The 51,697-nt window shown below is 63.9% G+C and carries 41 protein-coding genes and 3 pseudogenes; 24 read left to right on the forward strand and 20 right to left on the reverse strand.

The features are described 5' to 3' along the window. The 3 genes from CCR96_RS23765 to CCR96_RS23775 form a co-directional block, all read left to right on the forward strand. A partial coding sequence (locus CCR96_RS23765; RefSeq protein WP_242518334.1) for an IS1 family transposase occupies window positions 1–173 on the forward strand: 173 nt, incomplete at its 5' end. A gap of 70 nt (window positions 174–243) precedes the next feature. Beyond that, entirely contained in the window at window positions 244–1,917 is a 1,674-nt protein-coding gene (locus tag CCR96_RS23770; protein ID WP_201224523.1) for an HAD-IC family P-type ATPase, read from the forward strand. A 211-nt stretch (window positions 1,918–2,128) separates the two neighbouring features. Further along, a complete protein-coding gene (locus CCR96_RS23775; RefSeq protein ID WP_201224524.1) occupies window positions 2,129–3,130 on the forward strand; it encodes a hydroxyacid dehydrogenase in 1,002 nt (333 codons plus the stop codon). Between the two features lie 110 nt (window positions 3,131–3,240). On the opposite strand, the gene CCR96_RS23780 is transcribed toward CCR96_RS23775, so the two are convergent. After that, entirely contained in the window at window positions 3,241–4,098 is an 858-nt protein-coding gene (locus CCR96_RS23780) for a metallophosphoesterase family protein (RefSeq protein ID WP_201224526.1), read from the reverse strand. Between the two features lie 181 nt (window positions 4,099–4,279). Between CCR96_RS23780 and CCR96_RS23785 the strand changes: the two genes are divergently transcribed. Further along, entirely contained in the window at window positions 4,280–4,846 is a 567-nt protein-coding gene (locus CCR96_RS23785) for a Uma2 family endonuclease (protein ID WP_201224528.1), read from the forward strand. Here CCR96_RS23785 and CCR96_RS23790 read toward each other — a convergent pair. Further along, the gene (locus CCR96_RS23790; RefSeq protein ID WP_201224530.1) at window positions 4,817–8,155 is read right to left on the reverse strand and encodes an efflux RND transporter permease subunit; all 3,339 of its coding nucleotides are present in this window, start codon (window positions 8,153–8,155) and stop codon (window positions 4,817–4,819) included. The two genes, CCR96_RS23785 and CCR96_RS23790, sit on opposite strands and share 30 nt — an antisense overlap. Before the next feature lie 60 nt (window positions 8,156–8,215). Beyond that, the gene (locus CCR96_RS23795; RefSeq protein WP_201224532.1) at window positions 8,216–8,581 is read right to left on the reverse strand and encodes a rhodanese-like domain-containing protein; all 366 of its coding nucleotides are present in this window, start codon (window positions 8,579–8,581) and stop codon (window positions 8,216–8,218) included. Window positions 8,582–8,928: 347 nt separating this feature from the next. On the opposite strand from CCR96_RS23795, the gene CCR96_RS23800 reads away from it, so the two are divergent. From CCR96_RS23800 to CCR96_RS23840, 9 genes are all read left to right on the forward strand, one after another. Then, window positions 8,929–9,666 (forward strand): lipid-binding SYLF domain-containing protein, encoded by a 738-nt coding sequence (locus CCR96_RS23800; RefSeq protein WP_201224534.1) that lies wholly within the window; start codon window positions 8,929–8,931, stop codon window positions 9,664–9,666. 198 nt (window positions 9,667–9,864) lie between these two features. Next, on the forward strand, window positions 9,865–10,350 hold the full coding sequence (locus tag CCR96_RS23805; protein WP_201224536.1) for a hypothetical protein: 486 nt from the start codon (window positions 9,865–9,867) through the stop codon (window positions 10,348–10,350). Window positions 10,351–10,534: 184 nt separating this feature from the next. Continuing rightward, window positions 10,535–10,837, forward strand: coding sequence for a hypothetical protein (locus CCR96_RS23810; RefSeq protein WP_201224538.1), 303 nt, complete (start codon window positions 10,535–10,537; stop codon window positions 10,835–10,837). 64 nt (window positions 10,838–10,901) lie between these two features. Beyond that, on the forward strand, window positions 10,902–13,103 hold the full coding sequence (locus CCR96_RS23815; RefSeq protein ID WP_201224540.1) for an N-6 DNA methylase: 2,202 nt from the start codon (window positions 10,902–10,904) through the stop codon (window positions 13,101–13,103). Window positions 13,104–13,151: 48 nt separating this feature from the next. Then, entirely contained in the window at window positions 13,152–14,201 is a 1,050-nt protein-coding gene (locus tag CCR96_RS23820; protein ID WP_201224542.1) for a virulence RhuM family protein, read from the forward strand. Window positions 14,202–14,313: 112 nt separating this feature from the next. After that, window positions 14,314–15,522, forward strand: coding sequence for a restriction endonuclease subunit S (locus CCR96_RS23825; RefSeq protein WP_201224543.1), 1,209 nt, complete (start codon window positions 14,314–14,316; stop codon window positions 15,520–15,522). Window positions 15,523–15,583: 61 nt separating this feature from the next. Then, window positions 15,584–15,880 carry an AbrB/MazE/SpoVT family DNA-binding domain-containing protein gene (locus CCR96_RS25705; RefSeq protein WP_201224552.1) on the forward strand — a complete coding sequence of 99 codons (297 nt, stop codon included), beginning with the start codon at window positions 15,584–15,586 and terminating at the stop codon, window positions 15,878–15,880. Window positions 15,881–15,924: 44 nt separating this feature from the next. After that, a complete protein-coding gene (locus CCR96_RS23835; protein ID WP_201224554.1) occupies window positions 15,925–16,143 on the forward strand; it encodes a hypothetical protein in 219 nt (72 codons plus the stop codon). 57 nt (window positions 16,144–16,200) lie between these two features. Then, on the forward strand, window positions 16,201–16,560 hold the full coding sequence (locus CCR96_RS23840) for a HigA family addiction module antitoxin (RefSeq protein ID WP_201224556.1): 360 nt from the start codon (window positions 16,201–16,203) through the stop codon (window positions 16,558–16,560). A gap of 92 nt (window positions 16,561–16,652) precedes the next feature. Here the strand turns inward: CCR96_RS23840 and CCR96_RS23845 are convergent, their stop codons facing one another. Then, entirely contained in the window at window positions 16,653–16,958 is a 306-nt protein-coding gene (locus CCR96_RS23845) for an addiction module antidote protein (protein ID WP_201224558.1), read from the reverse strand. 206 nt (window positions 16,959–17,164) lie between these two features. Between CCR96_RS23845 and CCR96_RS23850 the strand changes: the two genes are divergently transcribed. From CCR96_RS23850 to CCR96_RS23860, 3 genes are read left to right on the forward strand one after another with little or no spacing between them, the layout of a single operon-like run. After that, entirely contained in the window at window positions 17,165–18,322 is a 1,158-nt protein-coding gene (locus CCR96_RS23850; protein WP_201224560.1) for an XRE family transcriptional regulator, read from the forward strand. Beyond that, window positions 18,319–18,486 (forward strand): DUF4411 family protein, encoded by a 168-nt coding sequence (locus tag CCR96_RS23855; protein WP_201224562.1) that lies wholly within the window; start codon window positions 18,319–18,321, stop codon window positions 18,484–18,486. Before CCR96_RS23850 ends, CCR96_RS23855 begins: the two co-directional genes overlap by 4 nt. Then, entirely contained in the window at window positions 18,486–21,560 is a 3,075-nt protein-coding gene (locus tag CCR96_RS23860) for a type I restriction endonuclease subunit R (RefSeq protein ID WP_201224577.1), read from the forward strand. Before CCR96_RS23855 ends, CCR96_RS23860 begins: the two co-directional genes overlap by 1 nt. Window positions 21,561–21,643: 83 nt before the next feature. On the opposite strand, the gene CCR96_RS23865 is transcribed toward CCR96_RS23860, so the two are convergent. Further along, a complete protein-coding gene (locus CCR96_RS23865) occupies window positions 21,644–22,012 on the reverse strand; it encodes a SpoIIAA family protein (RefSeq protein WP_201224584.1) in 369 nt (122 codons plus the stop codon). 364 nt (window positions 22,013–22,376) lie between these two features. Between CCR96_RS23865 and CCR96_RS23870 the strand changes: the two genes are divergently transcribed. The 4 genes and pseudogenes from CCR96_RS23870 (at window position 22,377) to CCR96_RS23885 (ending at window position 27,711) form a co-directional block, all read left to right on the forward strand. After that, window positions 22,377–22,931 (forward strand): superoxide dismutase family protein, encoded by a 555-nt coding sequence (locus CCR96_RS23870; RefSeq protein WP_201224586.1) that lies wholly within the window; start codon window positions 22,377–22,379, stop codon window positions 22,929–22,931. Between the two features lie 51 nt (window positions 22,932–22,982). Next, a complete protein-coding gene (locus CCR96_RS23875; protein ID WP_201224594.1) occupies window positions 22,983–25,997 on the forward strand; it encodes a transketolase in 3,015 nt (1,004 codons plus the stop codon). A gap of 130 nt (window positions 25,998–26,127) precedes the next feature. Continuing rightward, window positions 26,128–27,100: pseudogene (locus CCR96_RS25240) on the forward strand (Rpn family recombination-promoting nuclease/putative transposase). Between the two features lie 329 nt (window positions 27,101–27,429). Next, window positions 27,430–27,711: a hypothetical protein gene (locus CCR96_RS23885; protein ID WP_200244525.1), complete on the forward strand. Its 282-nt coding sequence runs from the start codon at window positions 27,430–27,432 to the stop codon at window positions 27,709–27,711. A gap of 75 nt (window positions 27,712–27,786) precedes the next feature. On the opposite strand, the gene ppsA is transcribed toward CCR96_RS23885, so the two are convergent. Then, window positions 27,787–30,240, reverse strand: coding sequence for a phosphoenolpyruvate synthase (gene ppsA / locus CCR96_RS23890; RefSeq protein ID WP_201224621.1), 2,454 nt, complete (start codon window positions 30,238–30,240; stop codon window positions 27,787–27,789). 596 nt (window positions 30,241–30,836) lie between these two features. On the opposite strand from ppsA, the gene CCR96_RS23895 reads away from it, so the two are divergent. Further along, window positions 30,837–32,297: an ATPase domain-containing protein gene (locus tag CCR96_RS23895; protein WP_201224596.1), complete on the forward strand. Its 1,461-nt coding sequence runs from the start codon at window positions 30,837–30,839 to the stop codon at window positions 32,295–32,297. Window positions 32,298–32,306: 9 nt separating this feature from the next. After that, window positions 32,307–33,968 (forward strand): ATP-binding protein, encoded by a 1,662-nt coding sequence (locus CCR96_RS23900; protein WP_201224598.1) that lies wholly within the window; start codon window positions 32,307–32,309, stop codon window positions 33,966–33,968. Window positions 33,969–34,139: 171 nt separating this feature from the next. On the opposite strand, the gene CCR96_RS23905 is transcribed toward CCR96_RS23900, so the two are convergent. The 4 genes from CCR96_RS23905 to CCR96_RS23920 all read right to left on the reverse strand — a co-directional run bounded on the left by CCR96_RS23905 (window position 34,140) and on the right by CCR96_RS23920 (window position 40,157). Beyond that, window positions 34,140–34,922 carry a VIT1/CCC1 transporter family protein gene (locus tag CCR96_RS23905; protein WP_201224600.1) on the reverse strand — a complete coding sequence of 261 codons (783 nt, stop codon included), beginning with the start codon at window positions 34,920–34,922 and terminating at the stop codon, window positions 34,140–34,142. 130 nt (window positions 34,923–35,052) lie between these two features. Further along, window positions 35,053–38,115: a cation-translocating P-type ATPase gene (locus CCR96_RS23910; protein WP_201224602.1), complete on the reverse strand. Its 3,063-nt coding sequence runs from the start codon at window positions 38,113–38,115 to the stop codon at window positions 35,053–35,055. Beyond that, entirely contained in the window at window positions 38,112–39,101 is a 990-nt protein-coding gene (locus CCR96_RS23915) for a type I glyceraldehyde-3-phosphate dehydrogenase (RefSeq protein ID WP_201224604.1), read from the reverse strand. The genes CCR96_RS23910 and CCR96_RS23915 overlap by 4 nt, the downstream gene beginning before the upstream one ends. Window positions 39,102–39,182: 81 nt before the next feature. Next, complete coding sequence (locus tag CCR96_RS23920; RefSeq protein WP_201224606.1) at window positions 39,183–40,157, reverse strand: 1-phosphofructokinase family hexose kinase; 975 nt, start codon at window positions 40,155–40,157, stop codon at window positions 39,183–39,185. Between the two features lie 744 nt (window positions 40,158–40,901). Between CCR96_RS23920 and CCR96_RS23925 the strand changes: the two genes are divergently transcribed. Next, window positions 40,902–41,102 (forward strand): dodecin family protein, encoded by a 201-nt coding sequence (locus CCR96_RS23925; RefSeq protein WP_200244513.1) that lies wholly within the window; start codon window positions 40,902–40,904, stop codon window positions 41,100–41,102. A gap of 256 nt (window positions 41,103–41,358) precedes the next feature. Here CCR96_RS23925 and CCR96_RS23930 read toward each other — a convergent pair whose 3' ends face one another. From CCR96_RS23930 to CCR96_RS23940, 3 genes are all read right to left on the reverse strand, one after another. Then, complete coding sequence (locus CCR96_RS23930) at window positions 41,359–41,595, reverse strand: hypothetical protein (RefSeq protein ID WP_201224608.1); 237 nt, start codon at window positions 41,593–41,595, stop codon at window positions 41,359–41,361. Beyond that, window positions 41,546–41,803, reverse strand: coding sequence for an AAA-like domain-containing protein (locus CCR96_RS23935; RefSeq protein WP_242519339.1), 258 nt, complete (start codon window positions 41,801–41,803; stop codon window positions 41,546–41,548). The genes CCR96_RS23930 and CCR96_RS23935 overlap by 50 nt, the downstream gene beginning before the upstream one ends. Before the next feature lie 100 nt (window positions 41,804–41,903). After that, window positions 41,904–42,284: a DUF72 domain-containing protein gene (locus CCR96_RS23940; protein ID WP_201224610.1), complete on the reverse strand. Its 381-nt coding sequence runs from the start codon at window positions 42,282–42,284 to the stop codon at window positions 41,904–41,906. Between the two features lie 221 nt (window positions 42,285–42,505). Here CCR96_RS23940 and CCR96_RS23945 point away from each other — a divergent pair. Then, window positions 42,506–43,387 (forward strand): annotated as a pseudogene (locus CCR96_RS23945) (DMT family transporter); the annotation flags it as partial. A gap of 197 nt (window positions 43,388–43,584) precedes the next feature. Here CCR96_RS23945 and CCR96_RS23950 read toward each other — a convergent pair. The 7 genes and pseudogenes from CCR96_RS23950 to CCR96_RS23980 all read right to left on the reverse strand — a co-directional run. Further along, window positions 43,585–46,602, reverse strand: a complete 3,018-nt coding sequence (locus CCR96_RS23950; RefSeq protein WP_201224614.1) for an AMP-binding protein — start codon at window positions 46,600–46,602, stop codon at window positions 43,585–43,587. A gap of 15 nt (window positions 46,603–46,617) precedes the next feature. Beyond that, on the reverse strand, window positions 46,618–47,403 hold the full coding sequence (locus CCR96_RS23955) for a DUF72 domain-containing protein (protein ID WP_201224616.1): 786 nt from the start codon (window positions 47,401–47,403) through the stop codon (window positions 46,618–46,620). 325 nt (window positions 47,404–47,728) lie between these two features. Next, window positions 47,729–48,658 (reverse strand): F0F1 ATP synthase subunit gamma, encoded by a 930-nt coding sequence (locus CCR96_RS23960; protein ID WP_201224617.1) that lies wholly within the window; start codon window positions 48,656–48,658, stop codon window positions 47,729–47,731. Between the two features lie 4 nt (window positions 48,659–48,662). After that, the gene (locus tag CCR96_RS23965; RefSeq protein ID WP_201224618.1) at window positions 48,663–50,180 is read right to left on the reverse strand and encodes an alternate F1F0 ATPase, F1 subunit alpha; all 1,518 of its coding nucleotides are present in this window, start codon (window positions 50,178–50,180) and stop codon (window positions 48,663–48,665) included. A 170-nt stretch (window positions 50,181–50,350) separates the two neighbouring features. Then, complete coding sequence (locus tag CCR96_RS23970) at window positions 50,351–51,109, reverse strand: F0F1 ATP synthase subunit delta (RefSeq protein ID WP_201224619.1); 759 nt, start codon at window positions 51,107–51,109, stop codon at window positions 50,351–50,353. A gap of 4 nt (window positions 51,110–51,113) precedes the next feature. Beyond that, window positions 51,114–51,386: a F0F1 ATP synthase subunit C gene (locus tag CCR96_RS23975; RefSeq protein WP_201224620.1), complete on the reverse strand. Its 273-nt coding sequence runs from the start codon at window positions 51,384–51,386 to the stop codon at window positions 51,114–51,116. A 30-nt stretch (window positions 51,387–51,416) separates the two neighbouring features. Further along, window positions 51,417–51,697, reverse strand: a pseudogene (locus CCR96_RS23980) (hypothetical protein); the annotation flags it as partial.

The following is a 51,697-nucleotide window of genomic DNA, read 5'->3' on the forward strand; positions in this document are numbered from 1 at the left end:
AGCAAGTGACTGGTAAGGCCAATACACAAAAAATTGAACGCAAGCATCTTACGCTCAGAACACGTATTAAACGCCTGGCACGGAAAACCATCTGTTTTTCCAAACTCGACGTCATGCACGATACTGTTATTGGGCTTTTTATCAATCGATATGAGTTCGGGCTTGCCGTGTGAGAAACACATGTAGAGCACTACCAAGCTCACCATCACGCGCATTGCGCTGCCGGGGGATGGCCGCATTCGAGTGGAGTCGGGCGAGGATGAGGACGACGATGCGCTGCGGCGTGAGGACGGAGGCGAGGAAGACCGCAATGGCCAGCTCGATGAGGAAATGCAAGCGGCGGTGCGCCGCCTGGCAAGCACTGGCGTGCTCTGTAACGAAGGCGAGCTGCGCGAGACCGACGACGGCAACGTCGAGACCATTGGCGACACCGTTGACGTGGCATTCCTGGTGCTCGGCCAGCGTCTGGGGCTGAGCCGTGATGAGCTGTTAGTCGATCATCCGGAGCAGGCTCGGGTGCCGTTCAAGTCCAAGCGCCGCCTTGCCGCCACCTTCAATCAGGGCGATGAGCGGCTAGAAGCGCATGTGAAAGGCGCTGCCGAGGCCGTGCTGCCGCTCTGTGCTGACGCCGAAGAGCTGCAAGCGCAAGTTGATGACTTGAGTGGTCGTGGCTTCCGCGTCCTGGCGCTGGCTGCCGGCGCCGTCGACGGTGATGCGGCCGATGCGGCGCGGCGACTCGAGGAGGGCGAGCTGGGAGGGCTCAATCTACTCGGGCTGGTTGGCCTGATCGACCCTGTGCGCCAAGAGGTGCCCGATGCGGTGCGCCGCTGCCACGAGGCTGGCGTTGGCGTGCGCATGATCACCGGTGATCATCCAGCCACCGGGCTGAGCATCGCCCGTGAGATCGGGATCGCGGAAGACAGTGACGAGGCCGTGACCGGCGCTGAGGTACGATCGTTAGCCGACGACGGTGGAAACGGGGATGACCGCTCACGGCTGGGCCGCGCTCCAGTCTATGCCCGCGTTGAGCCCGAGCAGAAGACCGCCATTGTCGGGGCGTTACAGGACCAAGGTCACTATGTGGCTGTGACCGGTGACGGCGTCAACGACGCACCGGCCCTGCGCAAGGCCAACATCGGGGTCGCGATGGGACGGGCCGGCACCGACGTTGCGCGCCGCGCCGCCGACTTGATCCTGACCGACGACAACTTCGCGTCCATCGTCAACGGTATCGAGCAGGGACGCATCGCCTACGCCAACGTGCGCAAGGTGGTCTGGCTACTGATCAGCACTGGTGCCGCCGAGATCGTGCTGTTCTTCCTCGCGCTCGCGTTGAACATGCCACTGCCGTTGGGAGCCGTACAGCTGTTGTGGCTCAATCTGGTCACCAACGGCATCCAAGATGTTGCACTGGCGTTCGAGAAGGGCGAGCCAGGTGTGCTCAAGCGTCCACCCAGGCCCCCTGACGAGCCCATCTTCGACCAACGCATGATCGAGCAGACCCTGGTCGCTGGTCTCTACATGGGCGTGGTTGCCTTTGGCGTCTTTTACTGGCTTCAGCAGGTCTGGGGCTGGAATGAGCACGACGCCCGCAACAGCCTGCTGCTGTTGATGGTGCTCTTTGAGAACGTGCACATCTTCAACTGCCGCTCCGAGGAGCGATCGGCGTTCCGCATCCCGCTGCGAGGGAACCTGCTACTGATCGGTACGGTGATCGCTGCACAGGCTGTGCACATCCTCGCGATGTACCTCCCGGGGCTGAGCGATGTGCTAGGGGTTGGCCCGGTGCCGCTATGGGATTGGGCCATGCTGCTCGGCATCGCCGCATCCCTCCTGTTGGTGATGGAGCTGTTCAAGGTGCTGCGCGTGCCACGCCAACCTCCCGGTCGCGCAAATGCCCCAGCAGGTGGGGCATAAAGACCGCCGTCTGTTGGGAACTGTGCGGCGCTGGGCTTCCACTTGGCCGCCTGCTAGGCCGTTTGGGCGAGGCAATGCGGTCCGTCCGCACTGGCACGCTGTTCGCTAATCCTCTCGGTAAGAATCAACGCGACAGCCATTCTGCGATTGGCGCCCAGTCGCACGGTTGCTTGCACGCCTATCGCCTCGCAGTACGAACGGAGCCTGAACCATGAAGATCTATGTCTTTGATGTCGAGAACTGGGAAGCCGGAGCCTTCGATCGTCTGGACGGCGAGCACGAGATCGAGTTCACCAGCGAGCCATTGCGCCCGGCAAACGCCTCGCGCTACGCGGATGCCGAAGCAGTAAGCACCTTTATCTACTCCTCGATCGACCGGGACGTCTTGGCAGAAATGCCCAAGCTCGAGGTGATTGCATCACGCTCGACCGGTGTCGATTACATCGATGTGGACCGCTGCCGCGAGCGCGGCGTTACGGTGACCAATGTGCCGGACTATGGCAAGACGACGGTCGCCGAACATGTCTTCGCGCTGTTATTGACCCTCAGCCACCGCATGGAGGAGGCGGTTCAGCGCACCCGTCGCGGCGATTTCACCGCGCAAGGTCTACAGGGATTTGACCTGCGGGGAAAGACGATCGGAGTGGTCGGTACCGGCGATATCGGCCGTGCCGTGATCGATATCGCCCGCGGCATTGGGATGGAGGTGTTGGCCTTCGACGTCAAGCCAGATTCGCGAGCGGCCCGCGAGCAGGGGTTCACCTATGTCGCACTGGACCAACTACTTGCAGGTTCGAATGTGATCACGCTACATGTTCCCGGCCATGAGAAGACCCGGAACATGATCTCGAGCGAGCAGTTCGACCGCATGCACGATGGCGCCATTCTGATCAATACAGCGCGCGGCAGCATCGTTGACCACCGCGCGTTGGCGCGTGCCTTAGTGGAGGGCAAGGTCGCCGCGGCCGGCCTGGATGTGCTGCCGGAGGAGCCCGTGGTGCGCGAGGAGGCGGAGCTTCTGCGCTCAGTCTATGAGAGCCGCCACGATCTTAACAACCTGCTGGCGGGGCAGGTGCTGATCCATCTCCGCAATGTGATTGTCACGCCGCACAGCGCCTTCAATACACGGGAGGCGGTTGAGCGCATCCTGGAGACGACGGTCGACAACTTGGCAGCCTATGCCGAGGGCGAGCCGCGTAACATCGCGGCCTGAGGAATTCCTTAAGCGGAGCCAAGGCCCGTCTCGATTGCCGGCACAGTGCGCCGATCTGTGCAACTCGGCCTTAGAGGCTGTTGTGCGGCTGGCTCGGCATTGACCGAGGATCAATGCACCGGCGGGTCGGTGCGCGGAACCTCATCGACCGGGGCGACCGGCTCGTCGGGCTTGCGCGGCGGCGTTGCGTCCTCGGGAACCTCGTTGATCATCATCTCCGGTGTCTCGTAGCCCTCGAGATTGCGCACACAAACGGCGAGCTGCTCGCCATCCCAGCGCAGCTCGTTGAAGCTCGGCGGGGTTGAGCGCAGCCGCCGCGATAGGGTGCCGGCCCCGATCATCCGCACCGAGCCCTGCACCGTCTCCTGGGTGAGGTCGAAGGCGTCATGGACATGGCCCGAGAGCACGGCAAGCACCTCGCGCTTGGCCAGCTCGGTCATCGCCTTCTGGCCGTGTCTGGTCAATGCGGTGCCTTGGGTGCCGGCTTCTCGCAGCGGGTGATGGGCGGTCACCAGCGCGCGTGTCCCCTCGGGTAGCGCATCGAGCCGCGCGAGGCATCGCTCCAACGCCGCCTCGGTCACCCAGCCTTTCGACCAGTTCGGGCGTGGCTGCCAGCGCGCGACGGTCTTGAGCGGCACGATGGCAAGCCCTGGCAGATCGATTGGCAGCTCCACCTTGTCGGCGATGGCCCGAATCCGCTTGTACGGATCGAAGAAGCGCTGGATCGGGTTGAAATAGGGCAGATCGTGATTGCCCACCTCGACCGTGACCGGGGCCTCGAGCGCGCGTATCCAGGCGCAGGCCGCATCGAACTCGTGCTGCCGTGCACGCATGGTCAGATCACCGGTGATGGCCACCGCGTCAGGCTGCTTGTCGGCAATCTCTTGCTTCACCCAGTCCAGGGCGCGATTGTCCTCGAGCCCGAAATGGATGTCGCTCAGATGGAACAGGAGATAGGGATCAGTCATCGGTAGAACTCTCAGAAAAAGGATTTGCAGGGACAATACTCGCAGGGGAAAGCGCTCATTGGTGCAGGGCGCTCTTGGTTGCGGCCGCGAGCCGATTCGTCTTGATGCTGGGCATCCAGCCGAGTGCTAAGCTGGATGCAGTGATCAAGACCCTCAGTGGCTGACTTGCGAGCAACACCTGATGGAAGCACAGCGATTTCTCACTATCGAAGACCTGCTAGCCTGGCCTGGCGACGAACGCGTTGAGCTGATCGACGGCGAGATCGTGCAGCGGCCGATGAGCCGTTTCGAGCATGGTCAGGCGCAAACCGCGCTGATTGGTCAATCATTCCCCCTCGTCACGCAACGGCAGCCGGGCGGTTGGTGGATCGTTCCCGAGATCAGTGTCCGTTACAACGAGCACCATTGTCCCAGCCACGACCTGGCCGGCTGGCGCAAGGAGCGGCTGCCGGAGCGTCCCGCCGGCGTCATGACGGTGTTGCCGGATTGGGTCTGCGAGATCCTCTCCCCAGGCCATGAGGGCAAGGACACGGTCACCCACTTTCTGCGCCTCCAACGTGCCGGCGTTCCGTTCTATTGGATTGTCTCACCCGAGGACCGAGCGCTGATCGCCTATGCCCTGGATGACGGTGGCTACCGCGCCCTGTTCACGGTCGAAGGCCCGGACGAGACCGCAGCCAAGGTACGCATCCCGCCGTTCGAGGTGATTGAGATCGACCTAAGCCTCCTGTTCGGCGGTCTTGGATGACTGCCTGGTCCCATCAAAGGCCCAGCCGGTGGCGATGCAGCCCAGCGGCACCACGATCAGCGTTAGCGGCACCGCGACGATCGGTCCGAACAGCAGCGAGATCGCCATGCCCTGAAAGATGGGATCGAACAGGATCGCGAAGGCGCCGGCCATCATGGTCAGGTCGGTGACCCAGACCGGCCGCAGCCGGGTGCGACCGGCCTCGACCACGGCCTCGCGCACCGATAGGCCGCGGTTCACGGCGTCCTGGGCGAAGTCCACCAGCAGGATCGAGTTACGCACCTCGATGCCGGCCAGCGCGATGAAGCCGATCATCGAGGTCGCAGTGAACTCGGCGCCGAGCAGCCAGTGGCCCGGCACGATGCCAATCAGCGTCAGTGGGATCGGCGCCATGATCACGGCCGGATGGATGAAGTTGCGGAACTCAGCCACCAGCAGCAAGTAGATCAGCGCCAATGCCGCGCCGAAGGCGATGCCGAGGTCACGGAAGGTCTTGTAGGTCACGGTCCACTCGCCTGACCATTCGAAGGCGGTCGTGCCGGGTTTCGGTGGGCCGGTGAGGGTGCCGCGCGGCGCCTTAGTCCCATCCGGCGCGACATAGTCCTCGAGGTCTTGCTCGACCTGAAGCATGCCGTAGATCGGTGCCCCGAGGCGGCCCTCCATGCCGGCGGTGACGTACTCGACCGGTCGCAGGTCCTTGTGATAGATCAGCGGATCGGCCGGCACCTCGATGAAGCGCCCGAGTTCAGCCAATGGCACCATGCGCCGCTCGCCGCTGCTGGCCGGGATCGGCAACTCGCCGAGGCGATGGAGTTGGGTGCGAGTGGCCAGCGGCAGTTGGAGCTTGATCTTCACCGGCTCCAGCGAGCGATCCTGCGCAATGTCGCCGAGGCTGTAGCCGCCCATTGCCATCGCCAGGTTGCGGGTGATGCTGTCGACATCGACGCCGTTGCGGCTCGCTTTCTCGTTGTCCACCTGGAAGTGCCAACGGCTGTGTGGTGCTTGCATCCGGCTATCCACATCGACCACCCCGTCGGCAGCTGTGAACATCTCGGTCAGGTCCTCGGCAAAGCCGCGCCGCCCTGCAGGCGATGGCGCATAGACCTCCGCCACCAGGGTCTGCAGGACTGGCGGCCCCGGCGGCATCTCCACCACGCTGATGTGGGCGTCGTGCTCCTTGGCCAGCGGTGTGAGCTGCTCGCGCACGGCCTGGGCGATGGCGTGGCTACTCCGCTCGCGCTCCTCTTTATCTAGCAGCCGTACCTGGATATCGGCCAGCCAGGGGTCCTGGCGCAGGTAGTAATGCCGGACCAAGCCGTTGAAGTCGAACGGGGCTGCGGTGCCAACATAGGCTTGCAATGAGCGTACCTCGGGGACGCTGCGCAGCCGCTGCGCGAGCTGATGGGCGGCATTGGCGGTTGTTGGCAGCGAGGTGCCCTCGGGCAGGTCGATGACCACATCGATCTCCGGCTTGTTGTCATAGGGCAGCATCTTCACCGTCACCGCTTTTAGCGGCAGCAGGGCCACGGCGACGACGAAGGCGACGATGATGGCGATCAGGAACGCCCAGCGCGCCGGCCGCCTCTCGATCAGGGGCTCGATCAGCGGTCGGTAGGCGCGATCGATCCAGCCCTGCAGGCGCTTCTCACGACTTGCAGAGCGCTCCAGCGCCGCGAGCTTCGGCCGCAGCCGGTAGGCGAGCCAGGGCGTGAAGACGAAGGCCGCGAACAGCGAGAACAGCATCGCCACCGAGCCTAGGATCGGGATCGGTCGCATGTAGGGTCCCATCATCCCGGTGACGAAGCCCATCGGCAGCAGCGCTGCGAGGACGGTCAGGGTGGCGATGATGGTTGGATTGCCGACCTCGCCGACGGCGTCGATGGCGACGGCCTTCGCGGTTGCGCCCTCGGCGAGCCAGCGCCGGAAGATGTTCTCGACCACCACGGTGGCGTCATCGACCAGGATGCCGATCGAGAAGATCAGCGCGAATAGGCTGACCCGGTTGATCGTGAAGCCGAGTGCCCCGGCCGACCAGACCGTCATCAGGATCACCACCGGGATCACGGCCAACACGATCAACGCCGGCCGTAGACCGATCGCGATCAGCGACAAGAGCGCGACAGCGGCCGTAGCGCCGACCAGCGACAGCAGCAGCTCATTGACCTTGCGATTGGCGGTCTCACCGTAGTTGCGGGTGATCGCCACCTGCACCTGCTCCGGGATCATCGACCCCTTGAGCTGCTCGAGCCGCTGCAACAGGTCATGGGTCACGGTCACGCCATTGGCGCCGGACTGTTTAGCGATGGCGATCGTGACCGCACCGGCACCGTTAGCCGAGTCATCTGCCGGATGGCTCGGGCCGGTGTAGAAGAACACCGCCCGGTCGGCGCGCTCGGCGCCTGCATTGACCCTGGCCACGTCGCTGACGTAGACGGGCTGCCCGCCCTTGGTATCGACGACCAGACGCTCGATCTCGCGGGCGCCCTCAAGGTCGTGCCCGGCTGAGACCGAGCGATGGGTCGCACCTTGCTCGACGCTGCCGGTGCCGCGCCCGGCATTGGCGCTGCGGATGGTCTCGGCGAGCTGGTCCAGACTGAGCCCGTAGCCACGCAGCTGCTCCGGCTGCGGCTCGATGCCGATCTCGCGCTTGCGGCCGCCGACGACGAAGCCATTGCCGGTGTTCTCGACCTGCTTGAGCTCCTGCAGCAGCTGCAGCCCGAGCATCCGTAATCGGGCATCGTCGATCTCCTCGGACCAAAGGGTCAGGGTCAGCACCGGCACGTCATCGATGGTCTTCGGCTGCACCAGCCACTCGGTCAGGTCCGGCGGCACCTGATCGAGATTGGATTCAATGGTGTCATGGACCGCGACCACGGCGGGGTCGATCGGGGTGCCCACCTCGAAGCGCACCGTCACCAGCCCCTCCTCGCGACGGCTGACCGAATAGACGTGCTCGACAGCATCCAGCTCGCTCATCATCCGCTCCAGCGGCTCCACCGCCAGCCGGGCGACCTGGCCGGACGAGGCGCCCGGATAGCGCAGCCTGATATCGACCATCGGCACCGAGATGTCCGGGTCCTCCTGCCGCGGGGTGGTCAGCAGACCAAGGATGCCGATCCCCAGCGTCGCCAGTAGCAGCAAGGGCGTCAGTGGCGAGTCGATGAAGAAGGCCGCGATCTGTCCGGCGATGCCGCGACCCCGTCCGGTCTCATCTGGACGCTCAGCCGAACGGCCGTCCGGGGTCTCAGTCTTCGCGGCATCGTTGGGAGCAGTGTTGAGGTCGGTCTCGGCAGGGTCATTGGTAGACATGGGCAAACGCAGGGCTCAACGATGGATCATGAATCGGGTGATTTGCACCGCTGATGGCGGCTATGCCCCAGCCGCTTCGTCGTTCGTCGCGATGGCCTCGCCCTCGACCGGGTAGCCGGCGTCCATCCAGTCCTCGATCCCGCCTGCATACCGATATAGGTCGTTGAAGCCCGCCTGCTCGAGCCGCTTGGCCGCTGCATGCGAGGCATTGCAGTCGAAGTTGGAGCAGTAGAGCACGATGCGGCTGTCCTCGTTCGCCCCGAGCGCTCGAATGCGCTCATCAAATCCTTTGTCTGCCACCGGCACATTGTGCGAATCAGGGATATGCGCCTGCGCGAAGGCCGCTGGGTCGAGCACATTGACGAGTAAGACATCGTCGCCGTGGTCGATCATCGCCTTAAGCTCCTCTCGCGTTAGCGTCTGCATAGCCATTCCTCCTAACAAGGTTCGAGCGGGTCTGCCGACGGACTCGGCTGGTCTGTCCGTTCGGTCTCAATGAGGTCTGCGCTGATGCGATCCCTGAAGACCGCTCAGCAGAGCGCTCAGCGTCGTTGCCTTAGCAAGCAAGTCGAGTACCAGGCGCAGAGGGCGCTATGCCCTGCATGCCATTGCGATGGCATTCCGCTGCGATGCCCGCTGCAGATTCCCCTCAGGTCACAGAGACGAGTGGCATGTTCGATGCATCCGATGCAAGCGATGCTCAGGGATTCGCCGGCTGCGCCGAGCACCCCAGCATCATCTCTTGTGTCATCGATCATCTTAGGAGGTCCCTCATGAGCTATCGCATCAGTCCATTAACTGCCATGACCCTATCACTGATCCTGACGGGGTCCTTGCTGACCGCCGACGGCTTTGCGGCCGAAGGCATGACATCGGATGACCCCTCTGCCAGCGCCTCGGCAACCGGAGGATCGAGCTCCGACGAGCTGAAGAACGCCAAAGAGACGGTTCGCGAGGCGGCGGATGTTGTTCAGAAGATCCAGTCCGACCCTCAGGCGAGCGACCTGCTCGAGCAGGCCGAGGCGATCTTTGTCGTCCCGGATTACGCGCGGGCGGCGCTGGTCGTCGGTGGTGCCGGTGGTCAGGGCATCCTCATCGCCAAGAACGATGGCGGGTGGTCAGCACCCGCCTTCTACAACATCGGCACCGTTCAGATTGGCGCCGCGGTAGGCGCCGAGGCGGGAGAGGTGGCCTTCATGATCATGTCGGGTGATCTGCTCGAGAGCTTTGGCCAAATGCACAATTTCGCGCTCAACTCGGATACCGGTTACACCGTCGTCGAGGATTCGGAGCGCACGCAGACCTCGATCGGCAAGGGCACAGATGTCGCCGTCTGGTCCGGCACTGAGGGCCTCTATGGCGACTTCGCCGCCAGCGTCTCGGACATCTTCTGGGACGAGGATGCGAACAACGCCTATTACGGTCGTCAGGTCACGGCGAGTCAGATCATCAACGGCGAGGTCGAGGACCCGATGTCGCCAAGCCCGCTGCTCAGTGCTGAGACGCCCTGATCCCCGGGCGAGTTGATGCCCTTGGGGCCAGCTGGCAGCAGGGTCTCTAACTGCCAGAAGGCTCCCCTATCCGTAGAAGTACAAGAGCGCCTCTGGATACCAGTGAGTGTGGCGCATCTGCGTTGGCGACGCCTGCTGCTGTTTCAGGTCGGTCGCACCGCTGCGGCCATCCATCCCCGTCAGTCTTTGAGGACGATGATGACCACCCGAATCTATATCCGCGCCCGCGATCCGCAGAACGGCCGGCGTCTGGTTGAAGAGCTGATCGCCGACGGCATCGATCCTGAGGCCTTTACGCTGATCGGCCAGCAGCTCCCTAGCGGGCTTCCCGTCAAGACCAGACGCTGGCGCAGCGATGCAAGTGCGCTGCTCCGTGGTGCCCTCATCGGCGCCGCTGGCATGTTGGCAGTCTCCCTATTGCTGCTACAGGCGTTGCAGCCGTTTGCACTGCTGACACTGATTGTCATCGGCGCCGCTATCGGCGGCGGCTGGTGGCTAAGGCGTAATCGCAGCGCCAACCTCCCGCTCTCCGCCCAGCAGCAGGCCTTGCAAGGCGGTGAGCTCTTGATCTTGGCAGATCTGCCAGATGCCGAAGCGCCGCGGATCGAGGAGCGCGTCAGCCAAGGTCACCCCGAACTCTTGGTGCTTGGCCCGGATGCCGGCGGATCACCGCCGTTTCCTTAACGCTCCAGAGATTGCTGCCTGTTGCCTGCGTCCGATCGATAGCTGGTCATCTTTCAGCTGGTCATCCTTCGTGCTCCGGCTATCCTTCAATGACCCAATCTCCGCCGAATCCTAGGACCAGAACCAACGACTGCAGCGACTGAATTCATCTGATGCCACGTAAACGCGGGCAGGAGACGACACTATGCATATCTGCCTTACACCTCAGCGCAGTCTCGTTTTGGCAACCTCGCTGGTCCTTGCGCCCTTGGCGCTGTCAGCGCAGGCCGCTGATGACCGGGTGCCTGGAGACGAATGGACCAAGGATGAGCCTGGCCAGCAACAGTTTCCGGGTAGCCAGTGGGATAGCGGCGAGGAGCGCCCCAGCGAGGTCCGTGGTTTGCCAGATTTTCGATTCCCGAAGAATAATATGGGCGAGGTCGAGCGGCCCTCCAGCCAGAACCCTAGCTCCAATCTGGAGAACAGCCAGAATGCGCCGAAGCAATAGGTCTCTGTAGCCGACCCAAACCCAGCCAACCGCTACGCCTACCAATAGGGACACAAGACCATCCGTGAACGTCCAGGCCCACGAAGCACTCAAAGCCAAGATCTGGGAAATCGCCAACCGCCTGCGTGGACCTTACCGACCGCCCCAGTACCGTCTCGTGATGCTGCCGATGGTGGTGCTGCGCCGGCTCGACTGCGTGCTGGCGCCGACCAAGGAGGCCGTGCTCGAGCGATACCAGACCCTCCAGGCCCAGCAGATGCCCGAAGCAGCCATGGATAAGCTGCTCGGCAAGGCCGCCGATCCGAGCCGCAAGCATCCGCTTTACAACACCAGCCCCTACAGCTTCGAGCGACTGCTCGGCGACTCCGAGAATATCGCGCCCAACCTGGTCGCCTACATCAACGGCTTCTCGCCGATCGCGCGCGCCATCTTCGAGCGCTTCAAGTTTGCCGACCAGATCGAAAAGCTCGACGCCAGCAATCGCCTCTTCACCCTCGTCAAGGCCATGGCCGAGGTCGATCTGCATCCGCGTCGGATCGACAACCTGCAGATGGGCTACCTGTTCGAGCATCTGGTGATGCGCTTCAACGAGCAGGCCAACGAGGAGGCCGGCGACCATTTCACGCCGCGCGAGGTCATCCGGCTGATGGCCAATCTGATCTACACCGGCGAGGAAGATGTCTACAAACCCGGCGTCTATCGCACCATCTACGATCCAACCTGCGCCACCGGCGGCATGCTCTCGGTCTCCGAAGAGCTGATCCTCTCCCAGAACCAACGTGCCTTGCTCGCCCTCTACGGGCAGGAATACAACGACGAGGCCTGGGCCATCTGCTGCGCCGACCTGCTGATCAAGGACGAGGACACCGCCAATATCGTACTCGGCGACACCCTTGGCGACGGCAAGACGGGAGACGGCTTCGAGGGCGAGCGCTTTCACTACATGATGGCCAACCCGCCCTTCGGCGTGGAATGGAAAGACCAGAAGCAGATCGTTGAGCGCGAGCACCAGAACCGAGGCTTCTCCGGCCGCTTCGGTGCCGGGCTGCCGGCCATCAATGACGGCTCGCTGCTGTTCTTGCAGCACATGATCGCGAAGATGCACCCCTTCGCCGACGGTGATGAAGAGCGGCCTGGCTCCAAGATCGCCATCGTCTTCAACGGCTCGCCGCTGTTCTCCGGCGACGCTGGCTCGGGGCCATCCAACATCCGCCGCTGGATCATCGAGAACGACTGGCTCGATGCCATCATCGCGCTACCCGACCAGCTGTTCTACAACACCGGCATCTTCACCTACGTCTGGCTGGTCACCAACCGCAAGCCGCCCGAGCGCCAAGGCCGGGTGCAACTGATCGACGGCACCCGCTTCTTCCGCAAGATGAAGAAGAGCCTCAACAACAAGCGCAACGAGATCACCGAGGCGCAGATTGCCCACCTGACCCGCGTCTACGGCCATCATCAAGACGGCGAGACCGCGCCCGCTGAGATCCAGTTCCAGAGCAATGACCAAACGGAGCCCCGTGTCATCTCGCGCATCTTCGAGAACCGCGAGTTTGGCTACCTCAAGATCACCGTGGAGCGCCCGCTGCGGATGAACTTTGAGGCCAGCCCGGCGCGCATCGCCGCGCTCGACGATCAGACCGCCTTTGCCAACCTGGCCAGCAGCAAGAAGCGCAAGGATCAAGCGCGGATCGACGACGAGATCGAAGCCGGTCAACAACAGCAAGCGGCCATTCGCAAGATGCTGACCACGCTGGAAAGCAAGGGCCACTACAAGGACCGCGCCCTCTTCGAGGCCGATCTGACCCGCGCCGCCAAGGCTGCCGATCTCAAGCTCCCGGCCCCGATCAAGAAGGCCATCTTTGCCGCCCTCGGCAAACGCGATCCTGATGCTGAGATTTGCCGTGACAGCAAGGGCCGACCCGAGCCGGATAGCGAACTGCGCGATACCGAGAACATCCCGCTCCCGCCCGGCACTGCGCTCCCGCTGCCGATGGACTTCGGCCCGGATAAGCCCAATGACCGGCTGGTTGAGGCATTCCGCGAGACCATCGATGCCTACATGGCGTCCGAGGTCTTGCCCCATGTCCCCGATGCCTGGGTGGACTATGACAAGACCAAGGTGGGCTACGAGATCCCGATCAACCGGCATTTCTATGTCTACAAGCCGCCGCGTCCGTTGGATGAGATCGAGGGGGACATCAGCCGGCTTGAGGCGGAGATTGCTGAGCTGCTGAAGGGGCTGAGTCTGACGACTTCAGAATGAGGACGGAGAAATATGAGTGAGCATCAGGAGAGCCGACCCGATGGCGGCTTGCTGATCTACCGCGCCGACGAAGGCGCTGCGCCGATTCGTGTTCTGCTCGAAGGCGAAACCGTCTGGCTGACCCAACGCCAGATCGCCGAGCTGTACGGCACCTCGGTTCCCAACATCAACCAACACATCACGGCCATTTACGAAGAGAACGAACTGCGGCCAGAGGCAACTCTTAAGAAATACTTAATCGTTCGAGCTGAAGGCAGGCGGCAGGTCAAACGCCTCCTAGACCACTACAACCTAGAGTTGATCCTCGCCGTCGGCTACCGTGTGCGCTCGACCCGCGGCAAGCAATTCCGTCAGTGGGCCACCGCGCGCCTCAGCGAATACCTGGTCAAGGGCTTCACGCTCGACGACGAACGCCTCAAGGGCACATCTGGCCCCGTGGATTATTTCGACGAGCTTCTTGCCCGCATCCGCGACATCCGCGCCAGCGAGGCTCGGGTTTATCAGCGTATCCGCGATATCTTCGCGCTGGCCAGCGATTACCGCGATGGCGAGCGTGAACCCCAGCTTTTTTTCGCCACCGTACAGAACAAGATGCACTTCGCCGCTACCGGCCTGACGGCGGCCGAGATCATCCACGAGCGGGCCAATGCCGAAAAGCCCAACATGGGCGCAACCAACTGGAAAGGCCGTCAAGTACAGAAGCGCGATGTCGGCACCGCCAAGAACTACCTGAGCAACCAGGAAATCGACACCCTTAACCGCATCACCGTCATGTTCCTTGATCAGGCTGAGTTTCGCGCTCAGCGGCGGCAGGACATCCGAATGGGCGACTGGGAGGTTTTTCTCGACAAGTTCCTGAGCGATACCGAGCTGCCCGTGCTTGAAGGTGCAGGTCGGATCAGCCATCAGGATGCTATCGATCACGCCAACCAACAATACGACGCCTTCGCCGAGCGCCGTCGCCTTGCAGCTGAAGGCGAGGCTGAGACGCGGTACATTGAGGACTTGAAAGCGTCCGCTAAACTGCTCGACGCCACCCGAAAGCAACCGGCGAAGAAGGCCGGACGCAAAAGTAAAGGCGGAAAGGACGAGTCATGACTAAGATCGGTTGCCTGATTCGGATTGAGCGTCCGCTGCACAACCGCAACACGCCGCGTACATTGAATGAGACGGCGGGGGAAATTGCTGGGTTGCTGGAGGATTTTGTTGCATGAACCTTTTGGACGCGATGCCTAAAGAATGGCTCAAGGCCAGTGTAGGAAAATACTGCGACGTGCAACTGGGCAAGATGCTACAGAACGATCCGTCATCTGATCGAGATGAATTGAAGCCCTATCTTCGGGCGATTAATATCGGAAAAGGTGGCCTGGATCTTAGTCATAAATTATCTATGTGGATACGCCCGCAGGAGATTGATCGCTTTCGTCTTGAAAGAGCAGATATTCTCATTAGTGAGGGTGGTGATGCAGGACGAGCTGCAATTTTTGCAGAAGACGGCGAATACTATTTTCAAAATGCAATCAATCGTGTCCGCCCAAATTATCACGCTAGAATAAAACCTGAATTCATTTACTATTGGTTTATCTTCCTAAAAATATCGGGCTACGTTGAGATGATTTGTAACGTAGCCACGATACCGCATTTTACGGCCGAGAAAGTGAAGGCTGCTCCATTAGCCCTTCCACCGATTGACACCCAGAAACGAATCGCGTGCTTCCTAGACGAGAAAACAGCACGCATCGATGGGCTAATCGAGAAAAAGCGTGCACTTCTAGACCGGCTAGCCGAGAAGCGCCAGGCCCTCATCACCCGCGCCGTCACCAAGGGCCTCAACCCCGACGCCCCCATGAAACCCTCCGGTATTGAATGGCTCGGAGACATTCCGGCCCATTGGGATTGCTGCGGATTGGGTCAGAAGATCAAGCTTCAACGTGGCGTAGATATTACAAGGGATGAACGAGTTGAAGGCCCGTTTCCTGTCATTTCATCAGGTGGGATCGACTATTTTCATGACACAGCGCTCTGTAATGGGCCGGGAGTTATAGTAGGCAGAAAAGGCTCTGCGGGAAAACTGCATTATGTCGAAAATGACTTCTGGCCTCATGATACGACGCTCTATGTGAGGGAGTTTCGCGGCAATCATCCAAAATTCACATGGTACATGCTAAACATCCTCGATTTGACGAGTTTCGATACCGGCTCTTCCAATCCGACGGTTAATCGAAACCGAGTTCACCCAATGCGAACTGCATGGCCACCACCCTGTGAGCAAGCCGATATTGTAGCTAGACTTGATGATGAATTTGAGGCAATTGCGACATTGGATGCAGAGGTAGCCAAATCAGTGCGGTATCTTCAAGAATACCGCTCCGCCCTTATCACCGCCGCCGTCACTGGCAAAATCGCGGAACTGCGCTGAGCTTTAGCATGCCGCCATAACCGCTCTTCTCGACCATGACACCGAGCCAAGGAGACCACTGATGCCAGCTGCGACCGTCAATGAACTGGGGCAGGTCCAGATCCCGCAAGACCTGCGGCAACGACTGGGAATCGGCCAGGGCAGCCGTGTCCGCTTCGACCTGGTCGATGACCACCTAGAAATGCGCGTTGAACCAACCGACGGCGAGCCGCCAGCAACCGGATTTGGCATGCTGAAAGCAAGCGCCCCGCAGTGCCCGCCGACCTCGATCCCGCCTCGTTGGTTCAACCGTGATCGGGCTCGATACCAACCTGCTCGCTCGCGACCGTCCCATCGTCGATGCCTGGGCGAGGTATGACAGTTCAGGCATCACTCCCGTACTCCTGGAACAGAGCAACCGCTATGGCGAACATCAGCGATGAGCACATCAGCCAGAAAGACGATTTTCAGGCGGCGTTGACAGCGATGCGGCGAGCTGCGGACAAGGCGCGCCAACGCGCTCGGGCGAGCACAGGTGTCTTGGTCGCTTGGCGCGATGGTCGTATCGTCGAAGAGTTAGTTGACGACACAGGTCAGGTTGCGAGCCGAACGCTGTGTGAAGACGACATGCCCCAGCGATAGGCATCATAAGGTGATCAGGAGCTTTGCCGACAAGGAAACCCCTGGGAGCATTCAACAATGACGATCGCCGTGGAAGACTTGAGCCGCATGGATTTCTCCGATGTTGCCGCTGGCGATCTGGCCCCGGTGCCGCCGGGTGAAGTGTTGGCACGCGAGTTCCTGGAGCCACTGGGCATCAGCTCCGAGCGCCTAGCGCAAGCGATCGGGGTGCCGCATCCGCAGATCGAGGACATTATCGCGGGTCGCCAAACGATCAGCGCCGATACCGGGCTGCGTCTGTCGCGTGTCTTTGGCATGAGCGACGGTTTTTGGGTGGGGCTACAGGCTGATTATGACGCGGCCAAAGCCCGCCAGCGGTTGGGCACTATTCTGGAGCGGATACAACCCTTTCCGCATCACCTCAATCCGCAGCCATAACGCGCCTGAAAAACGATTCGAGGGTCCGGCATGGCCAGCCACAGCGTTGCCTTGGGATGTACCGGCTTCTCATGGGCGTCAGACTCAGGACATCAAGCCTCGATCCGCTGCGCCACCAGCTTGACGCCTAGCGCATGACAGACACGGTTGATGGTATCGAAACGCGGCTGCGACTCGGGCCGCAATTCCTTGTCGAGGGTTTCGCGCGCGATGCCACTCGCCTTGGCGATCTCGGTCATGCCGCGTGCGCGGACGATATCGCCCATGGCTGCAGCCAACAGTGACGGGTCGTTTTCCTCCAAGACAATGGTGAGATACTCAGCGATGGCCTGATCGTCTTCCAGGTGCTCGGTGATGTCGAACTCAGGCAGATCAGCAATGCGGATCTTCTCGCTCATGACTCAATCCTCCAGAATGGATGCCAAAGCGATGGCTTTGGCGATATCGGTCTGCAGAACGCGAATCCCGACCCGCATATCGAAAGAAACCGGCAACTGAAGGCCGATCCTTCCATTCGCGACGATCATTTTGACGAAGTGCAGGGTCAGACGCTAGAGCGCTAGATTGATTTGAGTAGGCTGAACATCGACACCAAGGTTCCGCAATGACGCAGGTATCCATCAGTCCCGACCTGCTGCGCTGGGCACGTGAGCGCGCCGGTCTGCACGTCGAAGACCTCAACGGTCGGTTCCCGAAGCTCGCCGCCTGGGAGCGCGGCGACTTGTCGCCGACCTTCAACCAACTGGAGGCATTCGCCAAGGTCACCCACGTACCCTTCGGATTCCTGTTCCTGCCAGAGCCGCCGGACCTGCCGATGCCAATCTCGGACTTCCGCACGCTGCGCAACCGGCAGCCGGGCGCAGTCAGTCCGGATCTTCTGGACACCATCTACGCCATGCAGCGCCGTCAGGCGTGGCTGCGCGAGGAGCGGCTGGATTGCGATGCGGAGCCGCGTGCTTTCGTTGGCAGCGCCCGCTTGTCGGACGACCCGGAGGCGATCGGGCAAGAGATGCGCCGGCTGTTCGGACTCGGTGACGGTTGGGCGGCGCAGGTGCGATCCTGGCTGGAGGCTGTGAGCGCCCTGCGCGGTGCCATCGAGGGGCAAGGGGTCATTGCGGTGATCAACGGCATTGTCGGCAACGACACCCACCGCCGGCTGAACGTCGAGGAGTTCCGTGGCTTGGCACTGACTGATGACCTGGCCCCGCTGATCTTCGTCAACGGCGCGGATGCCAAGTCGGCCCAGATGTTCACACTGGCCCATGAACTGGCTCACCTCTGGCTCGGTGCCGAAGGGGCGGGGCTGTCCGGTTTCCCCGGCATCTTTCCGGATGGCGGTCGCGTGGAGACCTTTTGCGACCAAGCCGCAGCTGAGTTTCTCGTCCCGGCGGCCGAGCTTCGAGCGCTGTGGCCGCAGGTGAAGCGTGATGCGTCGCCCTTCGAGTCCCTCGCGAGCGCATTCAAGGTTAGCCCCATCGTGATCGGGCGCCGGGCCATGGACCTAGGGCTGACGGATCGTGCGGCGTTCTTCGACTTCTACGATGCTTACGTCCAGCGCGAGAAGAAGCAGAGAACCCAGGGCATCGGGGGCGGCAGCTTCTACAACAGCCAGAACCTGCGGGTGGGCCGGCTGTTTGCTATCCAGGTCATGCGCGCGGCCAAGGAGGGGCGGATCGGGTTCAAGGATGCCTATGACTTGACCGGGTTGCATGGCGGCACCTTCCAAGAGTACGCACGCCGTCTTGGCGTGGAGCTGCCATGACGCCAGTGCCGACTTCGTCATCGACCAACGAGCAGCCCCGGCCCGAGGCGCGTAGCCGCATCCTGTTGCCCGATGTGTGCAATCAGTTCGGCGTGCGTTTCCACGACGCCTTTGCCATGTTGAAGTCATTGCAGGTGCGTTATGACTTTGCGAGGGAGAGCTGATGCCTGGGCATGATGAGGCCGCCTTTGAGACTGCCATCGAGGCCGAGCTGACCGGCTCCGGCGGCTATCTGGCCCGCAGCCACAGCGCCTACGACGAAACCCTCGCGCTCTTTCCTGAAGACATCACCGGCTTCCTGCAAGACAGCCAACCGTCCAAGTGGACAGCGCTGGAGGCACTGCTCGGCCCAAAGACCGCCACCACCATCCTCTCCAGTCTGAGCAAGGAGCTTGACCTCAAAGGCACGCTGCACGTCTTGCGCCATGGGTTCAAGTGCTACGGCAAGACCTTACGCATGGCCTATTTCCAGCCCAACACGCGCATGAACCCAGAGGCGGCGGCGCAATATGCGAAGAACCGGCTGACCATCACGCGCCAAGTCGGCTTCACCTCCGTGCTGAAGCGGCCCGACGGCCAGCATCGCCGCTGCATCATCGACCTGACCCTCGCCGTCAACGGTCTCCCGGTTGCCACCGCCGAGCTGAAGAATCCGCTGACGGGCCAGCGCGCCGCCGATGCGATCCGGCAATACCAACAGGAGCGCGATGCGCGCGATCTGCTGTTTGCGTTCAAGAAGCGCGCCCTGGTGCATTTCGCGGTTGATCCGGACGAGGTCTGGATGACGACCCGACTCAACGGCAAGGACACGCACTTCCTGCCCTTCAACCGCGGCCATGCGCAGGGTGCCGGCAACCCACCGGTGGAGGGCCATTGGAAGACGCACTACCTCTGGGACGAGGTGCTGCAAGCCGACAGCCTGCTCGAGATCCTGCAGCGCTTTATGCACCTGGAAGTGAAGGAGACGCTGATCAAGACCGACAAGGGCACCCGCAGCTTGCGCAAGGAGACCCTGATCTTTCCGCGCTATCAGCAGCGCGACGCGGTGCGCACGCTGGTTGCCCATGCCAAGGCCCATGGCTCGGGCCACAACTACCTGATCAAACACTCGGCCGGCTCCGGCAAGTCCAACACCATCGCCTGGCTGGCGCATCGTCTCGCTACCCTGCACGACGCACAGGATGAAAAGGTCTTCCACTCGGTCGTCGTGGTCACCGACCGCCGGGTGCTCGATCAGCAATTACAGGCGACCATCTACCAGTTCGAGCACAAGACAGGCGTGGTCGAGAAGATCGACGAGGACAGCCAACAGCTCGCCCGCGCCCTGTCTCAGGGTACGCCCATCGTTATCACCACCATCCAGAAGTTTCCCTTCATCGCGCAGGCGCTCTCAACGCTGGAGAAGCAAGGGGCCGGCGTGCAGATCGACACTGTCGGCAAGCGCTTTGCGGTCATCGTCGATGAGGCGCATTCGTCGCAGAGCGGCGAGACCGCTGTCGCGCTCAAGGGCATGCTCAACAAGGATGGCATCGAGGCCGTCATTGCCGCCCAGTTTCTCGATGAGGAGGCCGAGGAGGAGGAAGACAACGACCTCTCCAATGAGGCCAAGATCGCCAGCCTGCGCGAGGCGCTGAAACGCGGCCGCCAGCCGAACCTGAGCTTCTTCGCCTTCACCGCGACGCCCAAGTTCAAGACCCTCGCCCTATTCGATGAGCCTGGCCCGACCGGCGCGCCACCCTTCCATGAATACAGCATGCGCCAAGCCATCGAAGAGGGTTTCATCCTCGATGTGCTCGCTCACTACACCACTTATCAGCGCTTCTATGGCCTGATCAAGCAGATCGAGGATGATCCCGAGGTCCCGCGCCGCAAGGCCGCCAAGGCGCTCTCGGGCTTTTTGGAGCTGCATCCGGTCAACATCGCGCAGATCGTCACGGTGATCGTCGAGCATTTCCGGCGTTTCGTGCTGCACGAGCTCGGCGGGCGTGCCAAGGCGATGGTCGTGACCGGCTCACGCTTGGCCGCGGTGCGATACAAGCGCGCCTTCGATCGCTACATCCAGGATCAGGGCTACAGCGGCATTCGTTCGCTGGTGGCCTTCTCCGGCACGGTCGAGGACCCGGACGATCCTGGCGCGTCCTATACCGAGGTGGCGATGAACGACGGACTTGCCGAACGCGAGCTGCCAGAGACCTTCGAGCGCGACGATTACCGGGTGCTGCTGGTGGCCGAGAAATACCAGACCGGCTTCGATCAGCCGCTGCTGCAGACGATGTATGTGGTCAAGCGCCTGTCCGGCGTGCAAGCCGTGCAGACCCTGTCCCGACTCAATCGCATCGCGCCTGGCAAGTCGCGCACCTTCGTGCTCGATTTCATCAACCAGGAGGATGACATCTATCGCGCCTTCAAGCCCTACTACGAGACGACACCGATTGGCGAGAACGCCGATCCGCACCGTCTCTCTGAGCTGCAACACCGGCTGCTCGAGTGGGCCATCTTCACGGCAGCGGATGTCAGCGCCTTCGCCGCGATTTGGTATCGGCCCAAGCGCGATCACTCAGCGCGCGACCATCAGGCGATGCATGCCGTGCTCGATGCGGTGGTGCAACGCTTCCAGGATCGAGAGGACGAAGACCGCGAGCAGTTCCGCGGTCAATTGACGGCCTACCGCAACCTCTACGCCTTCCTGTCACAGATTATCCCCTACCAGGATAGCGACCTCGAACGGCTGTATGCGTTCGTGCGAAATCTGCTCGCCAAGCTTCCAGCGCGCGGAGACGGCCAAGCCTTCGTGCTGGATGACGAGGTCGCGCTGCGCTTCTTCCGTCTGCAGCAGATGACCGAGGGCTCGATCGATCTGGGGGAGGGGGCGGCCTATCCCTTGAAGGGGCCGACCGATGTGGGTACCGGCGGCATCAAGGACGAAGCCGTGCCGCTGTCGAGCCTGATCGACCGCCTCAACGAGCGCTTCGGCACCGACTTCAACGAGGCCGATCAGCTGTTCTTCGACCAGATACGCGCCTCCGCGGAGATGAACGAGACCATCAGCGAGGCTGCCCGCGCCAACAACTTCACCAACTTCGCCGCCTACCTGGATCGCTCCCTCGACGAGCTGTTCATTGCGCGCATGGAGGGCAACGAGGAGATCTTCAATCGCGTGATGACGGATACCGCGTTTCGCTCTGCGGCGCGTGAGCACTTGGCCCGCGAGATCTTTGAAAGTGTCAGGGAGGTTTAGAGTGTTTGCACCGCTGAGTCCCTACCTTGTCGATGCGCCTCCCTGTCAGGGGACGCCATCCCTGAACGACTAGCCCTGAATGACTAGACCGCCTGGGCCAGCCAGCTCCGAGCGACCTCCAGCTCGGGGCGTTTGAAGTGCTTGAGCTCGGCCTTCATCATCGGATTCAGCATGTTGACGTAGGCGCCAATCCAGCCCTGATCGGCCACCACGGCGACATGGGTGATATCGCTCAGGTGCTCGAAGCTGAATTTGACGTCATCCCAGAGCTTGTTCCATGGGATCGGTGGGGTGTCCAGCTCGCCAACGGTCTCCAGTACGCGGATGCGGCCGTGACGCTCGATGGCAGCCTTGAAGGTTGCCAGCGCGTTGTCGAACTCCTGTGCGGTGACGGAGCCTGAGATTGTTATCTCAACGATGTTGCTGTTCGGGTGTTCGTGGACGTCGATCATGGTGATGATCTCTGATTGAACGGGTGAGGGGAGTGACCAGTCAATGCACGCCGAAGGGGGCGAGCCCCGCGACCCATGCCGCGCCGAACCTGCTCCAGAGTGAAATGCAAAAAGCGGGCCAGCTAACGACCACGAGATTGGATCTGGGTTTTAAGCTCATCGTGGCTGATCAGTCGTGGGCCAATACCACCCGTCGATGGTGGATATCAGCGATGGCTACGGGGATGGTTTCGCTCTGGATAGGCAGGGAAATTGTTAAACCTAGAGGGAGATTGGTTCTGGTATCAAGTTTGCTGTGCAGTTCGTGACCGCAAAGGCGGCTGATGAGTAGCCCGCATTCACGAACCGACACGGAGACTTCCTGATGCCCTCCACCCATTCCACCATCCCGCGTATCCGCCGCAAGACTTGGCTTGCCGTCCCGACAGGCTTGCTCGGCGCCGCGCTGAGCCTGCCACTCGCTGCTGAACCGACCTTGGGCGAGAGCCTGATGCAGGACCAAAACGGCAACACCGTTGGCGCGGTGCTGCTAAGCGAGACCCCGAATGGCGTGTTATTGCACGCGCGCCTCGGTGGACTACCGGCGGGCGTGCATGCCTTCCATATCCACGAGACCGGTGCCTGCGAGCCGCCCTTTGATTCCGCGGGCGGTCATCTCACCGCCGAGGAGGCCAATGCCCATGGCTATCTGGTCGAAGATGGCCCCCATCTCGGTGACATGCCCAACATCCACGTCCCTGACAACGGTCGGCTCGAGATCGAGGTGATGACCCGCGTCTCAGACATGGACAAGCAGCTCTTTGATCGCGACGGAGCCGCCCTGGTGATCCACAAGGGCGCCGACGATTACAACTCGCAGCCGTCGGGCGCGGCCGGACCACGCATCGCTCGCGGTGTGATCAAGAAGCGTGACACTTAAGCGCGACACTTAAGTGCGACACCCTGTGCCAATCATTGAGGAGATTCCGTCATGCCGAATCAGCAACTCGCCAAGCTCAACGATCACGGCCAGCGCTTCTGGCTCGATAGCCTGTCACGTGACATGCTCGACAACGGCCAGCTCGAATCGCGCATCCGCGAGCAGGGCCTGTCTGGGATCACCTCCAATCCAGCCATCTTCCGCAAGGCCATGGCGGACTCGCCAAGCTATGACGATCGCATCGGGATTGCGGTCGAGACCCTTGCGCGCGACGGCTCGGTGGCCGCCGAGGCGGTCTACGAACAGCTGGCCACCGACGATGTCCGGGATGCCTGCGACCTATTGATGCCGATCCATGAGGCAACCGACGGACTCGATGGCTTCGTCAGCCTCGAGGTCTCGCCGCACCTGGCCTACGATCCGCTCGCGACGCTGCGCCAGGCGCGCGAGCTGTGGGACCGAGTCGGTCGCCCGAACCTGTTCATCAAGGTGCCGGGCACGCCGCAGGGGCTGCATGCGGTCGAGACCCTATTGGTCGATGGGATCAACGTCAACATCACCCTGCTGTTCGGCCGCGATGCCTACGAGGAGACCCTGCAAACCTATCTGCGTGCGATGGAGCAGCGGCTGCGCGACGGCAAGGATCTCCACAGCGTCGCCTCGGTCGCCAGCTTCTTCCTGAGCCGGATCGACACCGCCGTCGACCGCGAGCTGCGCCAGCGCATCGACCCGCAGGTCGATGCGCGAATTGTTGCCGAGGCCGAAGCCTTGCTCGGACGCACCGCCGTCGCCAACGCCCAGTTCGCCTATGCCCGTTATCGCGAGGTCGGTGAAAGTGAGCGCTGGCAGCGCCTGGCCAAGGCCGGCGCGCGACCGCAGCGGTTGGTCTGGGCCAGCACCGGCACCAAAGACCCAAGCCTGTCGGACACCCATTACGTTGAGTCGCTGATCCTGCCGGAGACCATCTCGACGATGCCGGAGGCGACCGCCGCGGCCGTCGATGACCACGGCTGGATCGAAGGCTCAGCGCCCGGCATGGTCGAGGCAGCGGAGCTGCTCGAGCGCCTGCAGCGCAGGCTTGAGATCGACTTCGATGCCATCACCCATCAGCTGGTGGCCGAAGGTGTGCAGAAGTTCATCGACCCCTATGATCAGCTGATGCAACGGCTCGCCGAGCGCATCGAGCACAGGCAGGAGTCCATAGAGGAGGCCGAGCGCGCGACGCCCTTGGTGGGTGAGGCGAGCCGGCTGCGTGCTGAGGTGCTGCGCATGACCAGTCGCGCCGGCTCGGGCCATGCGACCTCGGCGCTGTCTTGTGCTGATCTGGTCACGGCCCTGTTCTTCCACGAGATGCGCTGGGACCCGAACGCGCCCGGTGCCCGCGATCAGGATCGCTTCCTGCTCTCCAAGGGCCATGCGGCACCCATCCTCTGGGCAGCGCTGTCGGAGGCCGGCGCCATCGAGACCGATCCACTGACCCTGCGGCAGATCGACAGTGACCTCGAGGGCCATCCGACGCCGCGCAACCCTTGGATTCCGGTCGCGACCGGCTCCTTGGGCCAGGGTCTTTCCGCGGTCAATGGCATGGCCTTGGCGGACCGGCTGGACGGCATCAGTGCGCGTCTGTTCTGCCTGCTCGGCGACGGTGAGTGCTCGGAGGGGTCGGTTTGGGAGGCCGCCCAGTTCGCGGCTGACCAGCACCTGGAGCAGATCGTTGCCATCGTCGATGCCAACGGCCTGGAGCAAAGCGGTCCTGCCCCTTATGGTCATGACACCTCGGTGCTGGCTGGACGCTTCCGCGCCTTCGGCTGGCGCACGCTGGAGATCGACGGCCACGATTTCGGTGCCATCCTGCCAGCGCTGAAGGCCGCTCGCCAGCCGGGACCGACGGCGATCATCGCCCGCACCGTCAAGGGCAAGGGCATCTCGTTCCTCGAAGGCGCGGAAGGCTGGCACGGCAAGGCCCTGGATGAGGATCAGCTGGCAGAGGCGCTCGCTGAGATCAACGAGCCCGACCTGCGGATGTTGGTGGAGCCGCGCCGGGTGCCGCATGCTGAGCCGACGGTTGCGACCATGGCCCAGGTCGCCTCGGAGCGCGCGCAACAAGAGAGCGGCCTGCCGCTCAAGGTCGAGTATGAGCTCGGTGAGGAGGTCGCGACCCGCGCCGCCTTCGGCGCTGCACTGCAGAAGCTCGGTAGCCGGTTCCCGGATCTTGTGGTGCTCGATGGCGACGTGAAGAACTCGACCAAGACCCAGGAGTTTGCCAAGACCTATCCTGAGCGCTTCATCGAGGCGCAGATCGCTGAGCAGAACATGCTCGGGGCGGCGCTCGGTCTCTCCGCCAGCGGCAAGCGGCCTTGCGTCGCCACCTTCGCCGCCTTTCTCACCCGGGCGCACGACATCATCCGCATGGCGGCCCATTCGCAACAACCGCGCATGCTGATCTGTGGCAGCCATGCCGGCATCTCGATCGGCGAGGACGGACCCTCGCAGATGGGGCTCGAGGACATCGCGATGTTCCGCGCGCTCAATGGCACCACGGTGCTCTATCCCGCCGATGCGGTCAGTGCCGAGCGTTTGACCGAGGCCGGACTCGAGCATGAGGGTATCGTTTATCTGCGCACCACGCGCGGTAAGACGCCGGTGCTCTATCGCTCAGACGAGCGCTTCGAGATCGGCGGCAGCAAGACCCTGGCCGAATCGACCCAGGACCGGCTCACGCTGGTGGCCGCCGGCATCACGGTCCACACTGCGCTGGAGGCGAGCGCACGGCTCCGTGAGCAGGGGATGTGCACGCGGGTGATCGATGCCTACTCGGTGAAGCCGCTGGATGTGGCGACCCTGCAGCGGGCCGCCGAGGAGACCGGGACCCTGTTGGTGATCGAGGATCATCATCGCGACGGCGGACTCGGCGATGCGGTTGCGGCGCAGGTCGGCCGGCTCGGTCGGGTGTTCCAGCTCGGCGTCAGCGGCGAGCCGCGCTCCGGCTCGCCGGAGGATCTGATGGAGCGCCACCGGATCTCAGGTCAGCAGATCGAGCGCGAGGCGCTGGCCATCGCCGCCTGAGTGCGGGGCGTGCAGGTGAGTGCGAGTGAGTGCAGGTGAGTGCCGAGCAGCTACCGGCGACGCCGGAGACCGCGCGCCTGCTCCGCTTCGAGTGTAGCCCCTGTTTCCGGTGCCCTGCTAGACTAAACGCATGCGCCACCCCATCGACCCCAAAATCGACTGCGTCTTCAAGGCCCTGCTCGGTGCGGAATCCAATCGCGCGTTGCTGATCGGAGCTGCCCGCGCCCGTGAGCAGCGTCGAGATCCTCAACCCCTACAACGAGCGCGAATTCCTCGACGATAAGCTCAGCATCGTTGACGTCAAGGCCCGCGATGGCCAGGGTGGCTTGCACCAGATCGAGATCCAACTGCTGAGCTATCGCGATCTGCCGGCTCGTATCAGCTATGGGTGGGCCGACCTCTACAGCTCGCAGCTCAGCAGTGGCGAGTCCTACAGCAAGCTCAAGCCCACCTATACCATCTGGCTGCTCGCCGAAGACCTGCTCCCCGACCGCGACGGTTACCTACACGACTTCCGCCTGCGCGATGCCCAAGGTTGCAGTCTGATCGAGCACGGCGGCATCTGGCTCTTAGAGCTGAACAAATTCCACGCCGAGCGGGTCAATACCGAGCAAGAGCGTTGGCTCAAATTCTTCAAAGAAGGCGCCCGCCTCGATAGCGATGCGCTCCCCGTTTGGATGCAGACCCCCGAGATGAGGCAAGCGATGAGCACCCTAGAACGCTTTTCCGAGAAAGACCGCGCCTACCATGCATACCAAGCACGGCAGAATTATCTACGCCAGCAGATGAGTATCCAGCAAGAGCTGGACGAGCGCCGGGCTGAGATCGAGGCCGAGCGCCAGGCGGCCGAGCGCGAGCGCCAGGCAGCCGAGCGCGAACGCCAGGCGACCGTGCAGGCACAACAGACCGCTGAGCGCGAGCGTCAGGCGGCCGAGCGCGAGCGTCAGGCGGCCGAGCGCGAGCGCCAGGCGGCCGAGCAGGCGCGGATGGAGCTTGAGCAAGAGCGCGCAGACAAAGAGCAAGAACGGGCCGCCAAGGAAGTCGCTCTGGCCGAGCTTGAGCGTCTCAAGGCGCAACTGCGGCGTTCGGCGGACGAGCGGTGACCTGAGTCTCCAAGGGCCATGTGGCAACAATCCTCTGGACGGCGCTGATCAAGCAGCATCGGATCTCAGGTCAGCAGATCGAGCGCGAGGCGCTGGCCGTCGCCGCCTGAGTGCGGGTCTAGTGATCGCTGGCGTTCTCCGTTGGGCGTTATCAGCCAGACCGGGTTCATTTGCCGCTCTTGTCGGTTAGTCTGAGGGATGCTGAGGCCAAGGGTGATGGGTCGAATCGGTTGGGTCCAGGGTTGGACCGAGAGTTGCTTGATCCGCAGCGGCACGGGGCTGAACGTCCCTGGGAATTCGATTCGTCCGATGCTCGAGGAGTCAAGATTATGAGAAAAACCGCATCCGCCGTGCGCGGCGCCAATGACGATCAGGCGACGGGCAGACAGCTGCAGACGGGATCAAAGGCCAAGGTCGTTCAGCTCGATCAGTGCCGCGCGGAGCGACTCGACGAATCCGTCTCGGCCGTTCGCCATCGTCTCAGCGAGCTACAGCGCGCCCGTGTGCAGGCGGAGCTGAGCGCCGGACGACTGATGCGAGAGCTGGCCGCGCTGCAGCGCGAGCTCAGAGACTGCCGCGCGCGGATGATCCAAAGTGGCGTCATCGACTAGGGTGGCGACTACGGCGGCTGGCCGATCCGACGAGCCGCCGCGACGCCCGAGTGGGCGGCGCCCACCTTGTCCAACTTAACCTGCATGCTCGATCTCGGCGACGGCTTGCTTGACCGAGAGGAAGCTGTCCGGGTTGACCGAGATCGAATCGATTCCGGCGCGCACCAGGAAGGCGGCGAAGTCCGGGTGATCGCTCGGCGCCTGGCCGCAGAGCCCGACCTTGCGCTCGCGCTCGTGGGCCTCGCCGATCACCGAGCTGATCATCTGGCGCACCGCATCGTTGCGCTCGTCGAACAGATGCGCTAGGCGGTCGGAGTCCCGATCGACCCCGAGCACGAGCTGAGTCAGGTCATTGCTGCCGATCGAGAAGCCATCGAAGCGGGCGGCGAAGTCGCGGGCTAAAATCACGTTCGCCGGGATCTCGCACATCACAGTGATCTCGAGTCCGCGCTCGCCGCGCTGCAAGCCTTCTTCGGCCATGACCTCGAGCACCCGGTCGGCTTCCAGCGGTGTGCGGCAGAAGGGGATCATCACCAGGATGTTGTCAAAGCCAAGCTCTTCGCGGGCCTTACGGATCGCCCGGCATTCCAGCGCGAAGCCCTCCCGGTACGCGTCGCTGTAATAGCGACTGGCGCCCCGCCAGCCGAGCATCGGATTGGCCTCGACCGGCTCGAAGGCGCGGCCGCCGATCAGATCCGCATACTCGTTAGTCTTGAAGTCGCTCATGCGCACGATGACCGGCTGCGGATGACTGCCTGCCGCGATCCGGGCAATACCACGCGCCAGATGATCGACGAAGTACGCCTGCGGGTCGTCCCAGCCAGCGGTCAGCGCGGCGATCTGCTTGTTCGCGTCCTCATCCTCCACCGCCTCCGGATGGATCAGCGCCATCGGGTGGATCTTGATGTGCTGATTGACGATGAACTCCATCCGGGCCAGGCCGACGCCATCGCTCGGCAGCTGCCACCAGCGCAGCGCGGCCGCCGGGTTGGCCATGTTCAGCATGATCTTGGCGCCTGTCTTCGGGATGTCCTCGAGGCTGATCTCCTCGGCCTCGAACGGAATGCGCCCGGCATAGACGCGCCCGGTCTCGCCGCTGGCGCAGGACACCGTGACCTCGTCGCCGTCGGCGAGCCGTTCGGTGCCATGGCCGGTGCCGACGATCGCCGGCAGACCCAGCTCGCGGCTGACGATGGCAGCATGCGAGGTGCGCCCGCCGTGGTCGGTGACGATGGCGGCGGCGCGGCGCATGATCGGCACCCAGTCCGGATCGGTCATCTCGGTGACCAGCACGCCGCCGTCCTCGAAGCGCTCGTTCTCGCCGGGGTCATCGAGCCGGAACACCTTGCCAGCGGCGATGGCGTCGCCAATTGCCGTGCCACTGACCAGCGGTTCGCCGGCCTCGTCGCGGCTGGCCTCGAGCCGATAGGTCTTGAGCAGGCCTTCGGTGCGCTGCGAGTGCACGGTCTCGGGTCGCGCCTGGACGATGAACAGCTCGCCGGTCTCGCCATCTTTGGCCCATTCCATGTCCATGGGTTTGCCATAGTGGTCCTCGATGGTCACCGCCCAGCGTGCCAGCGACAAGACCTCGTCGTCGCTCAGCACCAGTGCCCGCTGCTCGTCCTCGCTGGTCTCCACGAGCCGGGTCGGGTCTTCAGCGCTGGTGTCGGCCTGGGTGTCGGCGCTCATGCCGGCCTGGCTGTCGGTCTGGGTATTGGCCTGGGTATTGGCCTGGCTATCGGCATAGACCATCTTCTGCGCCTTGCCACCCGGCTGGCGGGCGATGATTGGCCTCAGTGATGGATCATCCAAGAGCGGCTTGAAGACCAGGTATTCGTCTGGATCGACGATGCCCTGGACCACCGTCTCGCCGAGTCCCCAGGCGCCGTTGATCAGCACCGCCCGCGGGAAGCCGGTGTCGGTGTCGATGCTGAACATCACCCCGGAGCTGCCACTGTCGGCGCGCACCATCTGCTGCACCCCGACCGAGAGCGCCACCTGCAGCTGATCGAAGCCGTTGTCCTGGCGATACGAGATGGCGCGATCGGTGAACAGCGAGGCGAAGCAGCGCCGGATGGCATTGAGCAGGGCATCGGCGCCGCGGATGTTGAGGAAGGTCTCCTGTTGACCGGCGAAGCTGGCCTCGGGCAGATCCTCGGCGGTCGCGCTCGAGCGCACCGCGACATCGGGCTCATCGCGCCCGGTCTGCTCCGCCAGCGCCTGGTAAGCGTGACGAACGGCATCGGCCAAGGCCGCCGGGATCTCGGCGTCGAGGAAGAGGGCGCGGATCTGCTCGCCGACTTCGCTGAGCGGGCGCTCACCCTGCTCAAAGGCTTGGGCCAGCTCGCGGATGCGCGGCTCCAGCGCGTTCTCGGCCAGGAATTGCCGATAGGCCTGCGCGGTCGTCGCAAAACCGCCCGGCACGCGTACGCCTTCGGCGCCGAGATGGCGAATCATCTCGCCGAGCGAGGCGTTCTTGCCGCCCACAAGGGCGACATCATCGTTGCCGAGATCATCAAGCCAAGCGATCAGCCTGCCGTCGTTCATTAGGGTCTCCAGCCGAAGGTGGCCGTTATCTTGCTTGCCCAACACCGCCACCCTGAAGGCCGCAACGCGGCTTCTCTTTAAGGGGTTTAGTCACGGGCGCACAAACGGGGTGAATCAAGGGTTTGCCCAATCGCAAGCAGCTCTTGTGCCAACGGTTGAGCCGTGCGATGCCAAGGTGATGCGGCCACAGGCAAGCCCGGCAACCGACCCGTCGCTGGTCCCTTCGGTGTTGGTCTGCTCAAACGGTGGGGAATCGCGTTGTGGAAATACACCAGGCGCGGGGGATATCGCCCTCAACACATGAAGACCGAGCGAGATGACCATCCGAGGTGATCATCTGAGATGATCATCAAGGTGCCGCGATGACGATCGAGAACAGAGCACGATCTTCTTGGCGCAGGCTCAGTGCATGCTGGCCTAGGCGACAACGCGGAAACGTGGTGTTTTTCCTGGATTGATGTTGAAATTAATGCTCGCTTGCGGCTCAATCCACGGGCACCTTTGCTGATCCTCAACACGATGATTGTCAATCAGCCAGCGAGGCGCTGCTGGCTCGTCATTAGATCAGGAGCCTCTGCATGTCGACGTCAAACGCGTTGATCTCTTCCGGTGTTCCTGGGCTGGATGATGTCCTGAAGGGCGGACTCCGGCCGGGCCATCTCTACTTCGTCGAGGGCAACCCGGGTACTGGCAAGACCACCTTCGGACTCCAGTTCTTGCTCGAGGGTGTGCGCCGCGGCGAGCGTTGCCTGCTGATCACCCTCGCCGAGAGTCCGGCTGAGGTTGCCGTGATCGCCGATTCGCACGGTTGGTCGATCGATGGCCTGCAGATGCGCGACCTGATCAGCTCGGACGAGATCCATAGCACGGCGCTGTTCGATCTCACGGAGATCGCGCTCGATGACCGAGTTCAGGCGGCGCTTGCGGAGATGGATGATCTGAAACCGCAGCGCCTCGTCCTCGACACCCTGGCCGCCTTGCGGATCTACAGCGATCAGTCTTCGTTTTTTCGGCGCCACGTCGAGCTCTTCCGCAGCAAGGCCGACGAGCTTGGTACCACCCTGCTGGTCACCGATGAGGCGAGTGGACCGGTGGAACTGCACCCGCGCAGTCTGGCCTGGGGCATCATCCGCATGGAGCAGCGGGTCAATGACTACGGACCGGGTCGGCGTTGGCTCTGGCTGCCGAAACTGCGCGGCCAGCCCTATGTCGGCGGCTTTCATGATCTGCGCATCGAGACCGGTGGGCTGAGCGTCTTTCCGCGGCTTGAGCCGGGTCGAGCGTCGGCGCCAGCGCGCGACGGACTCATCTCGAGCGGCAGCGAACCCCTTGATGCGCTGCTCGGCGGTGGACTCGAGCGCGGCACCAGCGTCGGCATCATCGGCCCGCCCGGCTGTGGCAAATCGACCTTAGTCAGCAGCTTCGCCATGGCCGCAGCGGAGCGCGGCGAGCGGGTTGCGCTCTATGCCTTCGATGAGTCCTTGACCACCTTCCGCAAGCGTGCCCTCAGCCAGGGACTCGCGATCGACTCGGCGCTGGACTCGGAGCTGCTGAAGCTGCGCCAAATCGACCCTGGCCAGGTCGCGCCAGGGGAGCTTGCGCATGAGCTTGCCGGTGAGGTCGACTGTCACAAGACCCAGATCATCATTATCGACAGCCTCAACGGCTATCTGCAGGCGATGCCGAATGACCCCTCGATCAACCTGCAGGTGCATGACCTGCTGAGCTACCTGAGCGCCCAGGGCGCGTTGACCTTGGTCACGCTGGCGCAACCGAGCCCACTGAACCGGCAAGAAGGCCTCGCCGTCGATCTGAGCTATCTGACCGATACTGTCATCGCCCAGCGCTACTTCGAGGCCGGCGGGGCGATTCGCTACGCGCTCTCGGTGATGAAGAAGCGCTATGGCGATCACGAGCGCACCATCCGCGAGTACAAGATCGGCACCGGTGGGGTCATCGTCGGCGAGCCGCTGAGCGAATTCCGCGGTGTGCTCACGGGCCTGCCTGAGTATCTCGGTAAGGACAAGCCGCTGCTCTGAGTCATGCGCGTGGCTGATCACATCCCCAACGGTACCGAGCGCATCCTGATCTTGGCACCCAGCCCGAATGATGCCTCGCTCTGTGAGCGTTTCCTCCGCCAGGCGCGGCTGCAGCCTTATCTCTGTGCCGATACCGCCGCCCTGTGCTCGGCACTGTCGGCGTCTGCCGCGGCCCTGGTGGTCGCAGGTGAGGCGTTGCGCGGTGATGCCGGTGTCTGCATCCGGGAGCGGTTCGCGCAGCAGCAAGAGTGGTCGTCGCTGCCGCTGATCGTGCTCACCCGGCGGCTCGCCAAGGCCAGTCTCGAGGCCTTGGACGACTATGACATCTACGGTCATGTGCGGCTGATCGAGCGGCCTGTGAACAGCACCGTCTTTGTCAATGCGGTCAAGATGGCCCTGCGCGAGCGGCACCAGCAATACCGGATTCGGGATCTGCTCAACGAGCGTGCTGAGCATGTGGCCCAGCGCGATGAGTTCCTAGCCACGCTGGGCCATGAGCTGCGCAACCCGCTCGCGGCGATCATGACCTGTGGCGAGGTCTTGGATTCGCTGCGGTGCGAGGTGCCGCAGGCGGCCCGTTGCCTCGATGTGATCGCCACCCAAACGACGCAGATCAAGCGCCTGCTCGACGACCTCTCCGATATCTCGCGCATCGCCCGCCGCAAGCTCAGCCTGCAGTGCGAGCCGCTGGATTTGAGTACCACGTTGCAGGACGTCGTGGTCCAGGTCCAATCGACGCTCGAGGCCAACAGCCAACGCCTCGCGCTCGACATCAGCGATGAGCCCATGCCGCTGCTGGCCGACGCCACCCGGCTGCGTCAGATCTTCGCCAACCTGCTGGTCAATGCCAGCCGTTATTCGCCGGCGGACAGCGAGATTCGGCTCAGCGCCCGCGCGCACCATGGCTTGGCCGAGGTCGGCATCCGCGATCAGGGCGTCGGCATGAGCGCCGAGACCCAAGCGCGCATCTTCGAGCCCTTCTTTCAGGCCCCGCAGCGTGACGGCGAGCCGCAGACCTCGCGCTCCGGGTTGGGGGTGGGGCTCACCCTGGCGCGCTCGCTGGTCGAGATGCATGCCGGCTCGATCCACGCCGAGAGCGACGGGCCTGGCCAAGGCAGTCAATTCCGGGTGCTGCTGCCGCTGCAGACAGCACCGTCGACCGTGGCCGGGGCTGATCGCTCCCTGCAAACGCAGCAAGGGCCAGGACAGCAAGGGGCAGGACAGCAAGAGCCAAGGCAGCAAGGGCCAGGACAGCAAGGGGCAGGGCAGCAAGCACCGACACAGCAAGCTCCGGCGCACAGCGCTCCGGACCCGTCGCAGCGCATCCTGTTGATCGAGGACAATCTGGACTTCGGCAACGGTCTAAAGCGGCTGCTGGAGCAGCGTGGGCATGATGTGGTGCTCGCGCGCGACGGCCCCGGTGGCCTCAGCGCGGCCGAATCCCATCGGCCCGACGTGGTGGTGCTCGACATCGGTCTGCCGGGTCTCGACGGCTACGAGGTGGCGACGCGACTGCGCAGGCTCAGGGGCTTCGCCGACTTGCGGGTGATTGCGGTGACCGGCTTCGGCCGGGAGCTGGACCGCCGCCGCTCCCGCTGCGCCGGCATCGACCGCCACCTAGTCAAGCCGGTCGCAATGCCGGAGCTCGAAGCCGCCATCGCCGGGCGCTAAAGCGGTAACGCACTAATGCGGTAACGCGCTAATCGCCGGGCTGCCGATCACGGCCTGACTGCGACGTCTTGCCTCGTGGCTGCCCATTTTCTACTTCCCGATAATCGCCCACCATGGGCACTCAAATCGGGAAGAAGTTGATGGACAGTTTCCTAGCGATCGCGCTGTCCATCAGGCGACCGCGCCCGTTCCGAGCCAGGTCCGCAGCAGGGTGCCCGCTCCGTAGGCCAGCACCGCGGCACCGCCGCCGGTGAGTAGGGTCTCGAGACCGGAGCGGAACCGGGACTGATCCAACGCCCAGCCTTTGGTGATGCCGACGCCCAGGAACGCCAGCGAGGTTGCGGCGATGCTGGCGATGAAGGCCTGGTCGAGGCTGAGGACGGGTATCGCGAACGGGATCAGCGGGATCGCGCCGACCAGCACGAACGCGGCAAAGGTCGCCGCACCCGACTGCAACGGCTGGCCGGTGTCGCCTGGCTGCAGCCCGAACTCCTCTTGGGTGATGGTCTTGGCCCAGAGCTCGGGGTCGGCGGCGATGGTCTCGACGATGCGATCCAGCGTCTCGCCCTCAAAGCCTTTAGCGGCGAAGACCTCGCGCAGCTCCAAGCATTGATGCTGGGGGATCTCCTCGATGTGCCGCAACTCCTCACGATGGGCCTGATCGGCGGCCTGGGCATCGCTCTTGGTGCTGAGATAGTTGCTCACCGCCATGCTGAAGCCATCGGCGAGCAGGCTGGCGACGCCCAGGATGATGACCACCAGGCTCGAGAAGCCGCCGCCGACGGCGCCGGCGACGACCGCAAAGCTGGTGATGCCGCCGTCGATGGCACCCAGCACGGCGTCGCCGAGGTGCCCGCCACCGCCCTCAGATGCGAGTCGCGCGCGAACCTCGTCCGCATGGTGTGCGCGGGCCAGGTGTAAGCGTGAGCGTTGTCGAGGCTGTTTTGCGGGCATCGTGCGATGTGCTCCTTGTTGGCAGAGGTTGCAGACCTGTTGCAGGGGGCCAGCTCAGGAAGGGCTTGGCTGGCCTGTGGGTGCTCCAGCTATGCTTGCACCGTTCCTGATTGCGACTGGTGCACTGGTGCTATGGATCGACTTGTGACGGGTGTCGACGCCGGATCAGCCGATGCGCCACCAGCTTACCGAGCTGCACCAGGATCAGCGGCAGCAGCGAGAACCCGAGGATCAGCAGCCATTCGCCAATGCTTGGGATCTCGATCGAGAGGATCGCCGCCAGCGGTGCGATGTAGGTCGCGACGATCAGCAGCGCGACGCCGATGGCGATCGCGATCCAGACATAGGGATTGCGCGTGACCTCGTTGAGCAGCAGCGGCGACTCGGTGTCGCGCATGTTCAGCACATGCCAAAGCCGGGCAAAGCCGAAGGTTAGGAAGCTGATGGTCACCGCATGGGCGGTGTCGAGCTGCATCGGCCCGAGCGCGATGGCGAAGGCAATCAGCACCGTGACCGCGATCAACGCCCCATAGCCACCGACAGCGCCCCAATGCCGGCGCATCAGGATGGGCTCGTCGGGCGCGCGTGGTGGCTGCTGCATCACGCCGTGCTCGCCAGGACTCAGGCCGAGCGCGAGCGCGGGCATCACATCGGAGACGAAATTGATGTAGAGGATCTGCAGCGGCAGCAAGGGCAGGGGCGCCGCCACCAGCGCCGCTGCCGCCACCGCCATGATCTCGGCGAGATTGCCGGAGAGCAGATAGACGATGAAACGGCGGATGTTGCTGAAGATGGTCCGCCCGTGCTCGATGGCCGCGACCAGGGTCGCGAAGGCGTCGTCCTTGAGCACCATGTCCGAGGCCTCGCGCGCGACCTCGGTGCCGCGCTGACCCATGGCGATGCCGATGTCGGCCTTCTTCAGGGCGGGCGCGTCGTTGACCCCATCGCCGGTCATGCCGACGATCCAGCCGGCGTCCTGATAGAGCCCGATCAGCTGCAGCTTCTCCTCGGGGCTGATGCGCGCGAACACCGAGCGCTCGAGCAGCTCGCGACGCTCGTCGTCATCGAGCTGCTCGAGATCGTCGAGCCGCGCGCCTTCGATCGCCGGCTCGTCGCTGCCAGCGATGCCGATCTCGGCGGCGATGGCCTGCGCCGTGGCGGCATGATCGCCGGTGCCCATCACGATGCGAATGCCGGCCTGCTGGCAAGCCGCGATCACGTCCTGGATGCCGCGTCGGGGCGGATCGTAGAGGCCGGCCAGGCCGATCAGGGTCAGGCGTTGATAGGGGTCTTCGTCCTCGCGCTCGGCTTGGCGTTGTGCCAGTGCGAGCACGCGCAGCCCGTCAGCGGCAAGCGCCTCGCTGCGTTGCTGCCAGTGTTCGCGCGCCTCGTCATCGAGCGAGGTCTCGCCGTCCGCGGTGAGGACCTGGTCGCAGACCTCGAGCACCGACTCCGGCGCGCCTTTGACGGCGATCCGGAAGCCGTTATCGCCTTGATGGACGGTCGCCATCATCTTCAGGTCGGGATCGAAGCTGATCTCGCGCTGCTCTGGCCAGCGCTCGAGCAGCTCATGGCGGTGCAGGCCGGCGAGTGCCGCGGCTTCCAGCAAGGAGACCTCGGTGGGGTCGCCCGTGGCGTTGGAAACGGCATCGGTGTCGGCGTTGGAGTCCGAGTCGGAATCGGCTTTGGCGTTGTCGCCAGCGTCGGCGTCGGCGTCGGCCTTGGCATCGCCACCAGCCTCGGCTGTTGCAGTCTTGCCAGCGGGGACATCGGCGTTGTCGCCAGCGCCAGCACGCGTATCGGAATCATCGGGTATTGCTCGGCTTCCAAGCTCGGCGTTGTTGCAAAGGACGCCGGTCTCGAGTGCGGCGCGCGCGGCCGGCTCATTCGCCAGGTCTAGCGGCTCGCCGTGGAGAGTGATCCGCGCGTCGGCTCTGGCGTCGCCGTCGCCGCTGCCTTCTTCACGATGGCTTTCGTCTCTACGGCCGCCTTCGTCTTGACGCCTGTTCTCGTCTTGACTGCGGCCTTCGGTCGCTTGCGTCGTCGTCTGGCCTGGGCGCTCGAAGCGCAGTGTGCCTTGCTCGAGGGCGAGCTGCGCCAGCACCATCCGGTTCTCGGTGAGGGTGCCGGTCTTGTCGGTGAAGATCAGGCTCGCGGCACCGAGCGTCTCCACCGCCGAGAGCCGTTTCACTACCGCGTTGCGCCGCGCCATCTGACGCATGCCCTGGGCCAAGGCCAGGGTCGCGACCACGGGCAGCCCTTCGGGGACCGCGGCGATGGCCAGTGCGATGGCCGTCTCCAACATCACCAACAGCTCCTTGCCGGCAATCAGCCCTGCGCCGGCGACCACCACCGCAATCGCCAGCGTCAGCCAGACCAGACGTCGGCCGAGCCGGTCAAGCCGCTTTTCCAATGGGGTCGCCGACTGCTCGGCCTGTGCCACCAGATCCGAGATGTGGCCCAGTTTGGTCTCCATGCCGGTGGCGACGACAACGCCGCTGCCCGAGCCCTGGGTCACGGCGGTGCCCTTGAAGGCCATGTTGTAGCGCTCGCCGAGCGGCGGCGCTTTGTCGGCCTTTTTCGTCTTCTCCGCTTCCTTGTCTTCCTTGTCTTCCGGCGCTTTGTCCTCCGACGCTTCTTCCGATGCGGAATCGAGCGCCTCGGTCCGCTTGTCGACCGGCACCGACTCGCCGGTCAGCGCGGCCTCATCGCATTGCAGTCGATTCGCCTCGAGCAGGCGCAGATCGGCCGGCACCAGGTCGCCGGCATCGAGCAGCACGATGTCGCCGGGTACCAGCTCATCGGCCGGGATCTCGCGGCTGTGGCCCTCACGCAGCACCCGCGTCTGGGTCTTGCCCATGCGCTGCAGGGCCTCCATCGCACGCGTCGCCCGCAGCTCCATCGCGAAGCCGATAATGGTATTGACCAGGATCGCGGCACCAATGGCAATGGCCTCGATGACCTGCCCGAACAGCAGCGCTGCACCAGAGGCCGCCAGCAACAGCAGCACGACGATGCTGGTGAGCTGATCGATCAGGATGCGCCAGGCCGGGCGCGAGCGCGTCTGGCGCAGCGCATTGCGGCCATACTGCTCGCGCCGCTCGCGCACCTCGGCTTCGGAGAGGCCGTGGTCGGCATCGCTGTCGACGTGCTCGAGCGCGCCCTCTGGCTGCTGTCGGTAGAACGCGGTCATTGGTAGAGACGGGTTGCCTCGCGCACCATTTGGGCGGCATAGCCCCACTCGTTGTCATACCAGGCCATGACCTTGACCAAGTCATCGTCAACGACCCGAGTCAAGCCCAGGTCGACGATCGAGGCGTGCGCGTCCTGGATGACGTCGGAGGAGACAATCGGCTCCTCGATGATCGACAACACCTTCGAGTAACGGGGGTTCAGCGACTCCTCCATGAAGACCTTGTTGACCTCCTCGCGCGAGGTCGCCCGGCTGGTGACGAAGGTGATGTCTGCCAGCGAGCCCACCGCAACCGGCGCTCGCACAGCGAGTCCATCGAACGCGATCTGATGTTCCCCGAGCACGCGGTTGGTGGCCTCGGCCGCGCCGGTGCTGGTGGGCACCAGGTTGATCGCCGCCGCACGGCCGCGCTCCATGCGCTTGGAGGGCGCATCGACCGTCTCCTGAGTCGAGGTGTAGGCATGCACTGTCGTCATCATGGCCTTGGCGACACCGATGCGCCGCTGCATGACCTCGGTCACTGGCGCGATGCAGTTGGTGGTGCAGCTGGCGCAGGAGAAGATCGGCGCGGTGCCGGCGTCATTGACGCCCGGGACAATCATCGGGATGCTCTCGTCCTTGGCTGGAGCGTAGAGCATGACCTTACGGGCGCCGGCCTCAAGGTGGCGTTGCAGGGCGTCCCGGTTCCTGAACGCGCCGGTGCACTCGAAGACAAGATCGACGTCCAGATCCTTCCAGGGTGACAGCAACGGGTCCTCGTGGTTAGACAGCGGGATGCGCTGGCCATCGATGACCAGTTGACCGTCTTGGCTGGCGACCTCGTGCGTCGAGCGCCCGTAGACCGAATCGTAGCGGAGCAGGTAGGCGAGCTGCTCATGGTCGGCCAGATCGTTGATGCCGACTAGCTCGAGGCTAGGCTCCTCCATCACCAGCTTCAGGGTGGCGCGTCCGATGCGCCCGAGTCCATTGATTGCGATTCTTGCCATGGTCTTGACTCCTCAGGATTGGGTGGGCTCCGGTCAGGATTGCGTTGGCTCAGGATTAGATGGGCTTAGGATTGCTTGGGCTCAGGATTGCTTGGGGGTCGGATGATGCTCATGGGTCTGGACCTGTGAGCGCAGATGTTCCAGGTCTTGCTTGCGGTACAGATTGGCGTCGCGCGTCTTGACCGCAGCCGCTGCGGCGGCAACGCCATCGCGGGCTGCGTCGGACAGCGTGCCGTCTTGGGTCAGGCGATGGATCAAGGCGCTGACGAAACTGTCACCAGCCCCCATCGGGGCTCGGCCTTGCACCGACGGTGGCTGCAGGTGCAGACGCAGGCCATCGCTAGCGAGCACTGCTCCTTGGCTGCCCAAGGTGACGACGATGGCCTCAGCAGCCCCTTGGTCGAGCAGCGCCTCCATGCCGGCGAGATAGGCCTCAGGCTCCTCGCGCTCGACCTTGAACAGCTGGTGGCATTCGTGACGGTTGGGCTTGATCAGGAACAGCGGCGGCTGGGCGCGCAGGGTGGCATCGAGCGTTGGCGCCGCGGTGTCGACCACCACCCGGATACCACGCTGCGAGACGCGTTGAGCCACCTCGGCATAGAAGTCCGTGGGCACGCCGGGTGGTAGACTGCCACTGAGCACCAGATAACGAGGCGCTGGAGCGATCGCCTCGAGCGTCTCGGGAACGGCTTGCCAGTCGCGCTCGGCAAGCTGGGGACCGGGAAACACCAGATGGAAGACCCGGGGTGACTCGAGGTGCGGTGCCTGCTCTGCCAAGGAGAGATTCTCGCGGATGTCGCCGTCGATCGGCAGCGATTGGGTGCGGATGCCGGCCTGCTCCAGCAGGCCATCGAGCCGTTGGCCGGTCGCTCCGCCGGACGGATAGACTGCGAGCACATCGGTGCCGAGCCGATGCAGCCCTCGGGCAACATTGATGCCGCCGCCGGGCGTGCGGCGCGGCAGACTGCAGCGTGTCTTCTGCCCAGGTTTCAGCTGCTCGGTCTCGCTACTCAGATCGAGCGCCGGGTTCATGGTCAGAGTGACGACGTCGGGCATCCCGGATCTCCATGATGAGGTTCACGTGAGTTTCACGTGAGGTTCACGATGACGTTGCGTTAATGCGATGCGCCTGGCTGCCGGCATCGGCTGCTCGGCTCCCGTTAGGTTGCCTTGGTCCCCTTGAGCCTTGGTCCCTTTGAAAGGGATCAGCCCCATGCGCGCTCTCGCTCTCGCGTTGTGCTATCTCGACTAAAGCAGAATGCATGCCACTCGTGACTTTTCTGAGTCGGTTGGTCATCGGTGCCATCCCGCTCGGAGTGATCGTTGGCTTGCTCTGACCTTGGCCCTGGCCGCAGCGGGGCCGACCGCTGAACGACGGTCGAACCGAGGCCTGCCAGCGAAGCGGCACGAGGCCTATCAGCGAAGCGGCGTGGTTGTTTTCGCCCGACAGACGTTTAAAACCCCCACGACTGTCATCATTCGCCATCCCAGGTGTTTTCCCAGGCTTGAGCTGCTGAGCGGCTGAGCTGACATGGGCAGGGGTGAGCAAACGCGATCAGGGCCGACTAGCAGCGGCGGCTAGCCGTGCGCATTCTTGTTCTTGGCGTGCTCGATCGAGCCAACCGAGCCATGGCGCCTGGGTGCGCTTCCGGGTCAGCTTCGGAATGGCTTCCGGCTCAACAGATTCTCCTCAGCAGATGGACGCTGGCACGCACCGTGCTATCAGCGAGCGTGCCGTGGTCTCCGTCACGGTCACCCCGGCACATCCTGCAACTGACACAACCTGATGAGGAGCCAGCCATGTCTGTCGCCAAGATTATTGAGATCACCGCCGAGTCGACCGAAAGCTTCGAGCGCGCGATTCGCACCGGCATCGAAGAGGCCAGCAAGCGCCTCAAGAACATCGAAGGGGCCTGGGTCAAGGAGCAAAAGGTCGTCGTCAACGACGGCAAGATCACCGGCTTTCGCGTCGATATGAAGGTGACCTTCGTCATGGAGTAAGAAAGTGTCCACCAACTGCTTCCCGATTTGAGCGCCACTGTCCGGCAAGAATCGGGAAGTAGAAAATGGACGGCTGCTAAGCAAGTCTTCGCCTAGGCGTGCTGCACATCCGGATGCAGCGATCGGAGCAGGGCAAGCCGCGGCAGATCCGACGGCAGTGAGTCTGCCGACAGGCTGAAGCGCCGAGCAGGAAGCAGGAGAGCACCTGGCCTATGGCCGACTGTGCCGTTGCTAGGCGCTCTCTTGGTGACTGATCTCACCCCCGGATCACCCAGATGCGCCGCCCAGCCGGACTGCTGACCTCCTCGGCGCCGGTGCGCTCGGCGATCGGCGGCTGGCCGCCGCGGCGGTCGAAGATGATCAACCAGCCGCTGTCCAGGCCCAGGCCGGCCAGGTAGCCATCGAGCTGCTTGAGGCCCTGCGCGAATGGATCGAGGCGCCCATCACGCCAGACCTTTAGCGCGCACGGTCTGGGCTGTTTCGATGTTGACATAGAGTGCCTGATAGACGCCTTCGCGATTGAGATGCTCCATCAGCGCAAGCATGCAGCTCGTCTTACCGGTCTGGCGCGGGGCATGCAGCAGGAAATACTTCTGGCGTTCGATGAGCCCGAGAATCTCATCCAGATCCCAGCGCACGAGCGGCGGCAGGCAGTAATGTTGGGCGCAGTGGACCGGCCCTTCGGTGTTGAAAAAGCGCATGCGGGCGAGGCTCCGGCGGCATGGGAATGGGTGCCCAAGCATAGCAGGCCCGGACTTGGGCTCGGGTTCGGGCGCCGCCGCCGCAAGTCTCTAAGCGTCTTCAGAGCCGGCACCCAGGGCGCGGACCCGCTCCTGAATTGCGCTCATCAGCGCGATTGCGTGGCACATGGCCGGCCTCGTCATTGTCGAACCAGCAGTAGGTGTCCAGGCCGCGATCGGCCCAGCCTTGCAAGGTCTCGGCCCATCGCTCGAGCGCCTGATCGGAGTAGCGGCCGCGATAGGGGCCGTTGGGTCCATGCAGACGCAGATAGACGAAGTCGGCGGTGAGATGCGGCGCGGTCTCGTAGCCATCGAGGTCATAGATGCACAAGTTTCTGGCCAATGGCAGGATCAAGCGCAGAGATTGAGATGAGAGACCGCGCAGAACCCGAGCACCAGCATTGACGATCAGCGCGACAAGGCTGGGGATCACGGGCGTCATCGGGGCATATTCCCCGTCGGCGGGGGAAATGCGCCACCGCACCTCAGCAAGTGACCGCCCACAACGGGGGATCACAGCTATCAGGACACCGCCTCACAGCCGGCAAATGTTGGCATGTGATCTGCATGGCCAGCAGGCGGAGGCATCGCATGACTGTATTTGCGAACTCGCCAAGTGGCCACTGCCGACGATGATCGTCGTACCAGACAGCGGGAGGACAGATGGCACGCATGAGCACGGCCTTCGTGGCGCTGGCGGCGCTGTGCTGGGGGCTTGCAGGTGGGATCGGTGGGATGCTGATGGCCGAGGGTTGGGGTCCGGCGGTGGTGTCGTTCTATCGCGGCGCGATCGGGCTTCTGTTCGTGCTCGCTTGGCTCCTCGTGCGCCCGGGTGGCAGCGGACTGGCGCGTCCCCGCCTCTGGGGCTGGTCGGTGGTTGCCGGTCTCGGGGTGGCCGGTAACTTCTTCTTCTATCTCACCAGTCTCGCCGAAGGCAGCATCGCGGTGGCGGCGACGCTGATGTATTGTGCCCCGGTGTTCGTCTACCTTCTGTCCTTCGCGCTGAAACTGGAACGACCCACGCCGTCAAAGTGGGTTTCGATGGCCCTGGTCCTGCTCGGCATCCTGCTCCTGACGAGGGTCTACGAGACTGGCGCGTACGACATCACGCTGCTCGGCATCGTCACGGGGCTGTTGGCCGGGGTGTCCTACGCGGTCTTCATCTTCGGCTTCAAGCGGGCTGCGGCCCACGGCAGTCCACAGGCCATCCTCTCGATCGCGTTTGCGCTCCTCGTCATCGTGCTCGCCTGGGGCGGCGAGACGGGCGAGAAGGCGGCCGTGCTGACCTCCACGCGTTGGCCGCTCTTCGCGACGCTGGGCGTGCTCGGCGCAGGGCTATCATTCATCCTCTATATCCTGGGACTCAGGGCGACGCCACCGACCGTCGCCTCGATCGTCGCCATGGTGGAGCCGATCACCGCTGCGCTGTTCGGCGTGGCCCTGTTGAGCCAGGACCTGAGCGGGCTACAGATCCTGGGTATGGGGCTGATCCTGGTTGCGGTCACCACGTTGGGCGCGAAAGAGGGTGGCAGCCAGCGTCAGACGCGATGGGTGACCAGGCCCTTGAGCCGTTGGCGGTCTTCTGGCGCAAGACCGTCTCTTCGCCGCGGCATTGCTCAGGAACCAACCGATTTAAAGCCAGGCGCAGGCACAAGGTGGACGGAAGCCAGAACAGCTACTGAACGACCCAAGAAGCCGGAGAAGAATAACGGGTACTTGTCGCGAAGGAGACTTCCCCCCGTCTAGGCGCTGCTGGAGCCGGAGCCGAGGGCACGGACCCGCGTCTGAAGCGCATGGGCGATGCGCTCGGCATCGTCCTCACCATGACCTTCCTGCGCGAGCGTCTCGGCGTCGACCGGGGCGCCGATGCGCAGCTCGACCGGGCGTGGGCGGAGCTGCAGCGAGCCGGGCGGCAGTGCCTCGCGGGTGCCGCTGAGATGCACCGGCAGGATGGGCACCTTGCTGGCGAGGGCCAGCGAACCGATACCGGAGCGAAACGGCTGCAGCTCCCCGTCTGGTGAGCGTTGGCCCTCGGGGAACCAGATCAGCATGCAATCCCGCTTGAGTGCTGCGGCACCGAGCGCGAGGCTGGTCAACGGATTGCCGGAGGGGTCCACCGGCAGCACCCGCATGCCGCGGCTCAGCAACCGCATCCAGGGACGGTTGAACATGATCGCGGTCGCGCCACCCCAGCAGGTGGTGCGGCGACGCGCGTGATCAAGCACGGCCAAGATCGCTCCCGGATCGACCGCACTGAGGTGGTTGGGCGTCAGCAGACAGGCGCCCGAGGTGGGGATTTGCTCGGTCCCGCTCGCTTGCAACCGAAACAGCCCGCGCAGGATCGGGCGCACCAGTGCATGCACGAGCGTCGCGAGCCAGCGTAACGGCGCCGGCGGCGGGGATAAACGCTGTCGCTCGGTCTCGTTGAGCTGCGCTTCGGGATCTTGCAAGCGCTCAATGAGCGTGGCTCCGGTGACTGCGGTCTGCTCGGCCTCAATGGCCTCCTGCAGCAGATCGCGCACGCGCTCGATGCGACCGATGGCCTCCTCGTCGAGCGCCAGGCCGGCCTGCTGCTGCAGATCCAGGGTCAGATCTACCCATGCCAGCGAGTCGACGCCGAGGTCGAGGCTCAGATCGGTATCCGGAGTGATCGGGCGGTCCGAGAAACGCTCGCCGAGCCAGTGCCAGACGCGATTGGCGGCCGGGTCCTCGAGCAGCTGGCGATCCTCTGGCGTGAGATCGTCGAATGGCGCCAGCCCCGGCTCGGGGGCGGTCTCGGCCCCTTCGGACAGCGCCTCGAAACGCTCCGCGAGGCGAGGGCGGCGCAGCTTGCCGAGCCGGGTGCGCGGCAGTGGCGAGCGGTCGAGTCGCAGGCTGTCGATCTGCTGGGTGCTGGCCAGCTCGCGCGATGCAGCGGTGATCTCGTCGCTGATCTGCTGTCGCAGACGGTCTTGGTCCTGATCGCGCGCGGCCTCGGCCTCCGGGACGACGACCGCGGCGAGCCGACCTTCGTGGCCGAGCACCCCGATCTCGCGCACCGACGGACAGTGCTCGAGACACGCCTCGATGCGCTCGGGGTCGATGTTCTCGCCGCCAGCCAGCACGATCCGCGCCGATGCCCGGCCGCTGATATGGAGCCAGCCCTGCTCATCGAGATGGCCCAGGTCGCCGGTGCGCAGCCAACCGTCGTCGCTTAAGACCTCGGCGTTCTTCTCGGGGAGATCCAGATAGCCGCTGAAGATGTTTGGCCCCTTGGCCTGGATCTCACCTTGAGCCTGAATCCCGTCTTGGCTTGGTGTCCGATCACCCACCTGACCAGGCTCTGACTCATCTTCACCGGCCTTTGAGTGCTCTGAGTTCAGCGTCTGTTCTGTTGCCTGCGCTTGGCCCGATGCCTGACTGGAGCTTGGCGTCTCTGCGCCGCTCGCAGCGTCGTCGCGATCCTTGTCGCTGCCGGGCTGCTGCGCTTGAATGCGGAGTTCGACGCCGGGCAGGGCGCGCCCGGCGCTGTCGAAGCGTCTCCCGGGCGGGGCGAGGAAGGTCAGGATCGGCGAGGTCTCGGTGAGCCCGTAGCCGGTTGCGACCTGCCAGCCGAGCGCGTCGAGCCGCCAGGCAGTCTTGGCCTCAAGCGCGGCCCCACCGGAGATGAGCAATCGCAGTTTTGGCGCCACTCGGCGGCGAAGCGGTGCCAGCAAAGGTGCGCCGAGATTGATGCCGGTCTGCCGCCGCAGGACGACCAGCGCGCTCAGCAGACCCGAGAAGGCGGCGCTGGCGAGGCGCCCGGCACCGGCAACGCGCCGATTGATGGCGTCGAGCAGCGCCGAGTAGAGCCGCGGGATGCCGAGCATCGCGGTGGCCTCGCCTTCCTTCAGCGCGCGCACCAGCTGTGGGCCGGTCAGCGAGTAGGGCAGGATGATGCTGATCCCGAGCGCCAGCGGGCCCAGCATCCCGAGCGAGAACGGATAGACGTGATGCAGCGGCAGCGGTAGCAGCAGCCGATCGCTGGGACCGACGATGTCCTGGCTCAGGATCGCCTTGAGGTTCGACAACAGGTTGTGATGGGTCAGCGGGACGCCCTTGGGCGGCCCGGAGGTGCCGGAGGTGTAGAACAGGACCGCTTCGGCGGATGGATCGGGTTGCTCGCCGAGGTCGCGGGCGGTGTCAGTCGCCTCATCAGGTGCCTCATCAGGCGTCTCCCGCAGCAATCTGGCGATTGAATGGGCGCCAGCGGGTCGGGCATCGCCGTTGGCGTCGTCGTCGCCGCTGGCATCCGCACCCTGATTGCGCTCATCAACGCGATCGGCGCTGTCAGTGTCATGCTCCTCATTACCCTTATCGCGATCGAGCAAGACGAGCGTTGGCTGCGACTCGGCGGCCTGCTGCAGCTTGTTGGCCAGCCGCTCGGTGGTCAAGGCCCAGCGCGCGCCGCTGTTGGCGGCGATATGAGCCAGGTCGCGCTCACCGATCTGGCTATCGACCGGCACCGGGATGGCCCCGGCGCTGATGATGGCCAGACAGGCGATGATCCACTGTGGCGAGTTCGGTGCATAGAGCAGGACACGCGTGCCGGGCTCGAGCCCGGCGCTACGAAGTCCGGCGGCCAGGCCCTGCGCCTGCTCAGCCAGTGAGGCGGCACTCCAGTCTCGGCGCTGCTCGCGCTCGAGCTCCACCAGCGCTATCGCATCGCCACGCTCGCGCAGCAGCGGGATGAATTCGTTAAGGACCCGGATCTCGCTGACCTTCCGTCGCTCGCTGCTCACTTCACCGGTCTCCGTCTATTCGCTGATGTATGCAGACCCATTCGAGCCGAGAAGCTGAGCCAGGGTCTGGGCATTGCGTGGCGCATGGCCGGCTTCGTCATTGTCGAACCAGCAGTAGGTGTCCAGGCCTTGATCGGCCCAGCCTTGCAAGGTCTCGGCCCATCGCTCGAGCGCCTGGTTTGAGTAGCAGCCGCGATAGGGGCCGTTGGGTCCGTGCAGACGCAGATAGACGAAGTCGGCGGTGAGATGCGGCGCGGTCTCGTAGCCGTCGAGGTCATAGATGCAGAAGGCGGCGTTGAAGCGTTCGAGCAGCGCCAAGCTCTCGTCGTTGATCCAGCGCTGATCACGAAACTCGAAGGCCCAGCGCCCTTTATCCCCGCCGGCATCATGGCCGGCATCCTCGCCGGCGCCTTTGAGTGCTTCGAGGAATTGCTCTAAACGCTCCGGATTGAACCGCCATTTCGGTGGCAGCTGAAACAGTAGCGGGCCGCGTTTGGGTCCCAGGATGCGCATGCGCTCGAGCAGCGGTGTCAGCCCCTGCGCTGGGTCCTTTAGCTTCTTCATGTGGGTAATGTAGCGGCTCGCCTTGACCGCGAAGCAGAAGTCATCCGGTACGCTGTCGCGCCAGGCGGCGAGGCTGTCCTCACTGGGCAGCTGGTAGAAGCTATTGTTGATCTCTGCGCCGTTGAAGGTCTGCGCATAGGCCTGCAAGCGGCGCTTGCTGGGCAAATCATCTGGGTAGAAGGGGCCATTCCAGTGGTCGTAGGACCAGCCGGAGGTGCCGATGCGGTGCCTTGCCATAGAGACCTCGAGCAGGGATCAGCGAGACTGGATGCAGATGGCGTCGCTTAGGCGAGCTGAATCGTCATTCAGATCCTATTCATCTGCGTTGCGGTGATCTGTTTGCGTGCCTCTGCACCAGAGCAAGCCAGCAAGTTTCTGGCCAATGGCAGTATGAAGAGCAGAGATTGAGATGAGAGACCGCGCAGAAACCGAGCACCAGCATTGACGATCAGCGCGACAACGCTGGGGATCACGGGAGTCATCGGGGGTTATTCCCCGTCGGCGGGGCAAATGCGCCACCGCACCTCAGCAAGTGGCCGCCGACAACGGAAGATCACGCCTGTCAGGACACCGCCTCGAAGCCGGACACCACATCGAGCAGCTCGCTGGTAATCTGTTCTTGGCGCACGCGGCGGAAGCGACCGGTGACCTCCTCGAGCCGTTCGTCGATGTTCTTCTCAGCGGCCTGCATCGCCGCCAGGCGACCGCCGTGCTCGGCGGCAAGCGACTCGGCCAGGGCGCGAAACAGCATGAAGAAGTAGTGCTGGCGCAGCAGATGCCGCAGCAGAGCAGGTTGCGGCATCATCGCTTGCGGCAGCTGCCGTGATGGCCAGGGGAGCTGGGCGAAGCGCTGAAAGCGTTCTCGGTCGAACGGGAACAGCTGCTGCCGCGTCGGCGCATAGCCGCTGCGACCGCTCGGGCGGTTGTGGAACAGCTCGACCCGGTCGACACCCTGCGCCCGCCAGTCATCGACGCGCAAGAGCACCCGTTGCACCACAGCCGTGATCCCGGTCGCTGAGCTCGGCACCTGCATCCACTCAAGTTGGCTCTGCTGATCCAGCAGCGGCAGTAAGCGCTCGCCGACGGCGAGCCAGTGCATCGCCGCGGGGGCCTGCTCGCCGCGGGCCTGCTCGCCGGGTGATTGTTCCGATGCCTGCTCCGATGCTTGCTGCGATGCTTGCTCCGACACATGTTCTAACGCCTGCTCGGCAATGACTTCATTGAAACGGCCGCAGAGTCCATGATCGGTGCCAAAGACGATGACGGCTGCCGCACTGCTCCCATTGGCGCTGCGATCAGGCAAGGCCTGAAGACCGTCGCGGAGCGCGACCTGCAAGCCGAGCTGAATGCACTGCTCGGAATCGGCCAAGGTGTCGGCTGCACGCTCATACTGGCGGATGCTGACCGCCGAGAGCGCCTTCATGGTGCGAACGATCTGCTGCAGATCGCCAAGGCTCTGAATCCGTTGCTGCAGGGCTTGGGGAGATTCCATGCGGTCAATCGTCCTCGGTCAGCCCGCTGACAGCCTCAGCGGCGGCCGTCTCGAGCTGTTCCCAGTCCGGCTCGTCCAGGTCGTCACCGGCATCGATCCGCTCGCAGATCGCGGGCAGCGCGGCGCGCACCTGCTCGCGGATGCGTTGCTCGGCCTCGACCACGCGCTCGGTCGGCACCGCATCGAGGTGACCCTCGTTGGTCGCTAGCAGCACCGCGACCTGCTCGCTCGCGCGCAAGGGCTGCCCAGCCGGCTGACGCAGGATCTGCCGGACGCGCCGTCCACGCTCGATGCGTTGTCGGGTGCGCTCGTCGAGCCGGGTCGCAAAGCGCGCGAAGGTCTCGAGCTCCTCAAACTGGGTATAGGCGAGGCGCAGATCGCCAGCGACTTGGCGAAAGGTCGGATACTGGGTCTTGCCGCCGACGCGCGAGACCGAGCGCCCGACATCGATGGCCGGCAGCAGCCCCTTGCGAAAGAGAGTCGGCGAGAGATAGATCTGGCCATCGGTGATCGAGATCAGGTTGGTGGGGATGTAGGCAGAGATGTCCTGGGCCTGGGTCTCGACGATCGGCAGTGCGGTGAGCGAGCCGCCGCCGAGCTCCTCGCGCAGGTGCGTGGCGCGCTCGAGCAGCCGCGAGTGGATGTAGAAGATGTCGCCCGGGTAGGCCTCACGGCCTGGTGGGCGGCGCAGCAACAGCGACAGCTCGCGATAGGCGCGGGCGTGGCGGGTCAGATCGTCGTAGACGATCAGCACATCGCGGCCCTGTTGCATGAAGTATTCGCCCATCGCCGTCGCCGCGTAGGGCGTGATGTACTGCAGCCCGGGCGCATCCTCACCGGAGGCACTGACCACGATGCTCCGCGCGAGCGCGCCGCTGCCGCGCAGCGCGTCGACCGCGCGCGCCACCGCGGTGCCGCGTTGGCCGATCGCGCAGTAGATGCAGAGCACATCCTTGTCGCGCTGGTTGATGAGGGTGTCGATGGCGACGGTGGTCTTGCCGCTCTGGCGGTCGCCGACGATCAGCTCGCGTTGGCCGCGGCCGATCGGGATCATCGCGTCGACCGCCTTGATCCCGCTCTCGAGTGGGGTGGAGACCGGCGCGCGCTCCATGATCGCCGGTGCCGGTCGCTCCACCGGCCAGCGCTCAGTGGTCGACAGCGGCCCGCCGTCATCGAGCGGGCGGCCGGTGGCATCGATCACGCGTCCGAGCAAGGCCTCGCCGACCGGGGTGTCGGCCTGGCGTCCGGTGGCTCGCACCTGCGCCCCTGGCGTCAGGCGATCCCCCTGATCGAGCAAGACGATGCCGATCTCGTGCTCGTCGAGGTTGACGGCCAGACCGAGCACGCCGTCGGGGAAGCGCACCAGGGCTTCGGCGCCCAGCGTCGGCAGTCCGCGCACCCGGGCGATGCCGCCGCCGACCTCGAGCAGGGTGCCGATCTCGCTGAGCTTGGGTTGGAGCTCGACCCTCTCGATGGTGGCGCGGACGCGATCAAAGCTCTCTTCGAGCGTGCGTTCGAGCATCAGGCGGTCTCCGCAACGTTGAGGTGGCTCAAGGTCGGTTACTGATTGCATGGCTCTGCATGGCATGGCTCTGCATGGCATGGATTGGCTCGTTGCGATGGTCGTGCAATCATCAACTGGTGACTGTGCTGAAGACGGCGCTGAACGCCAGGCTGTCCAAGCGCTGAACCTCAGGCGGGTGTCGCGCCGATGGCGTTGTCGAGGCGGGCCTCGAACTGATCGAGATAGTCGGCGAGGGTCCAGCCAAGGCGTTGGCCACCGACCCGGAGCTCGATCCCGCACAGCAGCTGCGATGACTCCTGATAAGCGACGTCGCGCTGTTCGCCGAGCTGTTGCTGGATCGCCTCGGTGAGCTGTCGTCGCTGCGACTCGGCCAGCGCAAAACGGGTGTTGATCTGGACCTGCTCGCTCGCCGAGGCATCCGCCAACCGTTGACGCATGTCCTCGTCCAGCGCGTCCAACTTGGCGATGAGCTGATGCACCATCTGCGCTTCCAGCTCGACATCGGCCAAGTCGGTCAGGGCCTTGCGCGCCAGCTGCTCGAAGCCTGCTGTGGTCTCACGCCGCAGACCCTCGAGAAACCGATCCTTCTCATCCTCGGCTTGCTGTTGCCAACGCTGGCGGTTGGCCTCGCGCTCGTCGCGGGCCTCATCGAGCAGCTGTTGACGCTCCTGTTCGGCATGCTCGCGCGCCTCGTGCATGAGCCTGTCGCGCTGCTGCTCGAGCTGCTGAAGGCGCTGATGCAGGCGTTCGCGCTCTTGCTCGGCCCGCGCCTCACGCTCGCGGCTCTGTTGCAGCCGATCCTCGATCCGCTGCTCGCGGCGCGCCATTGCCGCGGTGACCGGTTGGTAGAGAAAGCGCTTCAGCAAGTAGACCAGGATCAGGAAATTGACCACTTGCGCGGCGACCGTGAGCCAGTCGATCTGCATGGTCTCAGCCTCCGGCGATGACCTGGTCCCAGAACGGATTGGCGAAGATCAGGATCATCGAGACCACGAAGCAATAGATCGCCGTCGACTCGATCATCGCCAGACCGACGAAGAGCGTGCGCGTGATGTTGGCCGATTCATCGGGCTGCTGAGCCATGGCGCTCAGGGCCTGGGCCACTGCGCGGCCTTCGCCGAGCGCCGGGCCGATCGCGCCGATGCCAATCGTGAGTCCAGCGCTGAGTGCCGACACCATGCCAATGAGGGCGATACTGTCCATAAGACCTCCTGATGATGAAGCTGTGGGGGGTTAAGCCTGTGTCGAGCGGTCGGTCTGTTCGGGTGCCTGATCGCTTTGCTGATCGTCTTGCTGTTTGCCTTGCTGGTCGCTTTGCTGCTTGCCTTGCTGATCGGAGCCCTGATCGGAGCCCTGGTCGGAGCCCAGGTCGGCTGCCCGCTGGGCGCTGCTCGCCGAGGCGATGTAGACCATCGCCAGCACGGCGAAGATGTAGGCTTGGATCATGCCGGTGAGCAGCCCGAGCAGCTGCATCACGATCGGGAAGAAGAACGGCGTCAGACTCAGCAGGATGC

This window comes from Halochromatium roseum (assembly GCF_016653315.1).
GTDB classification, from domain to species: Bacteria; Pseudomonadota; Gammaproteobacteria; order Chromatiales; family Chromatiaceae; genus Lamprobacter; species Lamprobacter roseus.

Coding starts and splice junctions, on each gene's coding strand:
- CCR96_RS23845 (WP_201224558.1), bottom strand. CDS start 16,958: ATGAGCGAGAAGATCCGCATTGCTGATCTGCCTGAGTTCGACATCACC.
- CCR96_RS23910 (WP_201224602.1), bottom strand. CDS start 38,115: ATGACCGCGTTCTACCGACAGCAGCCAGAGGGCGCGCTCGAGCACGTC.
- CCR96_RS23960 (WP_201224617.1), bottom strand. CDS start 48,658: ATGGAATCTCCCCAAGCCCTGCAGCAACGGATTCAGAGCCTTGGCGAT.
- CCR96_RS23935 (WP_242519339.1), bottom strand. CDS start 41,803: ATGCGCTTTTTCAACACCGAAGGGCCGGTCCACTGCGCCCAACATTAC.
- CCR96_RS23940 (WP_201224610.1), bottom strand. CDS start 42,284: ATGACGCCCGTGATCCCCAGCCTTGTCGCGCTGATCGTCAATGCTGGT.
- CCR96_RS23965 (WP_201224618.1), bottom strand. CDS start 50,180: ATGCTCGAACGCACGCTCGAAGAGAGCTTTGATCGCGTCCGCGCCACC.
- CCR96_RS23885 (WP_200244525.1), top strand. CDS start 27,430: ATGAGAAAAACCGCATCCGCCGTGCGCGGCGCCAATGACGATCAGGCG.
- CCR96_RS23920 (WP_201224606.1), bottom strand. CDS start 40,157: ATGCCCGACGTCGTCACTCTGACCATGAACCCGGCGCTCGATCTGAGT.
- CCR96_RS23790 (WP_201224530.1), bottom strand. CDS start 8,155: ATGTCTACCAATGACCCTGCCGAGACCGACCTCAACACTGCTCCCAAC.
- CCR96_RS23800 (WP_201224534.1), top strand. CDS start 8,929: ATGAGCTATCGCATCAGTCCATTAACTGCCATGACCCTATCACTGATC.
- CCR96_RS23925 (WP_200244513.1), top strand. CDS start 40,902: ATGTCTGTCGCCAAGATTATTGAGATCACCGCCGAGTCGACCGAAAGC.
- CCR96_RS23850 (WP_201224560.1), top strand. CDS start 17,165: ATGACGCAGGTATCCATCAGTCCCGACCTGCTGCGCTGGGCACGTGAG.
- CCR96_RS23865 (WP_201224584.1), bottom strand. CDS start 22,012: ATGATCGACGTCCACGAACACCCGAACAGCAACATCGTTGAGATAACA.
- CCR96_RS23825 (WP_201224543.1), top strand. CDS start 14,314: ATGAACCTTTTGGACGCGATGCCTAAAGAATGGCTCAAGGCCAGTGTA.
- CCR96_RS23975 (WP_201224620.1), bottom strand. CDS start 51,386: ATGGACAGTATCGCCCTCATTGGCATGGTGTCGGCACTCAGCGCTGGA.
- CCR96_RS23810 (WP_201224538.1), top strand. CDS start 10,535: ATGCATATCTGCCTTACACCTCAGCGCAGTCTCGTTTTGGCAACCTCG.
- CCR96_RS23795 (WP_201224532.1), bottom strand. CDS start 8,581: ATGCAGACGCTAACGCGAGAGGAGCTTAAGGCGATGATCGACCACGGC.
- CCR96_RS23955 (WP_201224616.1), bottom strand. CDS start 47,403: ATGGCAAGGCACCGCATCGGCACCTCCGGCTGGTCCTACGACCACTGG.
- CCR96_RS23970 (WP_201224619.1), bottom strand. CDS start 51,109: ATGCAGATCGACTGGCTCACGGTCGCCGCGCAAGTGGTCAATTTCCTG.
- CCR96_RS23840 (WP_201224556.1), top strand. CDS start 16,201: ATGACGATCGCCGTGGAAGACTTGAGCCGCATGGATTTCTCCGATGTT.
- CCR96_RS23870 (WP_201224586.1), top strand. CDS start 22,377: ATGCCCTCCACCCATTCCACCATCCCGCGTATCCGCCGCAAGACTTGG.
- CCR96_RS25705 (WP_201224552.1), top strand. CDS start 15,584: ATGCCAGCTGCGACCGTCAATGAACTGGGGCAGGTCCAGATCCCGCAA.
- CCR96_RS23775 (WP_201224524.1), top strand. CDS start 2,129: ATGAAGATCTATGTCTTTGATGTCGAGAACTGGGAAGCCGGAGCCTTC.
- CCR96_RS23905 (WP_201224600.1), bottom strand. CDS start 34,922: ATGCCCGCAAAACAGCCTCGACAACGCTCACGCTTACACCTGGCCCGC.
- CCR96_RS23805 (WP_201224536.1), top strand. CDS start 9,865: ATGACCACCCGAATCTATATCCGCGCCCGCGATCCGCAGAACGGCCGG.
- CCR96_RS23780 (WP_201224526.1), bottom strand. CDS start 4,098: ATGACTGATCCCTATCTCCTGTTCCATCTGAGCGACATCCATTTCGGG.
- CCR96_RS23835 (WP_201224554.1), top strand. CDS start 15,925: ATGGCGAACATCAGCGATGAGCACATCAGCCAGAAAGACGATTTTCAG.
- CCR96_RS23895 (WP_201224596.1), top strand. CDS start 30,837: ATGTCGACGTCAAACGCGTTGATCTCTTCCGGTGTTCCTGGGCTGGAT.
- CCR96_RS23915 (WP_201224604.1), bottom strand. CDS start 39,101: ATGGCAAGAATCGCAATCAATGGACTCGGGCGCATCGGACGCGCCACC.
- CCR96_RS23860 (WP_201224577.1), top strand. CDS start 18,486: ATGCCTGGGCATGATGAGGCCGCCTTTGAGACTGCCATCGAGGCCGAG.
- CCR96_RS23875 (WP_201224594.1), top strand. CDS start 22,983: ATGCCGAATCAGCAACTCGCCAAGCTCAACGATCACGGCCAGCGCTTC.
- CCR96_RS23855 (WP_201224562.1), top strand. CDS start 18,319: ATGACGCCAGTGCCGACTTCGTCATCGACCAACGAGCAGCCCCGGCCC.
- CCR96_RS23930 (WP_201224608.1), bottom strand. CDS start 41,595: ATGTCAACATCGAAACAGCCCAGACCGTGCGCGCTAAAGGTCTGGCGT.
- CCR96_RS23785 (WP_201224528.1), top strand. CDS start 4,280: ATGGAAGCACAGCGATTTCTCACTATCGAAGACCTGCTAGCCTGGCCT.